General features: G+C 60.2%; 63 protein-coding genes and 1 pseudogene (2 of these 64 only partly in view). 42 read left to right on the forward strand and 22 right to left on the reverse strand.

What is annotated here, in order from left to right:
* The 3 genes from BI364_RS06955 to BI364_RS06965 all read right to left on the reverse strand — a co-directional run.
* Positions 1–852 carry the beginning of a DEAD/DEAH box helicase gene (locus BI364_RS06955; RefSeq protein WP_070078115.1) on the reverse strand. The gene continues 1098 nt to the left of window position 1, outside the view, so the window shows 852 of its 1950 coding nt (coding positions 1–852); its start codon is at positions 850–852; its stop codon lies off the left edge, out of view.
* A gap of 266 nt (positions 853–1118) precedes the next feature.
* Positions 1119–1967, reverse strand: coding sequence for a hypothetical protein (locus BI364_RS06960; protein ID WP_070078116.1), 849 nt, complete (start codon positions 1965–1967; stop codon positions 1119–1121).
* 88 nt (positions 1968–2055) lie between these two features.
* Positions 2056–2700 carry a ribonuclease III family protein gene (locus tag BI364_RS06965; protein ID WP_070078117.1) on the reverse strand — a complete coding sequence of 215 codons (645 nt, stop codon included), beginning with the start codon at positions 2698–2700 and terminating at the stop codon, positions 2056–2058.
* A gap of 131 nt (positions 2701–2831) precedes the next feature.
* Between BI364_RS06965 and BI364_RS06970 the strand changes: the two genes are divergently transcribed.
* The 6 genes from BI364_RS06970 (at position 2832) to BI364_RS06995 (ending at position 9030) form a co-directional block, all read left to right on the forward strand.
* The gene (locus tag BI364_RS06970; RefSeq protein WP_070078118.1) at positions 2832–3833 is read left to right on the forward strand and encodes a CpaF family protein; all 1002 of its coding nucleotides are present in this window, start codon (positions 2832–2834) and stop codon (positions 3831–3833) included.
* A gap of 95 nt (positions 3834–3928) precedes the next feature.
* A complete protein-coding gene (locus BI364_RS06975; RefSeq protein WP_083251219.1) occupies positions 3929–4333 on the forward strand; it encodes a TrbC/VirB2 family protein in 405 nt (134 codons plus the stop codon).
* A 3-nt stretch (positions 4334–4336) separates the two neighbouring features.
* Positions 4337–4636 (forward strand): VirB3 family type IV secretion system protein, encoded by a 300-nt coding sequence (locus BI364_RS06980; RefSeq protein WP_070078120.1) that lies wholly within the window; start codon positions 4337–4339, stop codon positions 4634–4636.
* The gene (locus tag BI364_RS06985; RefSeq protein WP_156782645.1) at positions 4633–7116 is read left to right on the forward strand and encodes a VirB4 family type IV secretion system protein; all 2484 of its coding nucleotides are present in this window, start codon (positions 4633–4635) and stop codon (positions 7114–7116) included. Before BI364_RS06980 ends, BI364_RS06985 begins: the two co-directional genes overlap by 4 nt.
* Positions 7076–7912, forward strand: a complete 837-nt coding sequence (locus BI364_RS06990; protein WP_156782646.1) for a hypothetical protein — start codon at positions 7076–7078, stop codon at positions 7910–7912. Before BI364_RS06985 ends, BI364_RS06990 begins: the two co-directional genes overlap by 41 nt.
* A 71-nt stretch (positions 7913–7983) precedes the next feature.
* Entirely contained in the window at positions 7984–9030 is a 1047-nt protein-coding gene (locus BI364_RS06995; protein ID WP_197495925.1) for a type IV secretion system protein, read from the forward strand.
* A gap of 101 nt (positions 9031–9131) precedes the next feature.
* Here the strand turns inward: BI364_RS06995 and BI364_RS07000 are convergent, their stop codons facing one another.
* The 4 genes from BI364_RS07000 to BI364_RS07015 form a co-directional block, all read right to left on the reverse strand.
* Positions 9132–9632: a GNAT family N-acetyltransferase gene (locus tag BI364_RS07000; protein ID WP_070078124.1), complete on the reverse strand. Its 501-nt coding sequence runs from the start codon at positions 9630–9632 to the stop codon at positions 9132–9134.
* Positions 9629–9847 (reverse strand): type II toxin-antitoxin system TacA family antitoxin, encoded by a 219-nt coding sequence (locus BI364_RS07005; RefSeq protein ID WP_233279593.1) that lies wholly within the window; start codon positions 9845–9847, stop codon positions 9629–9631. The genes BI364_RS07000 and BI364_RS07005 overlap by 4 nt, the downstream gene beginning before the upstream one ends.
* Positions 9848–10315: 468 nt before the next feature.
* Positions 10316–10684 carry a hypothetical protein gene (locus tag BI364_RS07010; RefSeq protein WP_070078126.1) on the reverse strand — a complete coding sequence of 123 codons (369 nt, stop codon included), beginning with the start codon at positions 10682–10684 and terminating at the stop codon, positions 10316–10318.
* Entirely contained in the window at positions 10684–10884 is a 201-nt protein-coding gene (locus BI364_RS07015) for a hypothetical protein (RefSeq protein WP_070078127.1), read from the reverse strand. Before BI364_RS07015 ends, BI364_RS07010 begins: the two co-directional genes overlap by 1 nt.
* A gap of 183 nt (positions 10885–11067) precedes the next feature.
* Between BI364_RS07015 and BI364_RS07020 the strand changes: the two genes are divergently transcribed.
* The 20 genes from BI364_RS07020 to BI364_RS07115 all read left to right on the forward strand — a co-directional run bounded on the left by BI364_RS07020 (position 11068) and on the right by BI364_RS07115 (position 31029).
* Positions 11068–11706 carry a type IV secretion system protein gene (locus BI364_RS07020; RefSeq protein ID WP_197495927.1) on the forward strand — a complete coding sequence of 213 codons (639 nt, stop codon included), beginning with the start codon at positions 11068–11070 and terminating at the stop codon, positions 11704–11706.
* On the forward strand, positions 11706–12575 hold the full coding sequence (locus BI364_RS07025) for a TrbG/VirB9 family P-type conjugative transfer protein (protein WP_070078129.1): 870 nt from the start codon (positions 11706–11708) through the stop codon (positions 12573–12575). Before BI364_RS07020 ends, BI364_RS07025 begins: the two co-directional genes overlap by 1 nt.
* Positions 12576–12578: 3 nt before the next feature.
* The gene (locus tag BI364_RS07030) at positions 12579–13832 is read left to right on the forward strand and encodes a TrbI/VirB10 family protein (RefSeq protein ID WP_070078130.1); all 1254 of its coding nucleotides are present in this window, start codon (positions 12579–12581) and stop codon (positions 13830–13832) included.
* Complete coding sequence (locus BI364_RS07035; RefSeq protein ID WP_083251220.1) at positions 13829–14920, forward strand: TcpQ domain-containing protein; 1092 nt, start codon at positions 13829–13831, stop codon at positions 14918–14920. Before BI364_RS07030 ends, BI364_RS07035 begins: the two co-directional genes overlap by 4 nt.
* A gap of 10 nt (positions 14921–14930) precedes the next feature.
* On the forward strand, positions 14931–16544 hold the full coding sequence (locus BI364_RS07040; RefSeq protein ID WP_070078132.1) for a type II secretion system protein GspD: 1614 nt from the start codon (positions 14931–14933) through the stop codon (positions 16542–16544).
* On the forward strand, positions 16544–17629 hold the full coding sequence (locus BI364_RS07045; RefSeq protein ID WP_070078133.1) for a hypothetical protein: 1086 nt from the start codon (positions 16544–16546) through the stop codon (positions 17627–17629). Before BI364_RS07040 ends, BI364_RS07045 begins: the two co-directional genes overlap by 1 nt.
* Positions 17626–18153: a hypothetical protein gene (locus BI364_RS07050; RefSeq protein WP_156782647.1), complete on the forward strand. Its 528-nt coding sequence runs from the start codon at positions 17626–17628 to the stop codon at positions 18151–18153. Before BI364_RS07045 ends, BI364_RS07050 begins: the two co-directional genes overlap by 4 nt.
* Positions 18143–19879 (forward strand): GspE/PulE family protein, encoded by a 1737-nt coding sequence (locus BI364_RS07055; protein WP_070078135.1) that lies wholly within the window; start codon positions 18143–18145, stop codon positions 19877–19879. Before BI364_RS07050 ends, BI364_RS07055 begins: the two co-directional genes overlap by 11 nt.
* On the forward strand, positions 19879–21072 hold the full coding sequence (locus tag BI364_RS07060) for a type II secretion system F family protein (RefSeq protein WP_070078136.1): 1194 nt from the start codon (positions 19879–19881) through the stop codon (positions 21070–21072). Before BI364_RS07055 ends, BI364_RS07060 begins: the two co-directional genes overlap by 1 nt.
* Before the next feature lie 32 nt (positions 21073–21104).
* Positions 21105–21701: a prepilin-type N-terminal cleavage/methylation domain-containing protein gene (locus tag BI364_RS07065; protein WP_070078137.1), complete on the forward strand. Its 597-nt coding sequence runs from the start codon at positions 21105–21107 to the stop codon at positions 21699–21701.
* A complete protein-coding gene (locus tag BI364_RS07070; protein ID WP_070078138.1) occupies positions 21701–22561 on the forward strand; it encodes a hypothetical protein in 861 nt (286 codons plus the stop codon). The genes BI364_RS07065 and BI364_RS07070 overlap by 1 nt, the downstream gene beginning before the upstream one ends.
* A gap of 31 nt (positions 22562–22592) precedes the next feature.
* On the forward strand, positions 22593–23663 hold the full coding sequence (locus tag BI364_RS07075; protein ID WP_156782648.1) for a type IV pilus twitching motility protein PilT: 1071 nt from the start codon (positions 22593–22595) through the stop codon (positions 23661–23663).
* Entirely contained in the window at positions 23650–24771 is a 1122-nt protein-coding gene (locus BI364_RS07080; protein WP_070078140.1) for a type II secretion system protein, read from the forward strand. Before BI364_RS07075 ends, BI364_RS07080 begins: the two co-directional genes overlap by 14 nt.
* Before the next feature lie 11 nt (positions 24772–24782).
* A complete protein-coding gene (locus BI364_RS07085) occupies positions 24783–25850 on the forward strand; it encodes a type IV pilus twitching motility protein PilT (RefSeq protein ID WP_070078141.1) in 1068 nt (355 codons plus the stop codon).
* Between the two features lie 9 nt (positions 25851–25859).
* A complete protein-coding gene (locus BI364_RS07090; protein ID WP_156782649.1) occupies positions 25860–26609 on the forward strand; it encodes a hypothetical protein in 750 nt (249 codons plus the stop codon).
* Positions 26610–26639: 30 nt separating this feature from the next.
* Positions 26640–26897 (forward strand): hypothetical protein, encoded by a 258-nt coding sequence (locus BI364_RS07095; RefSeq protein WP_070078143.1) that lies wholly within the window; start codon positions 26640–26642, stop codon positions 26895–26897.
* 22 nt (positions 26898–26919) lie between these two features.
* Positions 26920–27186, forward strand: coding sequence for a hypothetical protein (locus BI364_RS07100; protein WP_070078144.1), 267 nt, complete (start codon positions 26920–26922; stop codon positions 27184–27186).
* Between the two features lie 118 nt (positions 27187–27304).
* The gene (locus tag BI364_RS07105; protein ID WP_070078145.1) at positions 27305–28720 is read left to right on the forward strand and encodes a hypothetical protein; all 1416 of its coding nucleotides are present in this window, start codon (positions 27305–27307) and stop codon (positions 28718–28720) included.
* 17 nt (positions 28721–28737) lie between these two features.
* Positions 28738–29253 carry a hypothetical protein gene (locus tag BI364_RS07110; RefSeq protein ID WP_070078146.1) on the forward strand — a complete coding sequence of 172 codons (516 nt, stop codon included), beginning with the start codon at positions 28738–28740 and terminating at the stop codon, positions 29251–29253.
* Between the two features lie 72 nt (positions 29254–29325).
* Positions 29326–31029 carry a hypothetical protein gene (locus BI364_RS07115; protein WP_070078147.1) on the forward strand — a complete coding sequence of 568 codons (1704 nt, stop codon included), beginning with the start codon at positions 29326–29328 and terminating at the stop codon, positions 31027–31029.
* A 69-nt stretch (positions 31030–31098) separates the two neighbouring features.
* Here BI364_RS07115 and BI364_RS07120 read toward each other — a convergent pair whose 3' ends face one another.
* The 3 genes from BI364_RS07120 to BI364_RS07130 form a co-directional block, all read right to left on the reverse strand.
* Entirely contained in the window at positions 31099–31827 is a 729-nt protein-coding gene (locus tag BI364_RS07120) for a hypothetical protein (RefSeq protein WP_070078148.1), read from the reverse strand.
* A 203-nt stretch (positions 31828–32030) separates the two neighbouring features.
* Entirely contained in the window at positions 32031–32366 is a 336-nt protein-coding gene (locus tag BI364_RS07125) for an addiction module antidote protein (RefSeq protein ID WP_070078149.1), read from the reverse strand.
* Positions 32367–32368: 2 nt separating this feature from the next.
* Entirely contained in the window at positions 32369–32668 is a 300-nt protein-coding gene (locus BI364_RS07130; RefSeq protein ID WP_070078150.1) for a type II toxin-antitoxin system RelE/ParE family toxin, read from the reverse strand.
* Positions 32669–33192: 524 nt separating this feature from the next.
* Between BI364_RS07130 and BI364_RS07135 the strand changes: the two genes are divergently transcribed.
* Genes BI364_RS07135 through BI364_RS07145 form a run of 3 tightly spaced genes read left to right on the forward strand, consistent with a single transcriptional unit; the run spans position 33193 to position 36138 of the window.
* Positions 33193–33834: a hypothetical protein gene (locus BI364_RS07135; RefSeq protein ID WP_070078151.1), complete on the forward strand. Its 642-nt coding sequence runs from the start codon at positions 33193–33195 to the stop codon at positions 33832–33834.
* An 8-nt stretch (positions 33835–33842) separates the two neighbouring features.
* Complete coding sequence (locus BI364_RS17295) at positions 33843–34916, forward strand: helix-turn-helix domain-containing protein (protein WP_083251222.1); 1074 nt, start codon at positions 33843–33845, stop codon at positions 34914–34916.
* A 37-nt stretch (positions 34917–34953) separates the two neighbouring features.
* Positions 34954–36138: a phospholipase D family protein gene (locus BI364_RS07145; protein WP_156782650.1), complete on the forward strand. Its 1185-nt coding sequence runs from the start codon at positions 34954–34956 to the stop codon at positions 36136–36138.
* Between the two features lie 149 nt (positions 36139–36287).
* Here BI364_RS07145 and BI364_RS07150 read toward each other — a convergent pair whose 3' ends face one another.
* The 4 genes from BI364_RS07150 to BI364_RS07165 all read right to left on the reverse strand — a co-directional run bounded on the left by BI364_RS07150 (position 36288) and on the right by BI364_RS07165 (position 38091).
* Positions 36288–36731 (reverse strand): type II toxin-antitoxin system VapC family toxin, encoded by a 444-nt coding sequence (locus BI364_RS07150; RefSeq protein WP_070078154.1) that lies wholly within the window; start codon positions 36729–36731, stop codon positions 36288–36290.
* Entirely contained in the window at positions 36728–36973 is a 246-nt protein-coding gene (locus BI364_RS07155; RefSeq protein WP_070078155.1) for a type II toxin-antitoxin system Phd/YefM family antitoxin, read from the reverse strand. The genes BI364_RS07150 and BI364_RS07155 overlap by 4 nt, the downstream gene beginning before the upstream one ends.
* A gap of 16 nt (positions 36974–36989) precedes the next feature.
* Entirely contained in the window at positions 36990–37250 is a 261-nt protein-coding gene (locus BI364_RS07160) for a hypothetical protein (protein ID WP_197495928.1), read from the reverse strand.
* A gap of 130 nt (positions 37251–37380) precedes the next feature.
* A complete protein-coding gene (locus BI364_RS07165) occupies positions 37381–38091 on the reverse strand; it encodes a hypothetical protein (protein ID WP_070078157.1) in 711 nt (236 codons plus the stop codon).
* Between the two features lie 150 nt (positions 38092–38241).
* Here BI364_RS07165 and BI364_RS07170 point away from each other — a divergent pair, with 150 nt between their 5' ends.
* The 5 genes from BI364_RS07170 (at position 38242) to BI364_RS17830 (ending at position 40109) form a co-directional block, all read left to right on the forward strand.
* Entirely contained in the window at positions 38242–38481 is a 240-nt protein-coding gene (locus BI364_RS07170; protein ID WP_070078158.1) for an AbrB/MazE/SpoVT family DNA-binding domain-containing protein, read from the forward strand.
* Positions 38481–38900 (forward strand): type II toxin-antitoxin system VapC family toxin, encoded by a 420-nt coding sequence (locus BI364_RS07175; RefSeq protein ID WP_070078159.1) that lies wholly within the window; start codon positions 38481–38483, stop codon positions 38898–38900. The genes BI364_RS07170 and BI364_RS07175 overlap by 1 nt, the downstream gene beginning before the upstream one ends.
* Before the next feature lie 8 nt (positions 38901–38908).
* A complete protein-coding gene (locus BI364_RS07180; RefSeq protein WP_070078160.1) occupies positions 38909–39232 on the forward strand; it encodes a hypothetical protein in 324 nt (107 codons plus the stop codon).
* A 292-nt stretch (positions 39233–39524) separates the two neighbouring features.
* Positions 39525–39920 carry a hypothetical protein gene (locus tag BI364_RS07185; RefSeq protein WP_070078161.1) on the forward strand — a complete coding sequence of 132 codons (396 nt, stop codon included), beginning with the start codon at positions 39525–39527 and terminating at the stop codon, positions 39918–39920.
* Positions 39921–39935: 15 nt separating this feature from the next.
* Positions 39936–40109 carry a hypothetical protein gene (locus tag BI364_RS17830; protein WP_156782651.1) on the forward strand — a complete coding sequence of 58 codons (174 nt, stop codon included), beginning with the start codon at positions 39936–39938 and terminating at the stop codon, positions 40107–40109.
* Positions 40110–40459: 350 nt separating this feature from the next.
* Here the strand turns inward: BI364_RS17830 and BI364_RS07190 are convergent, their stop codons facing one another.
* Positions 40460–43099 (reverse strand): putative bifunctional diguanylate cyclase/phosphodiesterase, encoded by a 2640-nt coding sequence (locus BI364_RS07190; protein WP_156782652.1) that lies wholly within the window; start codon positions 43097–43099, stop codon positions 40460–40462.
* A gap of 113 nt (positions 43100–43212) precedes the next feature.
* Positions 43213–43404, reverse strand: a pseudogene (locus tag BI364_RS17300) (IS3 family transposase); the annotation flags it as partial.
* A 258-nt stretch (positions 43405–43662) separates the two neighbouring features.
* On the opposite strand from BI364_RS17300, the gene BI364_RS07195 reads away from it, so the two are divergent.
* The 4 genes from BI364_RS07195 (at position 43663) to BI364_RS07210 (ending at position 46285) form a co-directional block, all read left to right on the forward strand.
* Complete coding sequence (locus tag BI364_RS07195; RefSeq protein WP_070078163.1) at positions 43663–45288, forward strand: methyl-accepting chemotaxis protein; 1626 nt, start codon at positions 43663–43665, stop codon at positions 45286–45288.
* Positions 45289–45443: 155 nt separating this feature from the next.
* Positions 45444–45701 (forward strand): type II toxin-antitoxin system Phd/YefM family antitoxin, encoded by a 258-nt coding sequence (locus BI364_RS07200; RefSeq protein WP_070078164.1) that lies wholly within the window; start codon positions 45444–45446, stop codon positions 45699–45701.
* Positions 45691–45945, forward strand: coding sequence for a Txe/YoeB family addiction module toxin (locus BI364_RS07205; protein ID WP_070078165.1), 255 nt, complete (start codon positions 45691–45693; stop codon positions 45943–45945). Before BI364_RS07200 ends, BI364_RS07205 begins: the two co-directional genes overlap by 11 nt.
* A gap of 55 nt (positions 45946–46000) precedes the next feature.
* Positions 46001–46285 carry an integration host factor subunit beta gene (locus BI364_RS07210; protein WP_070078166.1) on the forward strand — a complete coding sequence of 95 codons (285 nt, stop codon included), beginning with the start codon at positions 46001–46003 and terminating at the stop codon, positions 46283–46285.
* Between the two features lie 297 nt (positions 46286–46582).
* Here BI364_RS07210 and BI364_RS19125 read toward each other — a convergent pair whose 3' ends face one another.
* From BI364_RS19125 to istA, 3 genes are all read right to left on the reverse strand, one after another.
* On the reverse strand, positions 46583–47128 hold the full coding sequence (locus tag BI364_RS19125; RefSeq protein ID WP_407639337.1) for a type II toxin-antitoxin system VapC family toxin: 546 nt from the start codon (positions 47126–47128) through the stop codon (positions 46583–46585).
* Between the two features lie 204 nt (positions 47129–47332).
* Complete coding sequence (gene istB / locus BI364_RS07220; protein ID WP_070078167.1) at positions 47333–48091, reverse strand: IS21-like element helper ATPase IstB; 759 nt, start codon at positions 48089–48091, stop codon at positions 47333–47335.
* 31 nt (positions 48092–48122) lie between these two features.
* Entirely contained in the window at positions 48123–49655 is a 1533-nt protein-coding gene (gene istA / locus BI364_RS07225) for an IS21 family transposase (RefSeq protein ID WP_083251223.1), read from the reverse strand.
* 236 nt (positions 49656–49891) lie between these two features.
* On the opposite strand from istA, the gene BI364_RS17310 reads away from it, so the two are divergent.
* Positions 49892–50080 (forward strand): hypothetical protein, encoded by a 189-nt coding sequence (locus tag BI364_RS17310; protein ID WP_197495931.1) that lies wholly within the window; start codon positions 49892–49894, stop codon positions 50078–50080.
* Positions 50081–50092: 12 nt separating this feature from the next.
* Positions 50093–51124 (forward strand): IS630 family transposase, encoded by a 1032-nt coding sequence (locus BI364_RS07235; RefSeq protein ID WP_070078169.1) that lies wholly within the window; start codon positions 50093–50095, stop codon positions 51122–51124.
* Positions 51125–51256: 132 nt separating this feature from the next.
* Here the strand turns inward: BI364_RS07235 and BI364_RS07240 are convergent, their stop codons facing one another.
* The 3 genes from BI364_RS07240 to BI364_RS18290 are packed head-to-tail and all read right to left on the reverse strand — an operon-like array spanning position 51257 to position 53031.
* A complete protein-coding gene (locus BI364_RS07240; protein WP_070078170.1) occupies positions 51257–52105 on the reverse strand; it encodes a hypothetical protein in 849 nt (282 codons plus the stop codon).
* Positions 52098–52817, reverse strand: a complete 720-nt coding sequence (locus tag BI364_RS07245) for a methyltransferase (RefSeq protein ID WP_197495933.1) — start codon at positions 52815–52817, stop codon at positions 52098–52100. Before BI364_RS07245 ends, BI364_RS07240 begins: the two co-directional genes overlap by 8 nt.
* A 22-nt stretch (positions 52818–52839) precedes the next feature.
* Positions 52840–53031, reverse strand: coding sequence for a hypothetical protein (locus tag BI364_RS18290; protein ID WP_070078172.1), 192 nt, complete (start codon positions 53029–53031; stop codon positions 52840–52842).
* 387 nt (positions 53032–53418) lie between these two features.
* On the opposite strand from BI364_RS18290, the gene BI364_RS17835 reads away from it, so the two are divergent.
* Complete coding sequence (locus BI364_RS17835; protein WP_156782653.1) at positions 53419–53652, forward strand: hypothetical protein; 234 nt, start codon at positions 53419–53421, stop codon at positions 53650–53652.
* Positions 53653–53852: 200 nt separating this feature from the next.
* A protein-coding gene (locus BI364_RS07255; protein ID WP_456049113.1) for a ribonucleoside-diphosphate reductase subunit alpha crosses the window boundary here: on the forward strand, positions 53853–55784 show its 5' portion. Its footprint extends 882 nt past the window's final position; 1932 of the gene's 2814 nt are visible here — the first part of the coding sequence; its start codon is at positions 53853–53855; the stop codon falls past the right edge of the window.

A 55784-nucleotide genomic window follows, 5' to 3' on the forward strand; every position in this document is an offset into this window, starting at 1 on the left:
CCTGGAAAGATCCTTGTGGATTTCCCCAACGGCAGTGCGCTGGTCCTTCGTGAGTGCGAAGCCGAGCGCCCTAGCTTGCGGTTCCCAGGGTGCGGGATTGTGCCACCGGGTCACGCCAAGATGTTGCGCGGCGCGAAGATCGCGCAGGGCATGCCAGGCGGCGAGTCTCTCCAGCACTTGCTGCGCAGCGCACCCCTCGGTCGGCGTTCGCGGACGATGAGCAAGCCAGAGCACCCGTTCCAGTGGAACCCGCATGGGAAGGCCTGACACCATGTGCCATTCGTTGATCTCCGACTCGCCCAGTTGAGCGCGAAGCCAGTTGGCGGCATCGGGCACCTGCGCCTTGAGTCGGTTCAGCACGTACCGGCGAACGACATCCGGCTCCAAACCCTGTTTGCCAGAGTAGATGGGACGAAGCTTGCCGACCCATTCAGGCGAAACGGGTTGAGTGCCCTTGAGGCGCAATGCGCGTCCCGCGAAGTCGAGCTTGCCGAATAGATGCACCCGGCAGCCTGACGGCAAAGTCCTACGCAGCGTATCGAGATCAGCCGCCGTACCGTAAAGAGTGAATTCAAGCGCGCGGCCGGCGTCATCCAGCATCTGACCGATCAGGCGAGGGTAGGGGCGGGTGTTGAGCACCGGCGCGCGGCTCAATACCCCATGCACGAGAACCATCTGCCCAACATCGCCGGACTTGAAATCGAATTGTGTTATGGGGTGCCGCAGGTCATCCCAACGGTGAGGCAGGAAGAGGGGTATCTGTCTTGCCTGCGTCAGCCCAAACGCGGCCAAGGGACCCACCGAACGGTTGTCCCTGGAAGCGTGACCGGGCTGAGTGGCCGCGGTGGACATGACTGGCATCCCGTGTCAAAAGTTTCTCAAACTTTATCAGACAGTTGCGTGAACGCAAGAATCATTCTCTCTTTCCCGCATACACGGGGGGAACGATGTTGAACGGTGAGCCCAGGGAATAGCTCGCCTCTCATCCCCGCATACACAGGGGGAACCCTTCTTCCAATCCATTGAAAAAAGAGCAATTTTTAGAGCCGTTTCAAAGTACCAACTTCTTGACGCCTCAAAACGGGCCAAAATAGCCCGCTTTGAGGCTGCCAGTAACATCAAAACACCCGAATACCCAGCATCAGGACATCCTGGCGCGTCGTGCTGTTCGGCTCAAGCAACGACAGGGTTCCTATCGAAGTTTGCACGGTGCTCATCGAAGAAGCGCCATAACCGAATTTCGTCTGCGAATAACTCACAAACACGTTCCAGTTGTTGCTCGGAATCCAAGACAATTTGACCCCTTCCTGAGTCCAGCTATGGCTCCCAAGATCAACCCGGGTGCCGGAGCCGATATAAATATTATCGTACGCGCCGAATGTGTTGCCCGACTGTACATTTCCCGATAGCACGAATCCGCGGCCGAGATTGTAATCGACATCCAGACCGATGCCGTCGTAACCATTGTAATAATCTTCCTGATAGCCGCCGACCCCGCCCAGCGTTCGATACCACGCATGGCGGCCCCAAAGCACATCCGGCATGACGGCAAGTCCGGGCAACGGAGAGAACCCGTAATCGAACTTGAGATCAAAGTCGATGATCTTGTTTCCTGTCTGCGACTGAACCGGAGTGATGGTGCCCGTTTGGATGTTCTGCACAGCGCCGTTGTAATGGGTGTTTCCGGAAAACAGGCTGTAATCCGTCTGAAAACCGAAATGACTCCATTGGCCGCCAACACCAATCTCATGACCGTCGATCGTGCCGGATTCAGAATCCAGCGAGGCACCGTTGTAGGTTTCCTGATAATGCTGCGAAAGCTGTCCGATGCCGATATTGATGCCGGAATGCGCATCTTGAATCGTGTTGGGCACAGCCCCAAAGAAATCCGAAAAGCCGTAAGCATAGGCGGGTCCGGCCAGGGCGACAGACAGCAAGGCGACGCCAGGAAAAATCACTTTCTTCATTATTAAATATCCTAAATTAAACAATAGGTTAGATCGATTTCCCAATCGCAAAACGATCGTAACCACAACTTCAAAACAGGCAAGCCGATCACCCGGCGAGCTTTTCCAGGCACTGCGCCGCGGCGCTGAACTCGGCTTCTTGCCGACTGCTGCCCATGCCCACGCCGCCGACACCACCGGCCGTGCAATGCACGATGAACTGGCCGCCGCGCGCCGACACCGTGCGATAGTGCGGTCCGGCCTCATGGCGCCGCGCCAAACATTCCTGCAATTTCGTTTTCGCGTCCTTGGCGTCCTCCGGGTCCTCCGGCAGGTTCTGCATGGCAACGGTAAGCAGGGCGGTGACGAAGGCTCTCGCCGCTTCCCATCCGGCATATTCGAAGACCGCGCCGATGATGGCTTCCACTGCGCCGGCCAGCACTCGGGGCGATGGCGTCTCCGGGTGCGCGTGAGTGCCGGAAAGCGCGATCCGTCCGGCGAGATCCATGTTCTGCGCGACCCGGCACAACGCATCCCGTTCCACGAGACGGGTGCGGAGCCGGCTCATGCCGCCTTCGGTCAGCTGCGAGGGTTTGCAGTACAGCCATTCGGACACGACGAGTTCCAGTACCGCATCCCCCAGAAATTCGAGTCGTTCGTTGTGAGGCTCGCCGGCGGAACGATGCGTCAACGCCGTGCGCAACAGCGGGTCGTCGGCCAGTCCGTCGGGGAGATGGGATATCCAGTTCTGCATGCAGGCAGCATGAGGGGCGCGCCAACCTGCTACGGACCCAAATAACCGCGCTCACAACCGTTATTCAGCGAAAACATGGGGTGACAACGGTGCGATGCTGGAAATCCGACGTTCAGAAATGGGTATCTCGTATGACGCACCCAAACCCCGATCAGCTTGCCGGTGGACTGGAAGACGCCTTGACGGCACAGCCGGGCGAAACCCTGGAATCGCGCGAGGCAAAACGGCTTTTGTCCGCCCTGTTGATGCCCTTGAGTCACCTGTTCGCGGGCGAAGTGACCGAAGTCATGATCAACCGGCATGACGATATCTGGGTCGAGGACAGGGCCGGCATGCGGCGCGTCGACTGCACCCTGCCCAAGGATGCCGTGGAAACGGCCATTGTCGCGCTCGGCAGGCTGGCCGGCATCGATGCCGGCGATCAGTGCCCGATTGTGGATGCCCGCGTCGGACGGCATCTGCGGGTCGGCGCGGTGCTGGAACCGGCGGCGGTCGAAGGACCGACGCTGTGTATTCGACGCCACGTACCGATGCAGGCTTCGCTGGCGATGTACGGCGAGATCGTGCGTCAGGAAACCCTGCGCCTGCTGGAAGAATCGCGCAACGTCCTCGTCGCGGGCGCGACGGGATCGGGCAAAACGACCTTCATCAATGCCTTGTTGGCGGAATTGCCGCCGACGGACCGATTGATCGTCATCGAGGACACCCCTGAACTGACGGTGCCGAATCCCAACCGGGTACGCTTCGAGTCGCGTGGCGGGGCCGACATGAGTGCGTTGTTGCGTGAGGCGCTGCGCCAACGCCCCGACCGAATCGTGCTCGGCGAAATCCGAGGACGCGAGGCCTACGATCTGCTGCAGGCGTTCAACACAGGACACGGCGGGTCCTTTTCCACCATCCACGCGGGATCGCCCGCCGGCGCGCTGCTCCGCTTGGCTTCGTTGGTGGGGCAAGCCGAAGAGGCGCGCTCATGGCCGCAGTCGGCCATCCGCTCCGCGATCGCCGCCTCCGTCGGTGGCGTGGTGTGCCTGCGCAAGAAGCAGGTTGTCGCGGTGGCCTCCGTGGAGGGGCTGGACGATACCGGATTCGTGCTGGAAAACCGCTTCGAGGCGGGCATAGCCAAAGCAAATTGAGAAAAAGGGCCTGTGACGCGGTTATTTCGTCATCTTTGCGGTGTGCCGCCGGTGGAACATCGTTCTGGCAAATGCCTATCTAAGGAGAACGAGCGATGTATCGAAAAACGGTTGACGCCTGTCAAAGGGGGATGTGGGCGCTGGCATCCCGCCCCTCCGTCGTATGGCTCACGGGCTTTACCTTGATGTCGCTGTCCGAACCATCGCAGGCCTTCAGCATGGGTTGTGGCGGATTCAGCGGAAATTTCAGCAGTTTCACCGGGCTGCTTGGCGGTATCGCGGGATTTCTGTCCGGCACCTTCGGACGCGCGGCCGTGATCATTGCGATCGCTATTTTCGGCGCGTTGCTCATGTTCGGCGAACTAAAGGGCGTGTTCGGTAGCGTCATCAAGATCCTGTTTGGAGGTTCGCTGATCCTGATGGCCACTCAGTGGGCCGGGCTATTCAACGCGGTAGGTTCGGGGTCGGCGGCCTGTAATTACATCCAGAGTGGCGGTTGATTTGTGAGCGAAGGCGAGCGCAAAACGAAGATCCGGCGCGCCCTGATCGGTGGTCGCGTCCTGTGGGGCGTGGACTACTCGCTTGCGGTCGGGAACCTCACGCTCGCCGTCATGCTGGTGATCGTCGGGCATATCTATTGGTGGATTCTGGCCGCCATCGGTATTCACGGACTGCTTGGCATGGCCCATCGCGCGGACCCCGACATGTTCAAGGTCTATCTGCGCTATGCCAAGCAGGGCCATCGCTATGAACCCTGGGCACACCCGGACAGCCGAAATCGCCGGCCGGGAGGATGGCTGTGATTGCCGCAAAGGATCGCGTCAAGACGCTCAAGGCCACCCGCGCGTTGTCGGAACTGCTGCCCTGGGTGGCGCCGCTGACGCCCGGCATCGTGTTGTGCAAGGATGGCGGCCTGCTGGCCGGATGGAGTTTCCACGGGCTCGACTCCGAAGGCCGCGGCGCGGCAGAGCAGGCCGGCGATTCCCGGCATCTGGAACGCGCGATCAACGGATTCGTCGGCAATCGCATCAAGACCTGGTGGACGGTACGCCGCGACCGGTCATCCGGATGGGCGGGTGGAGACTTTTCCGACCCGGTGACCCGCCGCGTGGATGCCTCGGCGCGCGCCGCCTGGAACAAAAAGAGCCATTATGTCGCGCACCGCGCCTTCTGGATCATGGTGTCGCCGCCAACCCCTGCGGAAACGTTGGTTGCACGCATCGCACAGGAAGGCGCCAGTGGACTGCTCTCGGGCATCGGCCCCTGGCTGCTCAATGTCCTGGCGGGTCAGGCCGCGTTCGAAAACGATGCCCGCCGCTTGATGGACCGCGTTTCGGAGGCCGAATCGCTCTTCGAGCGCGTCGGCTCGTTATTTCCCGCGGCGGGCTTCAACCGCCTGATCGAAGAACGCCTGCTTGGCTGGTTGAACGCGCTGGCCTCGCCCAGCGAACCGTACCATCCGCTACGCACCCGTTCGGCTCTGCAGGCGCTGGACGAAACCCTGGGCGAATGTACGCTCGACCAGAATGCCTCCGCGATGTACTTCGCGGGACCGACGCGCACGGTGCATGCCGCGGCGCTGACGATCAAGACGGTGCCGGACGCATGGCCGGAGTCCATCGGCCCTGGCGTGTTTGACCGGATTCTGGATATCGACTGCGAATGCGTGTTCTCGCTCGCTACGCGCTATCTCGATACCGAAGCCGCACGCGGCGCGGTCAAGGAGCGCCGGCGCCACCTGCTCAACTGGCGCAAGGGTCTGGGCGGCTACGTGAAGGAAGGCCTGATGAAGGTGGAAACCGATCAGGTGGATTCCGATAAGGATGTGCAGGCCAAGGAAGCCGATGCAGCTCTGCTCGATCTATCGAACTCGCCCTCCGCGGGACATGCATTCCCCGTGCTGGTGCTGCGAGCGGAATCCGCGGAAAAGCTCGAACGCTCGGTCTCTGATGCCTCGCGGTTGTTCCATGTCGCCGAATTCGCCGTGCTGCGCGAACGCATGCACCAGATCTCGGCCTGGGCCGGCACCTTGCCGGGACAGTGGGCCGAACCCGTGCGCTGGAGTTATCTATCGGGCGCAGCCATAGCCGACATGGCGCCCATTCGCGGTCCAGCACGGGGCAGTTCGATTGCCCGGCATCTGAGCAAGATGAGCGGCAGCCGGCAGCCGGCACTTTGCACCTTCGCCACGCGATCCATGGAACCCTACTGGCTGGAGCCGCATCTCGGCGATGTCGGCCACGGCATTATCTTGGGGCCTACCGGCATGGGCAAAAGCGTGCTCGGCGGCTGGATGTGCCTGCGCTGGACGCAGTATTCGCGCAGTCGGGTGTTCGTGTTCGACAAGGATCGGTCGCTGCGCAAAATGATCCTGCTGGCGGGCGGCCACTATCTCGGCGACAGCGGCAAGATGCGCATCAATCCCTTCGCGGGACTCGAGGGCGACGACGACTGGCGCTGGGCCACGGATTTCGTGGTGCAGCTGTTGTCTCCGGACGACGGAGAACTGGAGCCGGTCGACGTGAACGAGATTGCCACGGCCTGCCGGCGCATCCAGTCGCTCGAACCCGGCGACCGTCGTCTGCGCTCGCTCAAGGCGTTGCTCCCGGCCAGGCTCGGCGATCGCCTGGCGCAATGGATCGGCGATGGCCGTTACGCAGGCTATTTCGACCACGAGACTGACGGCATGACCCTGGGTGCCTTCGTGGGGATCGCCATGGACGAGGTCTTGCGCTTCCCGCGCGCGGCGCGTGCGTTCATGGATCTTGCCTTCCATCGTATCGGCAAACAGCTCGATGGCGCTCCGGTCTACATCCATATCGAAGAAGGCTGGTTCGCGCTCGACGATCCGGCCTTCGCACGCAAGCTCGACGACTGGCTGCGCACCCTGCGCAAGCTCAACGGCGTGCTGATTCTGTCCACGCAGTCGCTCAAGGAAATCGCAGAATCCAGGACGTTCACCGGATTTGCTTCGGCGCCCAACCGCTTCCTGCTGCCCAATCCGGATATCGCCTCGTTCGAGTCCATCTATCGCGATGGGCTGAGATTGACCCGCGAGCAGATGAAGATCATCGGCGAAGCCCGCCCCAAAGGCGAGACGGTGCTCGTGCGTGACGGACGTACGCGCGTGCTGCGTGTGGATATTCCGGCAGAAGGCATTGCGCTGCTGCGCGCCGATGCCGAGGCCGACGAAGTGTTCGAACGCTGGATGAACAGCGGACATCCGGAATGGAGGATGAGATATGTCGACGAAATGGTGGAAAGGCAGACGCGGCGCGATTGACCTGATGGTCGGACTCGCGGTTCTGGTCGGAACCCAGGGTATTGCGCATGCGGCCGCCTCCGGCAGCACGGTATTCGATCCTTGGAATTTCGCACGGAACACCGTGTCCGCGCAGAACAGTATTCGCATCATCGAAAACCAGTTGCAGAACTACGCGATGCAGAAGTACGGCATCGACATCAATCTGCAGAACCTCTCGCAGAGCGAGATCAATACGCTGATGTATCAGGTGGGCAGACAGAACTCGCCGCAGCTGAACAACGATATCGCCTATTACCGCGATCTGCAGGCGTTCAACCAGCAGCTGGGGGTCACGAATCAGAGCGTGATGTCGCAGTATCAGGCCTACAACGCATCCAAGTTGACGCCGCAACAGTACATCCAGCAGGAGCAGCAGATGGCCAATTCCAATGCCGGATACGCGGCATCAGGGTATGAGTCGGCCAAGCGCAACCTGGCACGTACGAATGCCATGGCGAACAGCGTACAGGCCGCCGGTCAGAGCATCGGTCATATCAAAGGGATGACCGGAAACATGGATTTGCTCAACACGCAGGTCAATACGCTCACCCAACAGAACGAGGCTCTGATCAAGCTCACCGCAGAAACGCAGATGCAAGCGTCCCACGCCGCCATCGAAAAAGCGAAGAAGGCCAAAGCAGCAGCGCAGGCCGCGAATAACCTGAATCAGGCTTTCAGCGGAGTCCAGAATCCGGGGCAGGCTGGACGGGGTGCGAGTGACTATTTGCACAATATGCTGAACAACATGTCGAAACCCACAGGGGGTACGCCATGAGTACGCGGCATACGCGGCATCGTAGCGGATTTGTCGGCCTGCTCTTGCTCGCCTGCCTCGCGCTGGCGCCCATGACCGCGCAGGCGAGTCTGTTTAATACCCAAACCGCCGCGCCCACGATGCAGGTGATCGTGCCGCATTACAATTGCCAGGTCGGTAGCAGCCTGGCGAACACGTATGCCGGTAACGTGTTTTTCGGCATGCAAGGTTTTTCTCAGGACATGCGGGCCGCCGGGGATGCCATGGCCGGCCACGCCATCTACTACGGAAATATCATGCTGCGCGCGTTTCTCATTATCGCCTTGATGTGGTACGGCTTCGGGATGCTGACCGACGTGGGCGGAGCTTATCTGGAACCGTCAAGCATGATACGCACCTTCATCACGCTAGGCGCGGTGATATTGATTTTTCGAAACTATTATCCGATCGCCCACGCATTGATTCACATATTCCAGGAAATCGGGGGCGGATTGGTGGGTGTATCGAATCAGGGCAACTACGGCGACCCCTCGTGCGTACTTTTTTCGACCGGCGACGGTCTGCTACATAGCATGTTCATTGCGCCCGTGACGAACGTCTCCCTCTGGCATGTTGTCATGGACGAAGGCGTTTCGACGTTGATAGAAATGTGGCTTTATCAAGTTGCCATATTTCTGGTTGCTGCTTTGATGATTGTGGCAGGTGGGTTCTATTTTTTCTGGTCCATCGTCTCGATGTTTTTGCTCGCAATCGCCATCGGTCTGGGTCCGCTCGTCATTCCCATGCTGGTGTTTGACTGGACGCAAAAGCTGGCCTTCGATTCCTGGCTGGGATTTTTGTGGGATGCGCTTATGTACCAGATCGTCGGACCCGCAGTGTTGGGCGTTGCAGGCTACGTGGTGAGTAATGCCATTGCACCCATCGCCAACACGACGCCATTGTTTTACTACAGCCAAAACCATTTTCATATCAACTGGTCACCCTTGTTCGGCATGGGGCTGGTCGCTCTTGCCGTGGTGTGGTTCTCCTGGAAGCTCCCGTCACTGGTGCGTCAGCTTTCAGCGGGCGCAGCGCATGCGGGGGACTTCGGCGCGGGCAAGGAAATGGGTGGGTTGAAAGGCATGTTGAAAACCAAATAGTTGGTTGAACGGCGAGTCGCCACCGGGACCGGCCACCGGAGCGACCGCTGCACCTGACTCAGGGTCGGCGGGTTGCAGCCCGTCCGGGGCTGTTTCATGATTCAGCGTACCCAGCGACGGGCGTCCTTCAAGAGCAGCAGCAATTGCTGCTCTCGCAACGGCGAGGCGATGAACCCGAACCGGGTGTAGAACTGTGCCGCTTCTTGATCGATGGGATGGGTCAACATGGCCCTGATGCCGGCTTGTTCGGCAATCAGCATCGTGCGACGAATCGCGTCCTGCAGCAGGCCAAAGCCTATGCCTCGCCTCTGATCCGCCACCGAAACAGCCAGCCTCGCCAGAATCACCACCGGTAACGGGTACTGCCCCATTCCCTTGCGAATGCGCTCCGGAGCTTGCAGTGTATCGACCTGTCCAACGGTTAGGCTGAAGTAGCCTGCGACGCGGTCATCATCCTCGGCAACCACAAAGGTCTTGGCCGAGCCGCTGCCCTGCGCCTGACGGGCGTGGCGCAAAAGCCAGTCATTCAGCGCGGGCTTGCCGCAATCGAAACCCTCTAGCCGATGCTGCGCGGCGAGAGGTTCCGGTGCGCGCAAGGTCACCTCGTGTCCCAGGGCGCCTTGTGGGCAAACAGGTTACGCAAACCTTCATTGGCCTGTTCGGGCTGATCCAGCAGATCCATCAGGGCTTGGTATTGGCTCCCGGAAACCATGAACAATCGCTGATCGAGCAGGGTCTGCTCGGCAGCCAGGCAAGCGCTGTCGAGAATGAAGTCGGTCAGCGACTTGTGGGCCACCTCGGCGGCACGGCGCAGCACCACCTCCTGTTCGGGGTGGCGCGCAGCCCAAGTCGGGCAGAGCGAACGGAAGTCGACGATGCCCCGGCAGTCATGACAGCACCTCTCGTGTTAGATCAATTGCCGCAATGTTGGTACAAGAAGCGTACATTGTCTAGTGGCGTGGGCGACCCTCTGCGCGGCAAGCCCCGCTGTTCAGGACGGAGGGGATGGCTCACAGAACGGCGCTGGGCGCTGGGTGCTGGTGTATGCGTTGCTGGGTGGAAACGAATTATCGGTACACGAACTGGCACGACGCGTGGGGCGTGACGTGAAACGGATGCACGGGGGCGTCTGCGTAAGACAGATAGTTGCCACAGCCGCGCTAACGAATGGACTGTTCAATGCCACCGGCGACATAGCTGCTAGACTTCTCATGGCGGCGGATACTGCATGGCCTCGGTACCTTCGCGGGGAGCGAGGTCATGCGGCCCGTCGCCGACCTGTCCATCAAACGCAGACGAACCACGCGATGAACTTGGCGCCCTCGATATCATCGCGGCGGATGCCTGGCCGGCAGTCCCTGATGACGCCGAAAAGGGCCTGGGGCTTTCCGGGCGGCGGATTTTCGAAATACAGCGTGCCTCTGGCGTCTTTGGGTATAAAAACATTCCCGGACAGTGTGAACACGCGCCAGTCGCTGGTCCAAATATCAACCCGCGACAAACGAGTACTCGGAAGATGTTCTGGATGAAACTCTCCGGCGTGATGTCTGGCCTGGTTTCGCTGGTCGATGGATAGTTCAGGAGCGGACTGCAGAATCTCGTCGATCCGGCGCTGCTGTTCGTCAGAAAGGTCGGAAGCGCGGCCTCTGGCCATCAATCAGCCTCGTCGGTCGAACGCCAGACCACGACGCCCGTCTCGACATCCACGACGCGGACTTCCTGAAAGGCCGGGTCTTGGACGCCTTCGAGCGCCACATCGATCGCTTCGGTTGCGCTCACGTACACCTGGGTGAAGGCATCCGGCGGCAGCCAGTCGCTTTCAAGCGGGAAATCGGATTCGATCCTGAATGGCATGTTGGTCCTCCGAATACGAGGGCAGACCGTCAGCCATCAATCTTTGCAAGTCCTCGACTAGGTATCAATCATCGGTCTGCGCGCGGGCATTGGCAAAGGTCAGCACGCAAAAGCGTGAAAAGCCCCCCCTAACGCAGTTATTTAGGAAAAAAACCGCGTGTTCATGGGCCGATCATGGTGCCCATGGACAACAAGCACAAGCAACAACTCGACCCATTCGGCTGGCAGGCCTTCTACGAGCGTTACGCGGCGCCGCTGCTGGCTCGCGATCGGTTTTTTCTCGGCATGTTCGTCGCTCTCGCGGTCGCCCTAGCGGAAGCTGCCGCGCTCGTGGCATTGGTGCCGCTGCACAAAATCGAGCCGTATGTGGTCCGCGTCAACGATCTCGGGCAGGTGCTTTCTTCCGGTCCGGTCGCCTCGACGGGCAAGCCGCCGAAAGCAGCGGTCGTCTACTGGCTCGGAAGATTCGTCACCGATCTCTATGAGGTCATGCCCGGCATCAGCCGGGCGAACATCGAGCAGGCCTTCTTCATGACGCACGGCGCCGCCGTGTCGCAGATAGAAGCCTTCCTGAATCAGCACAACCCGGTCAAGACGCTGGCGGAAAATCCGTCGGCGCGCGTCTCCGTATCGGTCAAGAAAGTCATCCCGCTGCCTCACGACACCGCCTACGTCTCGGCCGTGGTGACCGACGAGCTGACCGGACGTTCGCGTGGGATCTCGCTCACGCTCAGCTACACCTTCAATCCGCCCAAGACGGTGGCCGACGCGCTGCATAACCCGCTGGGCATCTTGATCACCAATTTCGCAGAGGGCAACTGATGAAACGCACCGCGCTGTTTCTGCTTCTCGGGCTTACCACCGCGTCCGGCGCGTTACCGATCGCGCAGGCGGACGGCGTGCCTTATCCGTCCGCCTTGTCCGCGCGCCTGGTTCGCTTCGTATATGACCCCAATCAGACCTACACACTCTACCTGAGACCCGGGATGGGCACCGATATCCAGCTGCCGCGGGGCGAGCATCTGGTGTCTTTGCAGTTGGGAGACACCGTGCAATGGATTACCTCCTACGTGCAGGGTACCGGGAACATTCTCATCAAACCGGTCAGGCCTGGCATCGAGACTTCCGCGACACTGATCACCTCCGCACACACCTATCAGATGATGCTGGTGTCGCGAAACAAGGGCACCTGGTATCAGGGCGTCAAATTCACGCCCGAAAATCCGTTGGTCCTGCTGAATCCGGCCAACGAACAAAGCGCGGCCCCGAACCCATCGCGGTCTGCTGACGCGCACACGGCAGATGGAACGTCCTCGCCAGCATCGCCGTCCGGCGATTCCGCCGACGCTTTGGCCGACGTGAACGTCAGCCAGATGAACTTCGCCTGGCGCGTGAAGGGACACGCCCGGTTCGCGCCGACCGAAGTGTTCTCGACGCCGGATTTCATCTGGTTGCGCCTGCCGCAGGATGCCCCGGCGCCCGTGGTGTTCGGATGGCAGGGCGGTCAGTGGGGTATCGTCAACTACAACCGACGCGGCCCCTGGATCGTCGTGCAGGGAGCGCCCGCTGCCGTCGAGCTGCGCGCGGACGGGCGGAGCGTCGTTGCCTGGCGCCAGGGCGCCAAGGCGTCTGGCGGTGGTTCGCAGACGCCGGTGACTGAAACGTCGTCCAGTTTCGTCTGGGGGCAATAAGCCATGGCCCTCTGGCGCAAGAGCGAACAGAAAGAAGCACCGCCGCCACCGCCCCGCGACACGCAGGAACCCGGGCGAGGCCTGCCGACGCGGACGCTGCCCATGCTCATGGGGGGCTTTGCCGTCGCCGCGGCGCTGTATGTGGCGTTCTTCACCAAGAACCATCCCGTACAGCCTGCAGCGCCGCAGACAGTCGCGCAGGCGCCCGGCGTCAATCCGCAGGCCAGCCCGCACAAGTCCGAGCTGAAAAGCATCCTCGACAGCCTGAATCAGATCGAGGCCGAACACGGGGACGGCAAGGCTGCCGGTTCGTCTTCGGATTCGGGCGGCAACGCCGTCACCGACGCCACGCCGACGCCAGAGCATGTGCATGATGCCGCCAAGCGGGGCAACATCGCGGCCAGTCCATTGACCGCGCTCACCGGGGATTACCAGACCGGACGACACGGCTCCGGCAATCACGATACGGGTGTCGTGCCGGAGTACAACGCGGGGGCGGGCAGCGGCGCCCCGAACGGACAGCTACAGGGGCCTGCGCAGATGCCGTCTGCCAGCGAGATAGCCGCACTGGCGGGGCATCGGCAGCATAGCGCCAACGGCAATCAGGCCTATCTCAAGCAGTCCCAGACGGAGGCCCAGGCCAACGGCGGTTACGGGGCGGTCAGCAAGGTGCTGCCCCCGCTCAAAGGCGCCGTGCTGTACCCCGGTGTGGTGCTGCCGGCCACCACGGTCACCGCCGTCAACACGCAGTTGCCGGGCACGGTCATCGCTCAGGTGACCAATCCCGTCTGGGGGCGCAACGGGCACCTCGCCGTGCCCGCCGGTTCCCGCCTCGTCGGCAGTTACGACACCTCGATCACGAATGGACAAACCCGCGTGCTGGTCGCTTTCCAGCGGGTGATTTTCCCGGATGGTCGAGAAATCGTGCTTGGCAATTCGCAGGCCGTGGGCGAACAGGGCGCATCCGGCGTCAAGGGTCATGTCGATGATCACTTCTGGACGATGCTTGGTTCGTCTCTGCTCGTGGCCATGCTCGATCAGGGTGTTGCCGCAGCAGGCCCCCAGCAATCCGTCACCTCGCCCACAGGCAGTGTGTACCAGTCGCCGACGCAGGCGGGCGCGCAGGTCTTCGCCAACAGTGCCGGCAAGGTGCTGTCGCCCTTCATGAACATGCAGTCGACCGCGGTTATTCCGCCGGGTACCGCCATCGACGTGCTCGTCAACAAGACCATCCTCATGCCTTCGGAGAATCGATGATGAAAAGAACCGCTATCGCCCAGCGCGGCATCGGCGGCCTGACCGCTGTTGGACTCGTTCCTCTGCTCGGAGCCTGCACCGCGACGCCACCCAAAATGCCGGCAGGCGCCATAGCCGGTTATGTATTCGGCTACCACGTCGTCAGCCATCATGGCCCGAAAGCGCAGATCGTTAGCGGCGAGCACGACACCTGGTTAGCACTGCCCGCCGACGCAAGACTGCTGGAAGCCAAGGGGGATGGGCAGAACGTGCCGTTTCACAAGCATGGCGCCTACTGGATCGCGGACAAGGTTGCCACCCAGTGGACCTTGTACACCTCGAAAGGCCCGGTCTTCGCGGTCGCGCCCAAGAGCGTCGGCGTTGTTCTCGCGGCGGAACATCAGGCGCGCTTCGCCAAGCCCCGGTACGCCTGGCATACGGATCAGCTGACGCTGACCTTCGACCATAGCGCTGCGCTGACGCAGGAAGACCAGCAGCGGCTGGCAGCGCTCGATGCGCGTCTTGACGCAGCGCATCAGGTCGCGTGGATTCGGGTGAGCGGGCAGACGACCGCCAGCGGCAGCGTGGCAGCCAATGCGAAGATCGGCGCGGACCGCGCGGCCGTCGTGGCCGGTTGGCTGACCGCGCACGGCGCGGCACCGGTCTCGAATCTCGGCTGGACGCCGGGCGCCAACGCCAAGGTTGCCCTGGTCGCGGCGCGTTATCAGGTTCGCGTGCCGAAGCCGGTCAAAATCGTCCATCCGCCGATCAAGGTTGCGCCGGGCCATAGCCACCCGTTGGCGCCGGCCCAGCCGCTCAAATCCACGCCGATGCCCGAGGTCAGTCTAGCGCCCAAGCCCCAGGCTTCGTTCGTGTTCAGCACTCACGCAGGCGATTTGCTGTCCGCGGATCTTGCCGCATTCCTCAAGCGGCAGGGCTGGTCGATGGTGTGGCGCGACCCGAACGACTACGCGCTGCAATATCCCGCGCGCTACACCGGCAAGACCCTCGATAACACGCTGCGGCAGATAGTGGACCGCTACCGGGTGCGCATCGTGCTGTATCGGGCCAATCACGTCGCCGTCGTCGAAGCCGGCGCCGCCGAATAAGGAGAGTCGCATGAAGACGATGTTACCCAAGGTGCTGACGCTGGCCGTAGGCGCTGCGCTACTCGGCGGTTGCGCCACCACGCCTGCGCTCAGTCGTATCAGTGCAGCCCAGGCCCGGCTCAAGCAACAGGCGGCGGCGTCGGCCAAGGCGCCGCCGGCCCTGGCCACGGAAAACGCGCCCTATGTAGCGCCGAAGCCGGTCCGTTACCTGGCGCCGGCCGATGCGGTCAGCGTGCAGGCTTCCGGCCTGCCTCTGAAACAGGCGCTGCGCAGCATCTTGCCCGCCGGCTGGTCGCTCTCTTTCGAAAGCGACACGCAACCGGGGCAGGGTGTCGACATCGATCTGGAACAGCTCGGGCGCAACAGCGCCATCCGTCAGGTCGCCATGGCCGGCGGCGATGTGGCCGTTATACGTCCGGGTCGACGGCAAGTCGTCATCGCCAAACGCGCGACTTATCTGTTCCGGGTGCCGACCGGACTGCTGTCCGCGCAGAGCGCCGATCTCGACGTGTCCTCGTCGTCTTCCATTTCCGGCTCCAGCGGCGGGTCCTCAATGGGCGGAATGGGCGGTTCATCCATCGGCGGCTCGTCCATGGGCAGCTCGTCCATGGGTGGAATGGGCAGTACCGGAGGCATGGGCACATCCGGTGGCAGTTCGGGCGGCATGAACGGCGCCTCGTTTTCGGTGACCGGCGGCTCGCAGACTTCCGGTTTTCTCAAGACCCTCCAGTCCCTCGCCGGACCCAACGGCTCGGTCAGTCTCGACGCGGCCACCGGCCTGGTATCGGTGACCTCCGGTGCCGGCGGTCTTGAGCGCGTCACGCATTACATCGACGCCTACAGCCGGGCCGCCAATACCAAGGTCGAGATCCATGCCGCGATTCTCGAGGTGCAGCTCGACCACGGCCTGACCACCGGCATCCAGTGGAACAAGGTGCTGTCGAATACGCTCGGCGCATCCTTGTCCGCCACGCAGCCGACCATAGGCCAGCTGATCTCCGGCGCTTCAACCAGCGCGTTCTCGCTGACCAAGACGGGCACGAACCTGAATGGCGTGATCAAGGCCCTCCAGCAGGTGACGACGGTCAAGGTGATTACCAAGCCCTGGCTGGTGGCCTCCAACGGTACGCCCGCAACCATCAACTCGGGTACTCAGGTGCCGTACGTGGGCGACATCCAGAGCAACGTCACGGGATTGTCCGGCACATCCACGACGGGCGCTTCGCTCAGCTATGCCAACAACGGCATTGCGCTGTCTTTCATCCCGCAGGTGCTGGGGCATGGCTGGGTACAGATGGCCGTGGTGCCCCAGCTGTCCACCATCGAGAAATTCGAGACCTTCACGGTCGACGGGCAGCAGATGAACGGCCCCGAGCTGCAGCAGCGCCAGGCCTTCGTCCGCATGCTGATGCGCAGTGGGCAGACCGTCATTCTCGGGGGCTCGATTTCGCAATCGGCCAATCAGCAGACCAGCGGCATCCCGGGCCTATCGCGCATTCCTGTACTCGGCACGCTGTTCGGCGCCTACGGCCAGGGTAACGAGCGCACCCAGCTGGTGATCCTGGTGCGCACAAAGGTGGTGCCGGCGCCGGACATCAATCCGTTGGTCGGGGAATCTCTCTGATGAAGCTGAAAATCACGCGTCCCGCCTTCAGGCGCAAACCAGAACCCACCCCGAACTGTTTGGCGGTTCAGACAGGCGATATCTGGCGCTACTGGTGCCTCGACGCATCGGGGCAGCCGGATCAAATACCGCAGCCGCCGGCGAACTGCGTGCTGTGGCGCATCTGCGAATATGACGCGCTTGCGCCGTCCGGCGGGCGCTCGGCGAAAGGCCTGGGGCGTCTGGGGCGGGAATTGCTCAAGGAACGCGTCGCGCTGTTCACCAGCGGCGAGTGGGCGGTGTTCACCCGCCAGGGCAACGAAACGACCGGCGGCCATCCGGCCCGTCCGCTTGCGCTTGCGCTGCGTGACCGCCTCAAGGAGCTGCCGGCGCCATCCGTGCTGCAGGTGGATCTGCCCGGGGGCTATACGGCGCTGGCCATCTACCGGCGCGATCAGACAGTCACCGGCTGGACGCTTGCGAGCGGTGAGGACATCGAGATCACCCGGGCGCGCCTGGTGCAACAGTCAGGCGTATCGGATGCGGGCACCGAGTCGTTCGCCGACATCAGGGCACTGCTTGAAAACGCGCCGCCGTCGCGGGACTTTCCGATCGAACCCGAGTGGCGGGGCGTACCGGTTCGCCAGTATCGCCGCGCGGCGCTGCTCGCATCCACGGCCTTGTTGGCTCTGAGCGTTGTCAATCTGGGTGTCGAAATGTCAGCGGAAGCCCTGCACGGACATCGCGCGCGCCTTGCCGCTACGCGATTGGACGCCGCCAAGGCTCGCGTCATTGCCTGGGACCGCACGCACGCCCAGGCTCTGGCCCGGCAGGGCGGTATTCGGCCCGATAGCCTGATTGCGGCGGCCAACGCGGTATATCAGCCGGGCAGCAGCGTCAGTCTGACGCAAAAAGGCCGCGAAATCGTCGTCATGCTGCCGCTACACGCGCTCTCCCCCATTGCCCCGGGCCAGTGGACACCTGCGTCCGCGATTCGAGCGGGACTCGCGAAGCGCCCGCCCCGCGGCTGGCGGCTGTACCGGCTCGCCAGGGCCGGGGAAGGGCGGTTCGCGCTGATCTACCGTCACGGGAGTCTGATGCCATGAAAAAGCCGAGTCTGGTGCGGAACCCTCAATGGGGCTGGTCGGCGTCGGCGCTGATGCTGGTGTTGGCGTTCCTGGTTTGGCATTTCGCGAGCGCGGCCGGACGCACAGCCGACCATTACGCGATGGATGCGGCGAGAGATCTGCGTTCAGTCGCCCGGCTCGTGCTGATGACCCAGCGCAAGATGCCGGCTTCGCCCGCTGTCAATGATGTTGAGACCAACGCCGCACTTGCGCTCTCCGCACTGCGCCGTGCGGCGCCAGCCGACTTTGCCATCATCAGTCAGGCGACGGTCTCGGGTTATACGAAGAACGACGGCAACGGGCTGGAAGACCTCGCTTCGGCGGCCAAGCCCGCTTCCATTCCCGGGCTCAAGCGGCTGGCCTTTCGGGTGACCGGCAACTGGACCACCTTGTTCGGGCTTCGCAGGCTGCTCGCCGTTTTCGACCGCTACCCCGCGCGCATCACGGGGCTGGATATCGCCCAGGGATACTTCGACGTAACGGTGACTATCTATGGCCGATGACGCGCTGCTGACAGACGCTTTCGAGGATGCGCCGGAAGGTTGGTGGCATCCGAAGGAGCAGCTGCCGATTCTGCAGGCGCTGCGCGCGGTTGGTATGAGCGATGCACACCTGCGCTTCGCCCGCGCCACGGCGGCCGCCGGATGCATACCCGAACCGCAGGCCGTCAGGGAAATGCGCCTGCTGCCTGCAGAGCGCATCGCGGCCGCGCTGGCGCTTTCTTCGGGGTATCCCTGGTTGCCCTGGACCCGAGTACCGGAAATCGAGATCACCGGCGATCTCAAAGACGCCGTCATCGAACGGGCGGGCCAGCATGCGGTTCCGGTGCATCGTGACATGAGCGGCGCGGTGTATTACGCGATCGCGGACCCGGCGCATGCACGCGAGGTACGCATCGCCGACAGCCGTGCGCGTTTCGTGCTGGCGACGCCCAAGACCATCTCCGGCCTGTATTACCGACATTACAGCAACCCACGGGAGGACTTCCTGGCCGCACTCGAAAAGAAGGACTGGCGCGCGGCGATGGGGCACCTGCTGACGGAGTCGGTCTACCAGGGCGCCGGCGTCGAGAATATCTACCTCGAACCCGGTCCCATGGCCGGGCAGGTGTTCATTCAGGTCGAGGGCATTCGTCGTCACCTGCATGCGCTGCCGCTTGAGCGCAGCCCGTCAGGCACGCTGGATGGCCCGTTCGGCCGCCTGATCACCCTCATCGCGGGCGATATCCGCGCAGCGGAAGGCGATCTATCGGTACCCGGTTCGTTGAGCGGATTGATTCCCGAAAACCTGGAGGGCCGGTTCGAGTTCCGGGTGGAGCTCAAGCAGACTTTTTTCGGCCGAGCAGCGGTGTTGCGCCCCTTCGATCTGCAGGCGGATGTCGCGGACATCGACCTGCTGGGATTCGATGGCGAGACGCGCAGGAAGCTGCGTCAGGCCATCGAGTCACCTTATGGCCTGCTGCTGGTTGTGGGACCGACCAGCTCCGGTAAGAACACGACGGCCATCTCGCTTTTGTATTCGACCGACCCCTTGGCCCGCTCGATTCAAACCGTCGAGCATCCGGTCGAGGTGCGCGTGGCTTCGTGGGAACAGCACGAAATCCCGGTCGCCAAGAGCAATCCGGAGGAAATCGAGGGGGCTGCCCGGAAAATCACGGATTCTTTGCTGCGCTCGGCGCCGCAGATCATCTACTGGGGAGAGATTCGCAATGCGGATGCCCTGTCCCGAGCGCTGGTCGCGGCCAATACCGGGCATATGACTCTGTCCACCTATCACGCGACGGACGCCGCATCGGCGATTTTGCGCATGCGCACGGAACGGACCCGAGCCGGCGACCGAATCGACATGACGGCCGGCGGCGACCTGATTCTCGGCATCCTGTCCCAGCGACTGCTCAGAAAGGTTTGTGCGCACTGCGCTCAGCCAGAGACCCGCGCTGAAGTGCTGCGCGTCATCGAACGCGCGGGACTGCCGAAGGCACAGGTCAAACGGGCCTCAAAAGAGGGTTGCCCGCGCTGCGGCGATACCGGATACGCCGGACGCATTCTCGCCTACGAGTTTTTCGAGCCGACGGCCGACATGGATCTTGGCGCCGCCAGTGCGGCCGAGATCCGCAAGGCGACCCGCCCCGGACTCTTTCGCAGCGGGCTCGAGCGCATGGCGCAAGGCGCCACCGATTACGCCGAGGTCATGCGCGTACTCAAACCCAAGACGGGAGCCGACGAATAATGCGTTACGTGTTTCGCGCCGATGTCGATTACGGCCGCCGCGGTATGGCGGAAGAAACCATGATCGGCGAATCCCTCGACGAACTGGCCGAGCGACTGACCGCCCGCGGGCAACGCCTGATCGATGCCCGCGTGTCGTGGTACGAGACGATCAGCCTCTGGCAGCATCGCCGGTTTCCCTCGCGGGAACTGGCTCAGATCTATCGTTCCCTGTCCCGGCGGATGTCGCAGGGCGCCAAGCCGCAGGATGCGCTGGCGCAGGCGGGTTCCTTCGTCAGCGACCCGGTGCTCAAGGTGGCGCTGTCAGCGGCCGGCGCCGCCGTGACTGCCGGCGCGCGCATGGACGAGGCCCTGCATCAGGCGGGGTTCGATGAGGAAGATATCGCGCTGGTTCGGGCCATGAGCGAGGCGGGCAATCTGCCGGAAGCCTTTCAGGGGCTGTCGGACAAGCATCAACAGCTGGCGACCCTCGGCGGCAAGATCAAAGGCATTCTGACCCAGCCGATCATTTACGGCGTTATCGGCGCACTGATGATCTGGTCGAGCTTCCTGTTTCTGATTCCGCGGTTTGCCACATTTTTCCAGAAGGCCGGCTTCAAGCCGCCGCATGGGATTTCGCAAATATACGCGCTGGACGCGGTTATTCAGCAATATCCGATCGCATTTTCGGTGTTGTACTGGACGCTGCTCGTGATTGTCGTGGTCGTGTTGTTCAGCGGACGGATGCGCGAGGTCTGGCGTCGTGCGCCGGTGCTGCGACAGTTGCTGGCACGCGCGGATGCGGCGCAGGCATTGACTTCGTTTGCGCTGCTGTACGAAGCGGCCATCCGGCGATCCGAGGCGGCGCGGCGGGTAGCCACGAGCTGTCGCGGCGAGCAGCTGCGCGAGGCGTTCAACCGTCTTGCATCCGGTCTCGAAGGCGGCGGCAATCCGTCGGATGCGGCCAGGCTCGCGGAATTTCCCGAGTTCCTGTCCGCCACGATCATCGGAGCCCTGGGCGCCAACGATCCGGATGCGACGGTGGAAGACCTCCGGGTCTACGCCCGCATCATGGCCGAGGACGTGGAGATGTTTTCGAAACGTTTCGAGACCTGGGCAAACCTGATGTTCATGTTGATGACCGCGTTGATGGTGCTCGGCATCTTCGGGGTCACGGTATTCCCCGAGCTGGCTACGCTGCTGTCGCACGCATGACAACCGTTGAAAAACCATCAAGGAGATGGATGATGAAACTGAAACAGCCAACGACTCGCCGCCGCCAGGGCGGCTTTACCCTGATTGAGATTTTGATCGCGCTGGGCGTCCTTGCGGTCATTGTCGCCGGTGTGGTCTCCTACCTCAACCTGAGCAAGTCGAAGGGGCAGGTGTTGTACAACACCATGGCGTCCATCGCGTCGGCCGCAGACCGCTTCGACCTCGACACCTCGTGCTACCCGTTCCAGACGGACCTGTTGTTCGATAAAACCGCGGTCGCCGGCAATACGGCCAATTCCTGCGGCGCCGACGTGTCGAGCACCTGGAATGGTCCCTACATGCAGACCAAGTCGGTGGATGCCAACGGTAACGTGGAATTCACCCAGATTGGCCCGCAGGTGACGATCTCGATCGTGCCGGGCTCCTTCCTGCCAAACGGCAGCAACGTGCAGTACGCGGTGCAGGCGAACAGCGTACCGCAGAAAATCGCGGCCCAGGCGTTCAAGGCCTGTTCGGGCGGGGCGGCGACCACCACCAGCGGCTCGAACACGGTGGCCGGCAACTGCTACCTCGGTACCGCTTCCGGCGGCGTGAACACCTTTGGCTACGTGTTTGCGGGTAACAGCTAATGCCGTACCGCGCCGGACCGTCCCCATCAGCGCCGCCCCGGCGTCAGGGCGGTCTGGCGCTGTTGCTGTTCGTCGTGCTGCTGGCGGGCATCGCCTCTCTCTTCATCGGCGCGTATACCGCGGAACTGGGTGGGGTCGGCGAGGCGGCTACCCAGCGGCGCGATCAAGATTATGTCAACCGCGCGGCGACGCTGCTCGCCGCGTGGTATGCCGCACATCCGCAGCTCATGGATGGCAACACCCAACCCTCGATACCGAATTGCACGCTGCCGGTCGGCGACTGTCTGATGCAGGCTGCTGGCATCCCGGAACGACATGGCGTGGTGGTCTCCATAAGCACACGCCAGACGACGCCGAACGGATACGACTATCGCTCGATCACGCTATGGATACCCAAGGCCGACGCTACGGGCTCGCAACGCAGCCAGTACGCCGCGCAGTACGCACTGGTCAGCGCCACGGTCGACGGGCGCTCCATCGAGCGCGCGCTTATGGTCGAGGCGAACCGCACACTGGCAAGATTGTCCGCGCAGCTCGTTTCGGCGTACGCCGCCTGGTTGGCGAACACCGGCGATATCGCCAACGACTGGTTCCAGCCAACAGGCTGCGGACCCTACGGGGACAATGCCAATGTCGCCTGCGCGGATACCTGGACCAATCTGGCCCAATCCGGCCTGCCCATCGCCATAGGTACGCCAGCGGTACGGCTCAATCCCTGGGGGCTGTCCTATCAGATTTGCAACGCTGCGGCCTGCGGCGCGAGCGACCAGGCGGCGCCTTATAGCCTGCTGCTGCGCACCGCAACGCCTTGGGGTGGACTGCTGTCACAGACCGCCATCGAGCCGATCGCGGCGGGTTGATGATGTTCGAGACCGACAAAGGAGCTTTTGCGTGAGTGGATTCGTCACCTGGATGGAAAACTGGCTGCAGTCGGAAGCGCCGACCTGGTCGGATCTTTATCTGCGGGTCAACAGTCGCCCCGTCGTCAAACTCTCCGGCATGGGGCTCAAGGTCATGGAGGCCTCGCCGCTCGTGCGCGAGGATGACCTCGAGTATCTGGTCGGCGGCAAGGTCGACTGGAGCGCCGATGTCGACCAGGACCATGGCGTAACAGTCTCGGGCCTGCGCTTTCGCGTCAATGTGCTCAAGTCGATGGGCGGAGGCGGGGCCGTGCTGCGTCGGCTCGAAACCGAGCCGCCGGAACTCGACGGTCTCGGCCTGCCGACGAATCTGCTCCGGCGCATCTGCCAGTTCTCCCACGGTCTTATCATCGTGGCCGGCGAGACGGGGTCCGGCAAGACGACCACGCTGTCCGCCATGATGTACGAGCGCGCACGTTTGCGTTCGACCACCACGGTGACCATCGAAGACCCGGTCGAGATCCTGTTCCCGAAGGAAATGCCCACGCGCGAAGGTGGCTTGTCTCAGTTCATCCAGCGCGAGGTGGGACACGACACCGACTCATTCACATCGGGCCTGCGCGCGGCATTGCGCGAGGCGCCGAACGTCATTGCTGTCGGCGAGGTGCGCGACGCCGAATCGGCGCGCCTAGCCCTGCAGGCGGCGGAGACCGGGCACTTGGTCTTCATGACCCTGCACACGCGCGGCGCCCAGGAAACGGTATCCCGTCTGTTGGCCTTCTTCCCCGAAGCGCAGCATACGCTGATCCGTCAGCAGCTGGCCTCCGGCCTGCGCCTTGTGCTGCGCCAGGTGCTGATGCCGCGCAAGGGCGGCGACGGGCGCGTGCTGGCCTACGAACTCATGACGCTCGACGGCGGCATCGCCAACTGCATCCGCAAGGGCACGGATCATCAAATCCTCAACGAGATCAGTGCCGGCCGGGAATACGGCATGGTCGCGCTCAATGACATGCTGGCCAAACTGGTCAGGGACGAGGTGATCGAGCGCGACGAGGCCCTGCGCCACTCCTACGACCCGGAGGCGCTCGATGCGATGCTCTGAACGTCAGCATGGCTTTACCTTGATCGAGGTCCTGATCGCGATAGGGTTGGTTGCGCTTATCACGGCCATGAGTTATCCGATCTTCGACTCCATGCTGGATTTCGGACAACAGGAAGCCACGCATACCCGGTTGCTGGAGGCGGCTAACGCCATCATAAACGCCTATCGCGAGAATGCCTTGATGGTGGACTCGTCGCTATCCGGGCAGTATTTCTGCGCGGCGGCTGGGGCTTGTATCACGCCCGCCGCCTCGAATACCGCGCCGCCGTCTGCGGTGCCAGCCAGCCAGGCCGACGGCGCGCAGACCGCGAACGAACTGCAGCTGATTGCCCAGTCGCAGGGACTGAATGTCGAGCGTCTGGAAGTGGATGGCTACAACAAGTATTTCCGCTATTTTGTCAGCAACGCGCTGAGCAAGCCCAATGGGCCTGGCGGTGCGACCGTTTACTACCATGTGATCGCGATCGTGTCGTCGGGTGGCAAGAATCAACTGTCTCCCGGCACCACCTTCGACCCGGCGACCGGGCAGCTCACGCTGGCCACCGGCGATCAGGGCGTCGTCGTCAGCGGGCTGCCCATCGAACAGGCCTATTACCGGCAGGCGATGGATCAGCTGCGCACCCTGGCGGACGATTATGGGCAGTTCTTCACTTCCCGATATCTGACATCGAACGCGCGGAATCCATCCACCGATTACTTTTCGCAGTCGGACGCACTCGATCAAACCAACGCGCAGAGTTTCGACAGCAACAGTCCCATCTGCAACAGCGGCAACGGTAACTGCGGCTGGAATTTCAGTGGCGACCCGTTCCCGGGCCAGATGGGTACGCCGGTGACCAATACCGGGGTCGTGTTTTGGGATTGCCAGCCGGCCACGGTGCTGGGCGGCTTCATGTCTTCGCTCGGGCTGTCTCAAAGCGCCGTGACCGATCCCTGGGGATATCCGGTCGGCGTCTGCAACGGCCCGAATGCCACGGGGCAGGGCGTCAACGTCCGCAATCCGTCGAACAATAACGCCGCACTGCAACCCCCGCCCTATACCGCCGCCATCGTCGCTTGGGCGCCTGGCGGCATTCCGCTGACGGCCACCGTGGTCGGACAGGATTAGAGGATCGTCTCATGCGAGACATCGGAGACCTGCTGCAACGCTACCTTGACGAGGGGTTCCATTTCACCGACGCGAATCTTTCGCCCGGCGAGCCCATCCTATATCGCGGCGCGGGCGGATTCGAAGCTTCAAAGTCGGCGCCGCTCACCCTGGATGAAATCGAGCATTTCATCGCGTCTCCGGATTTGGGTGGGGAAAACTGGCGGCAACGCATGCGGGAGAATCGAAACACGCTGGAAATGGCCTGCACATTCGGTCAGGCCCGATTGCGCTGCAGCGTTTACGAGACCGGCGGTTCAGCCCACACGCTGCGTATCGCCATCCGCAGACAGCCGCTCGATGTCCCGCCGCTCGAGACGATCGGAGCCCCGCCGAACATCACCAAGATGCTGGGGCGAGGCAAAGGCCTCGTCCTGATTACGGGACCGACCGGCGCGGGCAAAACGACGACCATGGCTGCTTTGCTCGACTGGATCAACCGGCGGATACCGCTGCATATCCAGACCATCGAGCAGCCGATCGAGTATGTTCACAAGCGGGACAAATGCGTCATCTCGCAAAGCGAGGTCCCCGAGAACTCGCCCAGTTTCGCAGCTGGCGTGGAAGCCGCGTTACGTCATCGTCCGGACATTATCGCCATCGGCGAAATACTCAACCGTGAAACCGTCAGCGCCGCATTGCATGCCGCGACTTCCGGACATCTGGTCATCGGCACCATGCACACCAATTCTTGCGAGGACACCATTGGCGCCATTCTGCAGTTTTACGATGGTGAAGAAGCCGAACAGCGTCGGGCCACACTGGCCACTGTGCTTGTCGGTATTGTCAGCCAGGTACTGATTCCGAGTTATGACAAGAAAAAGCTGCACCTGGCATCGGAAATCATGTTCTGCAACGACACCATCAGCCGGCTCATCCAGCAAAACAAGGTACGGCAAATCGCTAACGCCATGCGGGATGACCGTGAATATGGCATGTCGATACTGAACGACTCGATCAACATGTTATGGGCCAGTCAAAAAATATCGCTGCGCGCCGCTATGCGCGCTTCCTATGACCCTTCTGGCGTGGGTGTCTGAACTTCAACAATGAAGAGGTACTTGAAAGTGAACACAAAACAGGTCATGAAATCCGCCGTTCTGCCGCTTTCGCTCCTGCTTCCGGCCGTCGCCCTGGCTCAGGGTGTCGCGAGCAACCCGATTGACCCATTCACCGGGCAATCGCAGTCCTATGAAAAGATCATCGAGCGGGCCAAGGCCGCGCAGGCTGAACAGAAACTGGTTCAGGCGCAGTACGAGATCGCCCACTATCGGGAACAGATCGCCGGCGTCCACGGCATCTCAAAGCCGTCAGGCGGCAAGCTCAAGGCGCTGGAGGCGTCCGTAGCGGCGTTGCAGCAGCAGGTAACGGCCCTGCAGGCGACCCTTGGCAAGAACGGGAAATCGGTGGCTCAACCGCAAACCGCTCAGGCTCAGGCGCCGCAGGCGGCGACCGCGCCGAAGCTCGTAGGCATCACCCGGACGGCAACCGGCCGAATCGCCTGGGTCAAAACCTCGCAGGGCGTTATCCAGGTGGCGCCTGGCAGCCAGTTTGGAAGCTGGAAGGTCAAGGCCGTATCGGCCGACGGCGTGACGCTGGTGCGACAGGGGCATCAGCGGCTGTTGCCGGTATCCGCGGACTGGGCGGGGCAGTTGGGCATCAGCGGCAAGGTCAAGACCGAAAACACGTCGGGCTTTGGCAGCGTGCCGCCCGCGCCCGGCTCGACACCGGCTTCTGCCACGGCCATGACCCAGCAGGGAGCGGCAACGATTACGCAGGCGCTGCAGGGCGGAGCTTGATTCGCAAACAGCCAACGAAAAGGAACAAAAATGAGCGCACAGAAAAGCGCTATTTTGGGGACACCGCATATATATGCGGATACGTTTGCTGATTACGCTGGGCTCGAATCTCTCGTTGCCTATGCCTTTATCAGCGAACACGAAAAAGAGTTCGAAGCCTGGTTGCAAAGGCACCGGCTTGATCCCATGTTGATGGAACGCTGGATGCAGACGCAGGCGCATATGCTGGACGGCTATGCCACCTTGCGGGAGGCGGGATTGGTGTCTGCGGCGCAGTCCAACGATTAGCCATCGCCGCCAGCGCCATCCCGTGGCGCCCGTCGGCCAGCTCGGAAGCTGGAAGGTCAAGGCCGTATCGTCCGGTGGCGTAACACTGATCCGACAGGGTCATCAGCGGCTGTTGCCGGTATCTGCGGACTGGGCGGGGCAGTTGGGCATCAGCGGCAAGGTCAAGACCGAAAACACGTCGGGCTTTGGCGGCGTGCCGCCCGCGCCCGGCTCGACACCGGCCTCTGTCACGGCCAGGACGACCGCTGGGCGGCATCAAGGAGGCGACTCGACAAAGTTGATCTCGTAAGACTACCAGCTTATCATTTCCTTCACACGTGGCATCTCCGTGAGGCGAGTCGCTAACAAGCGGCAGCCGGTTCATGCAAACGCTCCCAAAGGGCGTTTACGTGAGCTAGGAGGCCACCATGAAGAAGAATACTCGGAATACGACTCTATCCGCCGGAGCCATCGCCCTGGCCGGGTGCTTTGCGCTGACGCCTGTCTATGCCGCCAGCGTCGGTTTGCTGCACCCCAAAATCGCCACGATCACCGAAGTCGCCAATCCCCAGGGCGGACAAACCACCCTGTCCGGCATCACCAGCCGTAGCGTCAATACCCATGGCGTCGACACCGCCTCCGGCGGCGGTAACGCGATTGCCAACCTCGGCGCGTTGCTCACCCCGATTCAGGCGCCTGCAAGCCCGACCTACAGCAGCCCGACCGATGCTTCCAACCAGATCGGCACGATGCTGAACTATGACATGGCGCAGTTCGCGCAACAGGTCGCCGGACTCATGCAGTCGGGGCAACCGATGGCCGACGTGAAACAGGCCGTGTTCACCTATACCGTGCCGGTCACGATCATAGGCGGCGGGCAGCCGGTCAGGGGTTTCGTCAACGATACCTGCTTCATCAACCCGGACGCCAGCTACAACTGCCTGGGCGCTGCCTATAACTCGGGCGTCACCAAGATCATCTACGCCGTCTACGAACAGGGCGCGGTCGCGCAGGGCCTGCCCGCCAACTGGACCCTGCCGAACCCCGGCGATCTGGAATGGGCTGAACTCGAGGTGCAGTCCTCCGGCGCCGGCGCCACGCAGTCGTTTCTCACTGTTCAGGGTCAGATCTGGCACACGGTCTCGTATCTGCAGAACGGCGGGCCGCTCGGCCAGTACGGTCAGTACGACATGTACCAGGTCGGCACGGTCGCCAATCAGCAGGCGCTCATCAACTGCGGCGCGACCGCCGGAGGTGCCTGCACGCAGTATCGGCCGGGCGCCTGGGTGCCGGACCCGAACAACAGCCAGAACGTCGGCTCGCTCACCTACGATCAGCAGACGCCAATTAACCTGCTGGCCAAGAACGTGATCGCGCCGCTGGAACAGCAATACGGCGCATCCAGTGCGGTCCTGCTGTATGGCAAGACGGTCGCGCCTGTCTATAACCCGGGTCCGAACAACACGTCCGTCGCGCAGACAGCGATCGATATCCAGCAGCGGGTCATCAACCCGGGCGGGATGTTCTTCTTCATCTCGCGCGGCGCCGGCGGGCAGTTTCGCGAACAGGGTGTGTACGGTTTCCTGCTCAACCAGCAGGTTGACCAGTACAACGTCGACCCTTCCGGCAACGCGACATTCGCCAATAGTTTCACGCGGCACGTCGTGTCGCCGACGCAGACGTTCAGCAAGAGCGTGGCATTGACCGGCGGTTATCAGCCTTCGGGTCCGGCCATCATCAATCCGTTCCCGGCCGGCAACCAGATTTACAGCTACCTGAACGACACGGTCAACCATCTGCCAGCGAGCGCGTACGTTCAGGTCGCGCCGATTGTGATCCAGTAATCATAGGAGATAGGGAAATGAAGCAGATTCACGTCATTCGTCAGGTTCGACGCATCGTCATGCTGATGCTCGGCGGCGCGCTGTTGGCGCCGGGCCTGGCCCTCGCCGGCATGATTTATAACGCCAATGGCTATGCCCCGAACAGCAGTAGCCCGGTCGTGGGCGGATGGGCGCAGGTCGGTCAAAACACCCCGCGAACCTGTACCCAAGGCGGAAATATACACCACCACTATACGGTCTGCTCTGGCGGCAACCAAGCGTACTACCGTCCTTTTGGCGACGTGGTGTTGCTCAGCGGACAGTGGGGGCCTGGTGGCACTTGGTACAACGGTGCGCTCGTCTGCCCGAACAATACGGCGGCCATCCCAGTGACGGCTGGCGGCACCTGGCAGGGCTATATGGCCGATAACGGCGCCTGGTACAACGCGGTGTATGCACCGAATCAGTGGGGCCAATGGGGATGGCAGCCAGCCCAGTCGGTCACCGTCTGCGCCGACACCGATACCGCAAGCGGCTGGTACGGCGGGCAATAAGCACAAGCACACGCGCCGCCGGTTATCCGTCGGCGCGGTATTGCGCATCGAAATCGAAACAGGAGACGGACATTGAACACCATCGCGAAGACCCTCTACCGCACGGCTGCCGGCACGCTGACGGGCGCGGCGCTGTTGTCCATGCTGGCGCTGCCGGTGGCCTCCTACGCGGCACCGCCGGCGTTCCACGACGGGATCGACTACTTCGGCCAGTGCCAGGTGACCAACACGCAGCAGCGCATGGACGACTCGACGCCGATCTACAACCAGTGGGGCGCGGTCGCCCACCATGTCGACAATACCCTGCAGGGCAAGCACAGCCTCAAGGCGATGGACGCCGGCATCGCCTACGTCGACAACCTGACCGGGGCGATTCTGCTCAAGGTGCCCGAGAAGGACCTCAATGGCCGCATCGACTTCGAGTCCATGGGTGCGGCGCCGGTGGTCATGGCCTTCTACGACCCGCAGACCTCCGTGGGCCGGATCTGGATCGACCGGGCCATCCGGGTCAACGGTCAGGTGCTGGTCGAACAGATGCCGTTCGCGCCGGAGGACGGCATCATCCTGTCCTACGGCTACGACAAGAACAACCCGTTCTGGCAGTTCGTGCCGGGCAATGCCGGCAACCCGACGGTGAGCGACCCCTACGCCTTCGTGAATGCCGGCGTGAACGGTTTCTACGCGGCGGTGGGCATGGTGCTGCGCAAATTCAGCGCGCAGCGCGGGCTGATCGCGACCATGGACGTGACGCCGCACGTGAGCACGCAGTCGTCGGGCAACTTGTTTGTCAAGCACACCAAGGAGACGGTGACCTACGACGCGAAGCCGATCTGGACGCTGGTGCTGCCGTCTGGCGAGGTGCCGGGCGGGTTCACCACCGGCTACAAGCTGCCGCTGTGCAATCCGGTGAGCGGTACGCCGATGACCGCCGGTTCGCTGTCGCAAGCGAAGCAGCAAGCGCAGCTGTGGTCGGACACGACGACCGAGGGCGGGGTGTCCTCGATGACCTACAAGGGCCAGGACTGGGCGGCACTGACGATCCCGGCCGGGGTCGAGTACATCCACCAGGGCGCCGACCCGATCGGGCTGGATACCAGTTCCTGGCCGGTGTACACGTACAGCCAGTCGCAGAGCGGATTCTCGCTGTTTACGATGGCCGTCTTTGCCGTCGCCCTGGGCGCAGTGACGGGAGGATTGGCGGCAGCAGCGTTGACCAATAGCGCAATTGCCGGGAGTTCTGTCGCTTACGCAACCACATCAGCCATGACCGCCGCTGGGTTGCCGATGGCATTTGGTAGTGCCGCTGGCGGCGCGCTTGCAGGGGCGGGTTTCTCGGCCGCTGCCTCGCTGCTGTACGACACCGGGTTCCTGGGGATCGCCGGTACGCCGAATGCGGGCGCGGCCTATGGCGTCAAGTCGCAAGTCGGGGCTTTGGCGGGTAACGGCAACAGCAAGACCGGAAGCGCCGCTGTGTCGCAGTACAACCTCGCGGCCTACATCGCGGCGCTAGACTCGGCCAACGTCACGGCGGGCACCTCGACCACGGCGCAGGCGAGCAACCCGAACGTCTCGGGCGGTTCGAACGGCGTCATCGGCGCGCTGACCAACGCGACCACGAGCGACCAGCTGACCGCGCCCGGATCGCTCGGCAGCCAGGCGCGCACGACGATGAAAGGCGCCGACAACGTGACGCCCGACACGCCGGACAGCATCACCCGGCAGTACACCAACGGGCAGTCGAGTTCGATCTACGGCGCGCTGCCGCCCGCGCCGTAAGGCGGATTTCTGCCACCCACAAAAAAGGGCCGGGGTTCTCCCGGCCCTTTGCGTTCCTTCCCTGAAATGTTACTTCCCGGCGATCCTCGCCTTGCAGATCGCCGCCAGCTGCGCGGCCGACTTGCCCGTGATCTGCTCGTACTCCTTGACCGTCATCGGATAGGGCAGGGTGACGATGTGGTGGGTGAAGGTGCCGGCATCTCCGAAGTATCCACCAACATTATCAGATCCGAAAAAATCCAGATTACGGTAGAAGCTCTTGCCATGCTGAACTCCCTTGATCCCCGCCGTGATAGCGGCAGCCATGGCGGGCAATATATCTTCCTGCCTCGTCCAGTACGGTCCCGTATTGTCATAGTACTTATCGTTTGCTACCCCCACCCCTCGCAAATTCATGTGGACTCTGAACCCCGCGAAGGTGAGGTATCCTCTGAGGCCTGTCGCGCCCAAACCTTCACTGAAACCATTTTCTTTGAATGTCCGAAGGGTAATCTCGAAGTTCACCGGCACGGCGGGGCCTTTGCCCTGAGTCAGCCCGGCGCGCTGGAAGGCGAGTTCGATGTTGTACTTCATCATCTTGGCGTACATCGGGTCGGGCAGGCAGTGGTAGACGGTTTCGTGTACCGGGCGGGCGTCGGGGGCGACGGTGACCTTGCCGACGGTGAAGGCGCGGCCCTTGAGGAAGGCGGTCTTGGAAGCCGGGGGCGGGTTGTTGAGGGTGACGCCGTGGTTGAATGCGCAGCCGCCGAGGGCGAGCAGGCCGAGCAGGGCGGCGGCGAGGGCGAGCGGGCGGATCATGGTGTTCTCTCCTGTGTATCGTGTTCTTGGACAGGGTTAGGATCGCACGGGAGAGGGGGAATGCAAGCTCAGGTCGTATCGCCAGAAAGCTTCGCGCTGACCCATCCCCAGAAGCAACCATGGACGGTCCGCGACCCGCCGGCGTCAGGGCGTCCGATGGGGGGTAGCAAGGCGACTCGACGGCACGTAAACAGGCGTCTTGTTCAGGCTGACTCTTGGGGCATATCGGTGTGCGCGACGTGCGTCGGCTGCACGACCAGACGGACGCCCAAGGCCGTGCAAACACGGCTAATAGTCTCGAAACGCGGCTCGCTGCCAGGTCGAAGCGCCTTATATAGCGCTTCGCGTGCAATGCCGGAATCCTTTGCAACCTGAGACATCCCACGTGCGCGAGCAATGTCGCCGAGGGCTGCAGCCAGTAGGGCTGGGTCATTCTCTTCGAGAATGGCCGTCAGGTATTCCGCCACATCCTCGTCGTTATTTAAGTACTCCGACACATCAAACTCGGGCAGTTCGGAAATCTTGATTCTTTGGGTCATGTTTAATCCTCCAGGGACTTCGCCAGCGTGGTGGCACGACGGATGTCGGCTTGCTGAGTGGACTTGTTACCGCCGGCAAGCATCACAATCACGGTCTCGCCGCGCAGGATGTAGTACATGCGCCAGCCTGGTCCGAAGTGCTCGCGCATCTCAAATACGCCTTCGCCCACCGGCGCCACATCGCTCAAGTTACCCAACTGAACTTTGCGTAGACGTTTGCTAAGTCGCAGCTTGGTTCGCCCGTCCTTCAGACTTTTGAGCCAGTCCTCGAACTCGCCGAGAAGTTTCACCGTATAGGACATGGCTCATTGTAATCGACCGATTACAGATGGGCAATAAGCAAAGCATCTTCCGATTGTGCGGCGCGCTGACCAACGCGACCACGAGCGACCAGCTGACCGCGCCCGGATCGCTCGGTTGACTACGCTTGTGATGGAGATGGCTTATTCTAGTAGCGTCCGGTATGTGGCACTTGTCTGAACTGGTGCTTTCGGCCAAGAGCAGCCGTCCATATTTTTTCTGGCCAGGTTGTTCAAAGGCAGCATTCACACGAAAACCTGCCGTTAAGCTAACTTAATGCTGGCGTTAGCGCTGTGCCTTTGTTTTTATACGTGCATAAAGAGCCAGAAGATCAGGATAATGAAGATAAATCAGGAGGTTGACACCATCTAAGGTATGTCTCCATTTAAAGGATATTCAGACCTGTCGATCTCTATAAGTCACTGTTAGCCAACAAATGCCACCCTCGGTTGGGCGTCGGGCGTTGCCATGTTGATTTTTTTCACCTACAATGTAGTCTAGATAAATCAACATCTCGGAGTTCTTCATGCCCAGCCCAGACCTCGCCATAGTTCGTGAGCCTCAAGACGTAGACGATGCCCTGAAACAGATTGGCCTCACCCGGGACATCGTTGTTGAGGTGGCTTTATCTGCGGCTGCGGCACGAGCGGACACACTACCTGTCGACCCATCCCTTGCGCCGGGAATGTTGTCATATATTTTCGGCGTCCGTGCTATCCGCATGAGCCTGCTAAAGTCGGGCTGGCGCACCAGCCGTCAAGGGAACGTCGAATCTACGGTAAATGATGACCTCGGCGTCCAGCTCTTTTTCCAAAATGTCGATTTGGCTTGCAAGGAATCTCATGATCCGCAAGCTGTTTCAGGCAAAGGTAGGGCGTCACGGCATCTGGTGGCGGCTGGGCAGGGAGAGCTTTTCGGTCATCCCGCAAGCAACACGACCATTAGTGCCCTTGGGTGTACACCTACAGTTTGGGTGATTTGTGTCTCGGTAGAAGATTTCTCTGTCCGCGCGGAGGTGTCATGCCCGAAGACGTTCCAAGGCCCTCAATTTGAAGAATTTCATCAACGCATCTTCGTTCTGGATGAAAGCTTCGAGCCAACTCCCAAGCGTCTCGGCGACAATGAGGACGGCTTGGACGATTTTGACGTTGAAATCTCGAAGAAATAGCACGAACTATGTTTAATCCTGAGCGATTGTCGATTGCTAGAAAGAGGCGTCAGCTAACGAAGAAATCCTTAGCCGAAAAGGCTGGCATTTCACAGCTGACGCTTACTCGAATTGAGACAGGTCAAACACAAGACCCGGAGGAAGAGACGGTTGCCGCGTTGGCACGGGTGCTGGCGTATCCTGCGAGCTTCTTCTACTTAGGAGATTGTGAGGAGCTTCCTCCAGAGGCGGTTAGTTTTAGAAGCCTGTCATCACTTACTGCTAAACAACGAGATTCTGCTTTGTCCGCTGGTGCGATAGCGCACTTACTGGATGACTGGGTTACTGAGCGATTCAATCTTCCTCAACCAAATCTTCTAGATCTCAGGCATGAGGATCCAGAGGCCGCCGCCATTGCTTTGCGTCGTCATTGGGGGATTGGATCAAAGCCGATTCCCCATTTGGTCAAGCTCCTTGAAGCGAAAGGCGTAAGAGTCTTTTCGTTGGCAGAAAACACTAAGAATGTTGATGCTTTTTCTTGCTGGAGAAATGGTGTCCCGTATGTTTTCTTAAACACTTTCAAATCTGCCGAGCGAAGTCGTTTTGATGCTGCACACGAAATTGGGCACTTAGTGCTGCATCTTCATGGGGGCACAAGTGGTCGAGAGGTCGAAAGGGAAGCGGATCAGTTTGCGTCTGCATTCCTGATTCCTCGCGATGACTTTGTTGCTCACGTTCCCATGGTTCGCTCGCTGGAGCAGCTTCTTACCCATAAGAGTCGGTGGGGGGTATCTGTTGCCGCCCTAGCCAGAACCGCATTCGAAGCTGGTGTGCTTTCTGATTGGCACTATCGAGAATTATGCAAGCAGATCAGTTATCGAGGTTACCGAACGCAGGAACCTTTACCAATGCAGCGAGAAGAATCTGTTTTATGGAAAAAGGTTTTTGAGGAGCTATGGAAAGATCGACTCACAAGGGACCATGTCGCTGCTCAACTCGATGTTCCAAGTGATGAAATTTCATCTCTTGTGGGAGGTTTGCTTGGGTCAGGCAGCAATCTCAGTTCCTCGCGTAAGGAACCTTTCAGATTGAGGGCTGTGTAGTGTTATCGACTTAGGTGGGCCGCAAGGAGATGAACCGTTGAAGCTGATATCAAGCAACAAGAAACTGGTTCGAACGCTATCGCGCCTGATCGGAAGTCATTCTGAGGCCACATTTGCAGTTGCATGGGCTTCTTCGGGAAACTCCGTTTTTGAACTCATTCAAGAACACTCATCGCGGATTACGCGGGCCGTCATTGGAACCCACTTTTACCAAACGCACCCTGATGTACTCGATGCATTTCAGGGAAAGGCTAACGCCCGGTTTGTGCTTCAGCCGAGTGGTGTATTTCACCCAAAGATCTACCTTTTTCGCAGTGAGGATCAATGGGAAGCGTTGATTGGAAGTGCAAATCTCACATCCGGTGCCCTTTGTATAAACTCAGAAGCCATGTTGCTGATTGGTGGCGCTGGTAACGATTCAACTTCAGTTCGAGATGAAATCGTCAGTCTCATTGCCCGCTACTGGGAAATGGCTAAGCCAATCAAAAAGAGCGAAGCCGCAGCCTACCGCGAGGTATGGAGCCGAAAACAGCCGGCACTCCGCCGTTTGGCGGGGCAGTATGGTTCGAGCAACACTGAGAAGCCGCTTACCGCTTCATCTGTGATGTCAATGGCATGGGATAGATACTTCAACGCAGTGAAGGCCGATCAGCATCATGGCTTTGAGAATCGCTGTGAACTTCTTGCCGCTGTGGCCTGTGCCTTTGCCAAGCATCGGACCTTCGCATCAATGCCTTTACCCTTGCGGAAGACGATTGCCGGATTGCCGAATGTCCATGAGAGCCGGTGGGGTTGGTTCGGAAGCATGCGGGGCGCGGGGTACTACCACCAAGCCGTAAACGAAAACAATAAGCATCTTTCTAAGGCCCTTGACGAGATACCGCTGCGCGGCACGGTCACGCGCTCGGAGTATGAAAAGTACATCGCAGAGTTCCTCAATGCCTTTCCAAATGGAAGACATGGGGTTGGTATCGCTAGTCGCCTTCTGGCATTAAAGCGACCAGATCAATTCGTTTGCCTTGACTCAAAGAACCAACGCGGCCTTTGTCGTGATTTCGGAATCGTTCAAAGTGGAATGAATTACGACAGATATTGGGGTGAAATTATTGAGCGTATTACAGATGCGCCATGGTGGAACTCAATGCGGCCAAAAAACGCCAAGGAAGCTGCCGTCTGGGACGGCCGAGCTGCAATGCTCGATGCGATCTTCTACGAAGAATGAGGCCACCGGACGGCGACTCCGCTGCCGGTCAACTTGTCGTTGAACGGCTAGTATTGAGTCTGGAGCCGACAGTGCGTCATCGATACACGACCGGCCGGAATGGGTCGTAAGTACGCACTTATCCAAATCGAAAGCAGTCGTTCGCTCTCTCAAGTACTTTGGTTGGAATTCTGAGCGCCAAAAATTGAAACGCCTGCAGCTGTGGTGGCCTTCTCCAAATCTGCATCAAGTGTTGCCAACGGCAAGCCTGTCCGTAGTGACAATTCCAGATAAGCCGCATCGTAGGACGACAATTTATAACGGCGGGCGAGATTCAATGTATCGCCCAGAGCCTGTGCGGCTGTGGCTTGGTCAACTGAGATGTTAAGGCGCTCAAGCACCGCAATGTATCGCTGCGAGTCGGCTTCGGTCACAACCGCTTTAGATTCGAGCTTGGCAACCACGTTGGAAATCTCTAGTGCAAACAAAGAGGGCACGACTGCCGGTGATTGTTTGAGGGCGCCCAGCGTAGAGGTCGCGTACTCGATTCCAGCCGGGTTGGTCTGCGGTGCCAACCATAGCAGCGCCACTGACGCATCGAGAACAAAATTCACGCACGCCCCTCGTTGATCAGTGACTTCAGATCGACACCTGGCCCCGAGTTGTGAGCCTGCATATAGGACAGCATGTCATCTACGGCCGCCACGGCATCCGAATGTTTGTTGCCTTGCGCCGGCACAAGGTCAGCCACGGCCTCACCTCGCAGGGTGATGGTGTAGCGGTTGCCAGCCCTGATACCTCGCAACAACTCCGGCAACTTTGTCTTTGCTTCGTAAGATCCAATTTCGATGTTCATGCCTTGCTCCTATCGGCTATTCAAGACCGGTATATAGACTAGTCTTATTAAATCTTCTTTGGTAGAGGCTTGATCCAGCCAACGTCACGGCGGGCACTTCGACCACGGCGCAGGCGAGCAACCCAAACGTCTCGGGCGGCTCGAACGGCGTCATTGGCGCGCTGACGAACGCGACCACGAGCGACCAGCTGACCGCGCCCGGATCGCTCGGCAGCCAGGCGCGCACGACGATGAAAGGCGCCGACAACGTGACGCCCGACACGCCCGACAGCATCACCCGGCAGTACACCAACGGGCAGGCGAGTTCGATCTACGGCGCGCTGCCACCCGCGCCGTAAGGCGGGTTGCTGCCACCCACAAAAAAGGGCCGGGGTTCTCCCGGCCCTTTGCGTTCCTTCCCTGGAAAGTTACTTCCCGGCGATCCTCGCCTTGCAGATCGCCGCCAGCTGCGCGGCCGACTTGCCCGTGATCTGCTCGTACTCCTTGACCGTCATCGGATAGGGTAAATTGAAGGCATGGGTTTTGGGATGTGACCCTGGGCCAAAATAGAAACCTACAAGAGGGCTTTGTAGTTTTGAATTAAATGTTTGTCCCTGTTGAATTGATTTAATACCGGTCGCGATGATCGCAGCCAGAGCGGGGATAATGCGTTGTTGGCGCGTCCATCTTTGGCCTTTGTTTTCCCATAAGGGGGAGCCAACTCCTTGCGCATGGGCCAAAATAGAGAAAGTGCCGAATGAAAGCATGGCTTCCATATTACTAGAATGAATTAATAAATTACTGTGAAAAACTCTTTGAGTGATGGTAATTGACACCGGAACTGCGGGGCCTTTGCCCTGAGTCAGCCCGGCGCGCTGGAAGGCGAGTTCGAGGTTGTACTTCATCATCTTGGCGTACATCGGGTCGGGCAGGCAGTGGTAGACGGTTTCGTGTACCGGGCGGGCGTCGGGGGCGACGGTGACCTTGCCGACGGTGAAGGCGCGGCCCTTGAGGAAGGCGGTCTTGGCGGCCGGGGGCGGGTTGTTGAGGGTGACGCCGTGGTTGAATGCGCAGCCGCCGAGGGCGAGCAGGGCGAGCAGGCCGAGCAGGGCGGCGGCGAGGGCGAGCGGGCGGATCATGATCGTTCTCTCCTGTGTATCGTGTTCTTGGACAGGGTTAGGATCGCACGGGAGAGGGGGAATGCAAGCGCGACCCGAAACATGATTATAAATTGCCGTTGCAGCCCGGTTGTATTACAATTTTTTCTGATGTAATACCCGGGAAGCGCCATGGCAACAACGCTCACCAGCAAGGGTCAGGTCACCATCCCGAAGCAGATCCGCGACGCGCTCAACCTAGCGCCGGGTTCGTCGGTGGAATTCGCCGTCAACAAAGAGGGTGAGGTGGTCATTCACAAGGTCGGTGGCCGCCCCAGCCGCAAGCCGGATCGTTTCGAGGCTGCACGAGGCAAGGCCGACGTAAAGTGGCGCACTGATGATTTGATGGCTCTGCTGCGCCGTGATGCGTGATGCTGCTGGTCGATACCAATGTGTTGGTCGACGTTCTGGAGGACGATCCGGAATGGGCGGACTGGTCCATCGGCCAACTCCGGGCACAGTCCAAAATTCACCGCCTTGCCATTAACGCGATCATCTATTCGGAACTGTCGCTGACCTTCTCGACGACCGAAGCCCTGGATCGTGCCGTCGATGACCTGGGCCTGGCGATGATCGAAATTCCTCGGCCCGCACTATTCCTGGCCGGCAAGGCCTTCGTGCGCTACCGCCGGCAAGGTGGCAAGAAGAACAACGTACTGGCCGACTTCTTCATTGGTGCACACGCCGCTGTGGCAGGCTACCCCGTGTTGACCCGCGACACTCAGCGATATTCCACGTATTTCACCGGAGTCACCCTGGTCAGCCCGGCATCCGGGACAGGCAAGCAGTAAGTCCAACAATGAACAGGCGTTGGCTGTACGACACCGGATTTCTGGGCCTTGCGGGCAGCGGCCCGAACCACGGCAACGTCAACGGCGTGACTTCGGCTGGTTTCAATGCCCTGGCGGGCAACGGCAACAACCTGTCCCAGGGCGCGGCAGTGTCGCAGTACAACCTCGCGGCCTACATCGCGGCACTGGATTCGACCAACGTCACGGCGGGCACCTCGACCACGACGCAGGCGAGCAACCCAAACGTCTCGGGCGGCTCGAACGGCGTCATTGGCGCGCTGACGAACGCGACCACAAGCGACCAGCTGACCGCGCCCGGATCGCTTGGTTGACTACGCCTGTGATGGAGATGGCTTATCCTGGTAGTGTCCGGTATGTGGCACTTGTCTGAACTGGTGCTTTCGGCCAGAACCAACCAGTCAGGTGTAGTTCAGAACAGGCATTCAAAGGGCCGCTTTGTCCTCGTAAACCAGTCGAACGCAGTCTGAGAGCAGACTCCAATATCGGTGACCCGGGGAAGCAGTTTAGATCACCCAGCTACCGGGCTGGTTAGCCGTCTAGGCTATCCAATGGCTGATGACCTGACGTGCCACCTCTAACATGCAAGGAATGAGATAACAGGTCATGAGTTCCGATGACGACAAGAGAGGACGACACACCATTTCCCTCACGGAAGAACAGCAGCGCAAGATCGATGAAATCCTGCAGGGAAAGGATAGCCTTTCGATTGACCACCGAGGCGAATTTATTTGGTATTGGGGTGAGTTTCAACCTGAGCGACTCGGTGGTGGATCTGCAATACGTGTGCAGGTAGGTACCTCGGACGATCGCATCTTCACGCTGATCAGCCCCAAAATGTTGCCTGTCGGTATTCTTGGCACAGTGCGCTACAGGGATGAAACGAGCGGTGAAAAAAGGACTATTTTGGGAACAATCCGTCACTGTCGAACCGGGCAGCGTCAAGAGGATGCTTCAAGGGCCCGCCACCTCTGTCAATTCATTCCCACTATCGGCGACTGAGGGTTCTACTAACGAATGAATTCTAAAATACCTCTCGTACTTGACGACAGTTGTGGCGATAACTCATTCAATCACCAGCGGTTTGCCAGACTGGAAACCTTCCGCCAGCGTGATCTGGTCGCTGTGGATGGGCGCGCGGTTCAGCTACTACGACTGGATCGATTACGTGCGCTGTCGAATGGCGGCTGAACGTGACAGCTAACCGAGGGATAGGTGGTTGAATCGCGCGAAATACACGAACTGGCCGCGCCTAAAAAAAAGCCCACCATCAGGTGGGCTAATCAGTAATACAGTGACGGGGTAAGGAAGGGAGGTCACTGCCCCGCAATTTTCCCATGGATAGACAGCGGCGGGCAACCCGCATAAATCGCGTATCAAGAAGGCCTCGACGAATGGGGCCAAAACGAGAGATGCCATGGCTTGTCGGCACACCAGCGCGCCAGGGACATAAGCCTACGTTTTCGCCTCCTGACCGAAAGAACACACCTGAACTGCATCGCAGAACATGACTTGGCATCAAAAAACGTACATGCTGAATACTATGCCTGACAGGCCAAAGCATTTTTTCGGATTACATCTTCGAGCAGCGCATCTAGGGTTGCGGATGCACGTTCAAACTCGAGTATCTTTTCCGCACTGACGCCCTCTTTGGCGAGGATGGTCAAAAGTACGTCGTGGTAACGATGATGCGCCACATCCAGCTCGGATCCCGCATGTCCCAAACGTTCTAGCAGGCCCGGTACAATAACCTGGCCCAAAAGTGATTCCTCTGACGAACTCTGCAGAAAGCCTGGATTTTGGGTGAGCAAGTGGTGAAAGAAATAATCCCGCTGACGATGCGCCGCATACAGACCCAATAAGGTATTCGGACCCTCTATGGGCGGTTGATAATGGTGGTACCACTCAAGAAACTGATTGCCGGGCATGGGGCGTGCAATCGCATAACCCTGCGCCTTGGGGACATGTAATCCCTGCAACGCATCCAGAATCGACAGGGTCTCAACGCCTTCTGCGATGAAGTCGATCTCGAGCACCTCGGCAATGCCCATCAACGCCTCGATAAAGATCAGGTCCTCTGGATGGCTGCAAAGCTCGCGCACAAAGCCCTGATCAAGCTTCACGCTGTCCACGGGCAGGTCCTTAAGGCGGAGCAAGGTGGAATAGGCGCTGCCGATGTCATCCAAGGCAAATCTGATACCACGAGATTTGAGTGCCAGCATGCTATCGATTGTATTTTCCAGAGGGATATCCCCCTCGGTTTCAAGCACCTCCAGAATCAATCGATGAGGTGGTAACCGCATCTCGCCGATTGTGCTCAGCAGGCGATCAAGCCATGGCCCTCTCATGAGCAATGAGGGTGGCAGGTTGACCGAAACACTCAATTCGCTGAGCCCAGCCCGATCCCAGACCTGCACATCGGTATCCACCTGTCTCAAGACCTGTCGGACCAAATGATATTGGTCTTCGGATGTATCGAGGTCGGGCAAGAATTGTGCGGGCTCGCTGATCACGCCGGTTTGGCGGTCGATCAGTCGCGCCAGGGCTTCGACGCCGACAATTTGTCGCGTTTGCAGGTCCAGGATCGGTTGATAGTAGACGTGTAACTCACCCGCCTCGAGTCGCCTGCGGGTATGCAGATGTCGCTTGCTTTGCTCCCCATCGTGCTCGTACAAGGCCCAGAAATGTTGCCGGGTATTTTTATGCTTTTTACTGTGGTAGAGCGCTTGATCCGCGTGGCGCAATAGGGTATCGGCCTCCGCATCATCGAAGGGATAGATGCTCAGGCCCAGGCTGGCTGCTACAACAATGCGCTCACCCGCCTCGATCAGGATCGGCTCTGCCAGCTCCTGCTGCAGGCGTTCCAATGCGGTCATGAGGTCGTCGATATCTTCAAGGTCCTCGAACAGCAGTACAAATTCATCGCCACCGAGCCGGACGATATAGTCGGTTTCCCGCATGCTTTGCCGTAAGACATCTCCGAGTGCCCGTAAAAGTCGGTCGCCACCGGCATGACCATAGCGATCGTTCACGTCCTTGAAGTCGTCCAGATCAAAAAGCCCCACGGCCAATAGGCGCTCCCGGCGTCGAGCTCTGGCCAAGGCTAGTGTCAGATGTTCTGCCAAGGCGACACGATTGGGTAGCTGTGTGAGGGGATCATGCCGCGCGATCCAGACATGCCGATCTCGTTCTGCGGCCAACGACAAGGCATGCTGCCGTTCGCGTGAGAACAATCGGGCGATCAGCGCCATGAAACCGATCAGGCTTACAAGCCCCACGCCTAGAATGGGGAGCAGGTGATGCCACCATAGAGACCAGACGCGGGATAGTGGCAGGCTGACGAAGGCGACGGCCGGAATCTGGGCCAGCCGTGCATAGGCGCCGATGCGATCACGGCCATCAACCTCGACGCGGCCACTGTACGGACCTTCCAATCGCTCAGGATGACGCATCACCGCCTCGACCAGGCTACCCCGGTACCGTCTGCCATAGAGCGTGGTCATCGAGCCGGGCTCTGGCAAGCGTGCCAGTACGTAGCCATCCGTGCGCAACAGACCTAATCCTGTCTCGGGGAGCAGCGACATGCTGGCCCATTGCCCGGTGAGCAAATCGACTGGCAGGTTGGCTTGCAAAAGGGCGATTGGCTGACCCGTAGATGAATGCAGTGCATAAAGGACCGTGAGGTGCCAGCCGTGATAGATCAAGCCACGTTGTGTGCGGCCCAATTGCAAACCGTTACCCCGCAGGGCTTGCCTCACTTCTTCCCGAGTGCGAGGGGAGATGTTTGGTAAGGGTGTGCCGAAAGGCGCTGCAGTATTGAGCAGCATCCGCCCGGTGGGACCATACAAGATCAAGTTGGCGATATAGGGGTGGGATCTTAAATATCCGGCCAACGCGATATAGTCAGCGCTGGTAGGTTGAGATGTCGCGACATTCAACTGTTCGGCAAGGTTGGGCAGGCCGACCCTTAGGGATGTCAACAGGGTATTGGCGCTATTGGCGACGAATTCGGCCTGGATGCGCAATTGTGAAGCGATATCCTCTCGTGTCCGTTGCCATGACTCTATCCCAAATAGGGATGTACCCAGCACAGCGGCAAGTACGGTTAACCCACCGACGAGCCAAGCCAATTTGAGGCGAGGCGATTCGTGAGATGTTGGCAAGGGGCGATAAGGCTGCAATATCAAGTCCTAATGACGAACCGCCCCAGGTTCTGTGGAGGTTATGAGGCTTAAGTCATGCTGCGATGGTGTCTTGAATCGCCCCGGGTATCGCGGAGGCTGTTTGGTTTAAGTTAAGCAGCTACCGCTGTTTGACGGTTGAGTTGCTCGTAATAGTTTGCCTCAGCTTCTGCGGGAGGTATATGACCCAGTGGTCCCATCAATCTTTGATGGTTAAACCACGAGACCCATTCCAAGGTCGCCAGTTCCACAGATTCCCGCGTCTTCCAAGGCCCTCGACGATGGATAAGTTCGGCCTTATACAGCTTCTGCCGATTTCTAGGGCTAAGCCCGGATGGCCGGGTAAGGTCAACCCGATTCGTGACTCTTTGTTGTCTGCGTCCTTGACGGGCACGCCGCGCAAACCGCGGCAACCCGCTGGCCGAAGGCGAGGCGCGTTTGAATCTGTCTGGGATTGGTAAGCATTCGACAAACTTCGTCTCAACATCCTAAACATTTACAGAGCATGTCCGATAAGATTACTCAATGCATGGTATTTTCACCGCGACCTCGAGAGCATATAAGTGAAAAAAAACTTCCCAATCAACCGCACCGAGCACACCTTTAGACCGGATGAACTACTGATTTCATCTACCGATCTCGCTGGTGTTATTCGCTACAGCAACGAAGCATTCGCCAAAGTTGCTGGCTTTCCGGTCAATGAATTGATAGGTAAAAGTCATAACGTCGTCCGCCATCCGAGCATGCCGCAGGCGGCCTTTTCTGATCTGTGGGCATCCATCAAGGCCGGGCGCCCATGGATGGGGTTGGTACAGAATCGCAGCAAGGACGGAGGCTTTTACTGGGTCGATGCATACATCACACCGGTTTACGAAAAGGGCTCTTGCATTGGCTACGAGTCGGTCCGTGTACGACCCCAATCGGAAGATCGGGCGCGGGCTGAAAATCTGTATAAGCGTCTAGGTCCTGCGGCTACCCGAGACGGCACCGGGGTTTCATCTGAGCAGGCCGGCAAGGTTGCTGCAAAGCTGGGTCAGGTGCGTTGGCTGGACAGTGTGCTGAATCGCATGCAGCTCACGGGAGCCTTGGCATCACTGCTGATCGTGGCACTGACGTTGCTGCCATTCTCGCGCACCATGCTGACGATCGGTGATGTGCTGGTCGGCATCCTCAGCGTTTTTTTTGCCTGGTTTTTTTCCCGGCCCTTGAGAAAAGTGGATCACTGGATTCGGCAAGAGGTGGTCGACAACCCGATTATGCAGGCGGTCTACAGCGGACAGAAAGGAGAACCTGGGCGGATCGAACTTGCGATTCGCCTTCTGCAGGCCGGTCAACACACAATCCTCGGTCGATTGGGCGAAGAAGCCGAGAAGTTACGCGAGGCTGCAGAGGCCTCCGCCCTGGAGTTGGGGCGCGTAGTTGAACAGGTCAATCTTCAGCACAACCAAACCGACCAGCTGGCGACTGCCATGAACGAAATGGCAGCCACTTTCCTTGAGGTCGCGCGTAATACGACTGCAGCGGCTGATGCGGCTCAAAAGTCCAGGAGAGAGACAGAAAATGGCACGCGTGTGGCCAACGACTTTTCAGCCGTGATCGGACAGATTGCAGAACAGATTACCTTTGCGGCGGGCGCAATGGAACAACTTCTGGCCAATAGCGAAAGCATCTACAAAGTAACGGATCTCATTACCAAGATATCCGAGCAAACTAATCTGCTAGCACTCAATGCCTCGATCGAGGCGGCGCGGGCCGGTGAACATGGGCGTGGGTTTGCAGTCGTGGCTAGTGAAGTGAGCGATCTCGCCAAGAAAACGAATCAAGCAACCAAAGACATACGCGCGCAGCTGGGAGAGTTCAAGAAAACACTCAGTAACAGTGCAGAGAACATGCGCACCAGCCGTGCAATGTCGGATGAAGGTGTCCAGCGGGTCGGGGATGTGACCGCGGCCTTATCGGCCATTTCAGAGGCAGTCGAGACAATCAGTAGCATGAGCACACAAATCGCCACGGCCACAGAAGAGCAGAGTGCGGTTGCGGAAGAGATTAATCAGAATGTGGTTCATATTCGCGATGGGGCGGTACGCATAAACGATTCGGCCATAAAATCTCGCGATCTGTCTGACGACTTGATTACCCTCTCCGGCGATTTGGACTCGCTGGTCTCTCGCTTCAAAAGAGTTCGCTAGAACAGCTTGCTCTCGAACTGAACTTCAGCGGGATATTTGTTGGATGGCTGCATGGCTCGTGCTCTCAAGTGTTGAAGCCCCGGGTGGGTGTCGATTGTATGTTGCTTTGCATTGTACTATATTGAGTACAATGCTCAGAGACACTGAGGACCGCCATGGACGCTATCACCTACAGCTATACCCGCCAGCATTTGGCGAAGGTCATGAATCAAGTTGACGATGATCGCACGCCTGTACTGATTACACGCCAGAACGGAAAGCCCGTGGTGATGATGTCACTGCAGGACTTTAACGCGCTGGAAGAAACCGCCTATCTGATGCGTAGCCCAAGAAACGCCAAACGTTTGTTAGCCTCCATAGAACAACTGGCCACCAATGGAGGGAAGGCAAGAAGCCTCGTCGATGCCGATTAAATTCTCCGATGAGGCTTGGGAGGACTACCTGTTCTGGCAGGCAAACGACAAAGCCGTTCTTAAGCGCATTAACCGATTGATTCAGGCGATTCAGCGTTCGCCTTTCGAGGGGATTGGGAAACCCGAGGCGCTAAGGCATAATCTCTCTGGGTTCTGGTCACGTCGGATCAACGATGAGCATCGTCTTGTCTATGCCATCCAGGGAAATTCGATATTGATCGCCCAGTGTCGCTATCATTACTAAATTCATCCAAGAAAGTCAGTGAATTCATTAAAACAAGAACGCGACGGGTTATTTCATGACAAGAGCCGAACTGATCAGTGTCATCGCCAAAAAACATGAGTATTTGAAGAATACAAACGATGTCGACCTTGCGGTAAAGTGCCTGTTGGAGCAAATGAGTGCAGCGCTCGAATCGGGCGATCGAATAGAGATTCGTGGATTCGGTAGCTTTTCCGTGCGTTATAACCTGCCTCGTATCGGTCGAAATCCAAGGGACGGCTCTGAGGTCTCGGTGCCCGGTAAACACGCGCCACACTTCAAACCCGGGAAGGAATTGCGAGACCGTGTCAATTACATGTAACTACTCACTCATGCCCAAAAAACATGAATAACAGGGCAGTCTTTATTTGGCCAATATCTCCCATCCTTTCCCTGTGGATAATAATGTCCGTGAGTAGCGTTATTCGGCTTGTGTGGGCGCCGAGGTAGCCGCAGCGGACGGGTCGCTCTGCGGCAGCGCCCCACAAGTCGGCGCCTGCGATTAATGAATTACATTCACAGCGTTACACAACGTGTTGGGTGGAGTTACGTTAAATTACCTGACTGTCGCTGATCGTAAGCACGCACTTATCCAAATCGAAAGCAGTCGTTCGCTCTCTCAAGTACTTTGGTTGGAATTCTGAGCGCCAAAAATTGAAACGCCTGCGGCTGTGGCGGCCTTCTCCAAGCCTGCATCAAGTGTTGCCAACGGCAAGCCTGTCCGTAGTGACAACTCCAGATAAGCCGCATCGTAGGACGAGAATTTATAACGGCGAGCGAGATTCAATGTATCGCCCAGGGCCTGTGCTGCTGTGGCTTGGTCAACTGAGATGTTAAGGCGCTCAAGCACCGCAATGTACCGCTGCGAGTCGGTTTCGGTCACAACCGCTTTAGATTCAAGCTTGGCAACCACGTTGGAAACCTCTAGTGCAAACAGAGAGGGCACGACTGCCGGTGATTGTTTGAGGGCACCCAGCGTAGAGAGAGCACATCCATCCGCTTGAGAAGGCGCACGACCGCAAGTCCTTCGATTGCGGTAACGAAGACCTGAATCGCTATCTGTGCAAGCAGGCGAGGCAAGACGCTGAAAAGCGCGTCGCCGCGCCTTTCGTGCTGACGCAGCCGGGTAGCCCGAAAGTGCTCGGTTTCTACACGCTGTCCTCATCCATCATCCCGGTTGGCGAGCTACCGGAGGAACTGATGAAGCGGCTTCCGCGTTACGGGCAACTGCCGGTCACGTTGCTCGGCAGGCTGGCTGTGGACTGCGTATTTCGCGTGATTCGGCCACCTGTTTCGCATTTATTCGGCCACCTGTTTCACGGTGATTCGGCCGGGGCAGTCGGAGCGAAGCGACGCAGGGTTTGCATTGTTACTCGGAGTCGGTGGAGACGGTCAAGTTCCTGGCTCGCCGTTTGCGCATTGATTCGCCCTTGAGGGTGATTCGATAGCCGTTGTGCACGAGGCGGTCGAGGATGGCATCGGCTAGGGTGGGATCGCCGATGATCTCGTGCCAGTGCTCGACCGGTAACTGGCTGGTCACGAGCGTGGCGCGCTGGCCGTGGCGGTCGTCGAGCAGTTCCAGCAGATCACGCCGTGCGGTGGCGTCCAGCGGGCCGAGGCCCCAGTCGTCGAGCACGATCAAGTCGGTTTTGGCGAGGCTGGCCATGAGCTTGGGGAAGCGCCCATCGGCGTGGGCGAGTTGCAGATCCTCGAACAGCCTGGGGGCCCGCAGGTAGCGAGTGGTAAAACCCTGCCGACAGGCCTGCTGGGCGAGTGCACAGGCGATCCAGGTCTTGCCCACGCCGGTGGGACCCAGGAGCAGCAGATTGAGACCCTCACGGATCCATTGGCCGGTGGCCAGTTGGGTGATCAGGCCTTTGTCGAGGCCACGCCGGGTGCGGTAGTCGATGTCCTCCAGGCAGGCGTTTTGTTTGAGCTTGGCCTGGCGCAACCGCGTCTGTAGACGGCGATCCTCACGCTCGGTCAGTTCGCGGTCGGCGAGTAGGCCGAGGCGTTCCTCGAAGCTCAGGTCTTCGATCTCGGGCAAGGCGAGTTGGTCACGCAGCGCCTTGTGCATGCCGGTCAGGCGCAGTTGCTGGAGCTTGTCCAGGGTGGGATGGTGCAACATGGTGTGTGTCCCTTGTTGGATGGGTGAAGGATCAGTGGTAGTAGCCGGGGCCACGCAGATGGTCGTGCGCCTCGGGTAAGGACAGTGCCTGTTGTTCGGGCAGAGGCTGGCGATCGAGACCGCGCTTGAGGATCGATTCGAGGCTCTTGTAGCGACAGGCGCCGAGCAGCAGGGCGCGTTGGCAGGCGGCTTCGAGGCGATCCTGACCGAAGCGTTCACCCAGGCGCATGATCCCTAAGCAAGAGCGGAAGCCTTGCTGGGGATGCGGCCGGGACAGGACCTGGCTGATCACCCCGGCGGTGGCCGGACCGCTTTTCTCGGCCCAGCGCACCAGTCGCTGCGGCGTCCATTCGGCATACTCACGGTGGGCCTTGGGCATGTGCGCGGTGATCGTGGTGTGACGGCCCTTGGCCGGGGAGCGTACATGGCTGGCGACGCGCTGGCCCTTGTGGAAGCACTCCAGGGTATGGGCGGTCAGCCGGGCATCGAGCTGTTGCCTGACCAGGGCGTACGGCACTGAGTAGTAATGGCCGTCGACCTCGACGTGGTAGTCGATGTGTACCCGGACCTTTTTCCAGGTGGCGAACACATAGGGCGTGGCGGGCAACACCCGCAGGGCGGGCTGATCGATCTGTTCGAAGGCCTCACGGCGTGTGCCGGGCAGCTTCTTGAACGGGCGGTTGTTGAGCCGCTCCAGCAGGGTCGCGATCGCGGCATTGAGTTCCTTCAACGTGAAGAAGGTGCGATGACGCAAGGCGGCGAGGATCCAGCGCTCGACCACCAGCACGGCGTTCTCGACCTTGGCCTTGTCGCGCGGCTTGCGCACGCGTGCGGGGACGACCGCCACGCCATAGTGCTCGGCCAGTTCCGCATAGCTGGGGTTGAGGTCCGGCTCATAACGGCACGCCTTGCTGACGCCGCTACGCAGGTTATCCGGGACGACGACCTCGCTCACCCCGCCGAGGAACTCAAAGGCCCGCACATGCGCACCGATCCAGTCGGGTAGCGTCTGTGTCCAGGTCGCCTCGGCGTAGGTGTAGTTGGAGGCCCCGAGCACCGCGATGAAGACCTGCGCGGTACGCACCTCACCGGTGTGTTGGTCGATGATCTCGACCGTCTGGCCGGCATAGTCGACGAACAGCTTCTCGCCGGCACGATGGGTCTGGCGCATCACCCGATCGAGCTTGCCGGCCCAACGGCGGTAGTGGGTACAGAACCACGTATAGGCGAAGCCGTCGCGGTAAGCCGCCCGGTACTCTTCCCACAGCAGCATCAGAGTGACGCCGGGACGGCGCAGTTCCTGATGCACCACCGGCCAGTCCGGTAGTGGGCGCGTAGCGGCCGGTACCGCCGACGCGGGCGGGAACAGACGACGCTCGATCTCGGTATCGCTCAAGCCCGCCGGCAGCGGCCAGTTCAAACCCGAGACAGCAAAGCGTCGCTCGTACTCGGCCACGCTGCTGCGGGCGATGCGCACGCTCTCGGCGACCTGGCGGGCGGGCAACTGCGCTTCGAACCGCAGTCGTAAAACTTCTCGAATCTTGCGCATGGACAATCGCTCCATCTCGACCCCTTCGCTCCGTTAAAAGGGTCGATCCTAGTGGATGATGTCCTGCGTCACCCCCTGCCCACGGGGTGGCCGAATGGCCGTGAAACGGGTGGCCGAATGGCCGTGAAACGGGTGGCCGAATGCGCGTGAAATGGGTGGCCGAATCAGCGTGAAATCAGTGGCCGAATGACCGCGAAATACGCACTGTGGACCGCTCGGTCGGCGGCCAGGGTGTTGGGGAGTTCCTTCTCGTGGACGCCCTGCGCCTCAGTTTGGAAGTAGCGCAGCAGATTGCGGCCATTGCGGTAATCGTGGATGCGAAGGATGAGCGAGCCGAAAGTTTCTATTGGTATTTTGACTTCCAACCGTTCCAGCAAACCCCGCTGCGGCTGTTCCTGCCCATGGGACATACTAAGCAGTACATTGATAACCCGACATGATATGATTTAGGGATGGAGAAATTAGACGGACGCAAGCTTGATCGCAGCACGCTGGAAGCCATTCGCATTCGAGCCGTGATGAGGGTCGAGGCCGGCGAAAGCCCCGAAGTCGTGATCCAGGCCTTGGGCTTTCATCGTAGCCAGATTTACGCCTGGTTGGCGGCGTACCGCGAGGGCGGCCTTGAGGCGCTTCGCCAGCGCAAGGCCAAGGGTCGAGAGCCGAAGCTCAGGGGCGGGCAGCTGGATCGGCTCTACCGGCTCATCACCGAGCACAACCCCACGCAATTGAAGTTCGAGTTCGCTCTGTGGACGCGTGCGATGGTCCGCGAACTCATCCGCCGCGAGTTTAAGGTACGCCTCAGCGAGGTGTCGGTGGGCCGTCTGCTGCGTACGCTGGGGCTGTCGCCACAGCGTCCTTTGCACCGGGCCTATCAACGTGACGAGGCAGCGGTCGAGCATTGGCAGGCCGTGGCCTACCCCGAGATACGCCGGCTGGCCAAGCGCGAGAAGGCCACGATCTACTTCGGTGATGAGGCCAGCGTGCGTTCGGATCACCACAGCGGCACCTCCTGGGCACCGATCGGTCAGACGCCGGTCATTGAGACCACCGGCGCTCGATTTGGCGTGAACATGATCTCGGCCGTCAGCCCCCGAGGCGGGCTACGCTTTATGACCTTCACCGGCACCCTGACGGCGCCTATGTTCATCGACTTTCTGGGACGGCTGATCGAGGGGGCTACCACCCCGGTCTTTCTGATCGTCGACGGACACCCGGTGCACCGCTCACGCAAAGTCAGGGACTTCGTTGACGGCACCGCGGGTCGGCTCCGACTCTTTATCCTGCCGGCGTACTCACCTCATCTGAACCCGGACGAATGGGTATGGAACTGGCTCAAGCGGCACCACCTGGGCAAGGTCCGCCACAGTGGCCCGGATCAGCTTCGCCAAACGGTCACGCGATTTCTGCGCAGGCTGCAGCGGCTCACTCACATCGTCAAAGGCTTTTTCCAGGATAAAAACCTCGCCTACATCCACAATCAATAATGTCGGGTAATTAACGTACTGCTTAGTATCGCGGCGCTGTTTGCCTAGCTTGCTTGATCCGGTGCGTGCCAAACATCGACGTTCAAACGATGTGCCTGATGAAAATTTTTCGTGGGGTGGCATTGTGCCGATTCAGGCATCAATCTCGATCTTCTCAGTCTCCGGGGCGGACTGCGAATCCACCGCATATCCCTTGCCAAGACGATGAGCGATCGATTCTGGATCGGCATGCGAAGTCACGACATAGGTCCAGACATCCTTCATGCGTGGCGTCGCGTATTCGGCAACCGCCCCGATTTCCTGGAGATGTTTGCGCACGACTTGCGGTTGTCCGGGACCGTGCACAGTCAGGAACCATTCATCGGCGTCGGGCGCGCCGACCACCTCGTTGTCGAAACCACCCCGGACGAGCATGCCGGCGACAGAAAACCAGACGTGCCTGACGCGGGACTCGACGGCATCGATGAACACGCCAGCGCCCGCGTCAGTCTGTAGCGCCGCGACCCAGGCCTCGGGATCGGTGAAGGCGCCGGTAAAGCGCCAGTCGTACATGACGCCGCGTCCACCGGAATAGGACCGTCGCTGTACCGAGAACACCGGGTCACCTTCGACATGATGTTCGTTACCCGACCAGGCGGTTGAGGTGGCCTGCGTGAAGGTTTCCTCGCGCGATTTGGACGACCAGAGCTTTTCAAGTTCTTCATGCAGGAGCAGGCCGCAACGAAGTTCTCCGGGGAACACCCAAATGGAAAGCAGCCCCTCGGGCATGGCCTTGGCGCCAAAGCGGATAGGAAACGGAATGGACAGCATGCCGGTATCCGCCTGTGTTGCCGCGCTGGCGACATTGAGGGACAGCTTGCCGGCTTCCGGGGAAAATTTGCCCAGTAGACGCCCAAGCAACACCGCGTGCCGATCGAATCCTCTGAGCAGTTTGTCGAAAAGGTCGACGCGAAGTCCGGATAGCTCCTGATAGTCAGGCATGTTTCACCTCCAGGATATTGACGACGATGCCGCTCCCGCGCCGGTCGGTTGCCCGCACCTGCGTGGTTAAATTCTGTTTCTCCGCCAGCACGGGCAGGTCAAGCCCCTGGCCTTCCGCCCACGCAACATAGGCGCTACCGGCCGGCTTCAAGCGCGCGGGCAACTCATGCATGAACCGCTTGATGAGCTTGCCGTCCGTGTCGATCGCCATCGCGTGGCAAAGACCACCCGGCGCGGCAAAGAGCAGGGGCGCATTGAACACGATTAGGTCCCATTGCCGGCCGGTCTCGAAGGCGGAGAAAAGATCCGATTTCACCACGCGGGCAAACCGTTCGTTCGCCATCGCGTTGATTTCAGCAGCAGCCAGCGCCGCCGGATCGTTGTCCGAGAGCGTGAGTTCGTTGCCGGCGTCTGGCGGCGCCAGGGACAACCCGACGGCCCCGGTACCGCAGCCGATTTCCAGAATGGCCGCTTGACACGGCGACGCGCCGATGGCTTGGCGCATCAGATGTGTGCTCGATTGAGGCCAGGGGTGATACACATGCGAGGGCGCATAGATGGTCAGATCAGCGAAGGGGATGATCGCCGGATGCGACTGTTGCGCGATAAAATCCGCGTGTCCGGTATCGAGGGCGGATGATTCATGGGTGACGCCGAGCAGTTCCAAAGCGGCGTGGCTGGATATCCGGTGCTCTTCGACCTCGCGCAGCACGGCAGGAATGGCTCGAATGATGTCAGCGCTCAAGAAGCACCTCCCTGCGTTGCTGCGCCGCGATCTCAGCTTCATAGGCTTCACGCTCGCGCTTACGCGCTTCGTCATCGAGCCGCGAGGCTCGGCGAACATACAAGAATGCGGCCAACAGCATGGCAGCGGCCGTGAAGCACCAAAGGCCAAGCACGAAAGGGAGTTCGAGAAATAGCGACATGCGACGAGTCCGGAATGGGCTTGCCGACATTGTGTTTCCCGTGGAACCGCGCCAGATGTCTAAATAACCTCAAATCAGACGCTTATTCGTGTTTCTTAGGTATCCATGCGTGGAACCCGTCCCCGGATCGCCATGCATCGGGTTGCGCCAATGTGGCCGGGAATCGACCGACTTGACGTGACGACGAGTAAGCGGTATGTATAATAGCTAGTGAACAACGGCATCCACGGGCCGCTACCGTGGACATTGAGTAGATTGGTTTCTCCCGCATTCGATAGCGGGACGTTCGAGCAGCCTCCGCGCTGGGTGACATGCGCCGGTCAGAAGAAGACACCGGCACACGCCACTCAGCGCACCCGTCGGCCTACGACGGGACAAGGAGGCATCATGCTTTCGTTATATCTCACGCCGGCTACGCGGGCATGGCTTAGCCAGCTTGCGCGTTCCCGCGACATCGTGTCATCCGTGGATCTTGTAGAAGAACTCGAGTATACCGGCCCCAACCAGGTCGACGCCGTTGCCGGACGCCTCCGGCAACGAGGCATTCAGCACGGGTTGCATCGCTTCTGTCCCCGCGGGCAGATAGCCACGCGCGATCTTGCCGTCGCTCTGCAAGACTGAGCAGCTCGCAGCCGATGGCGACCCGTCAAATACCGACAATCACGGCAGAATCAATCTGTCGTGATTTTTGTGGCTTTTGAGATATAGATTCGCCAGTTTGGAAAGTTTGATCCATGCGAGACGCCTATCGGCGTCTCGTGCTTTTAAGACCTCGTTTTCTCCGTTTCCGGCTCCCGCCGGCTGTAACCCCGTCGCGCATCGTGCGCGGACCGGCTTACAGGGCCAACGCCCCGCCCGACGGCGCGCTGCCGTCACATCAAAGCCAACGGAGCTTACCTATGATGAACGTCATCAAACGCGAAGGCACAATCGTGCCCTTCGACAGAACCCGCATCGAGGTTGCCGTCACCAAGGCCTTTCTCGATGTCGAAAACCGCAAGGGTGAGGAACCTGGCCGGCGCATCAAGGAGATCGCTTCTGCGATCACCGACGACGTGATGGCCGCACTGGATCGTCACCCCGACCGCACACCTCATATCGAGGATATCCAGGACCAGGTGGAACTGGCGCTGATGCGCGCCGGAGAACACAAGGTCGCGCGCGCTTACGTGCTTTATCGCGAACGCCGCGCAGCCGAACGTCCGAAACCGCAGGACCTGCTCGATCCCGGTCTTGCCATCCATATCAAGGACGCGAACGGCAAGGTCATGCCACTCGATGGCGAGATGCTGATTCGTCGAATCAATCTCGCCTGCGAAAATCTCGCGGGCGTCGAACCTTCCCGCGTGAGGGAATTGACAGTTAAAGGCTGCTACGAAGGCATGTCGATTTCGGACTTGGACCAGACGCTCGTCATGAGCGCCAGATCCCTGATCGAACGCGACCCGAATTACGCCTTTGTCGCTGGCCGATTGCTGCTCGACAACCTCTACACCGAAACAACCAGCCGGCTCATCGAGCCCGGCAAACGTCCGTCGCGCCTGGAAATGGCTTCGCTTTACCGGATCGGTTTCATGCAATACATCCGTGAAGGCGTACGTCTGGAACTGATCGACCCTGTGCTGGCTGATTACAATGTGTCAGCGCTGGCCGATGCCATCCAGCCGGAGCGCGATCTCAAGCTTGATTATCTGGGCCTGCAAACGCTGGCGGACAGGTATCTGATTCATCATGACGGGGTGCGTATCGAACTGCCGCAAATGCTGTTCATGCGCGTCGCCATGGGTCTTGCCATCAACGAGGTGGACCGCGAGACCAAGGCCGTCGAGTTCTACGAGCTGCTCTCCTCGCTCGACTTCATGAGTTCGACCCCGACCCTGTTCAACGCCGGCACCCTGCGCCCGCAGCTTTCGAGCTGCTACCTGACCACCGTGCCCGACGACCTCGACGGCATCTTCGCCGCGGTCAAGGACAACGCCCTGCTGTCCAAGTTCGCCGGCGGCCTCGGCAACGACTGGACCCGCGTGCGCGGCCTCGGCGCCCACATCAAGGGCACCAACGGCAAGAGCCAGGGCGTCGTGCCCTTCCTCAAGGTCGCCAACGATACCGCCGTGGCGGTCAACCAGGGCGGCAAGCGCAAGGGCGCGGTGTGCGCCTACCTCGAAACCTGGCACGTCGACGTCGAGGAATTCCTCGAACTGCGCAAGAACACCGGCGACGAGCGCCGCCGCACGCACGACATGAACACCGCCAACTGGATTCCCGACCTGTTCATGAAGCGCGTCGCCGAGGAAGGCGAGTGGACGCTGTTCTCGCCCAACGAGACGCCCGACCTGCACGACCTCGTCGGCACCGCCTTCGAGGCCCGCTACGCCGAGTACGAGGCCAAGGCCGCGCGCGGCGAGCTCAAGGTCTTCCGCAAGCTCAAGGCGGTCGACCTGTGGCGCAAGATGCTGTCCATGCTGTTCGAGACCGGGCACCCCTGGGTCGCCTTCAAGGACCCCTGCAATCTGCGTTCGCCGCAGCAGCACGTCGGCGTCGTGCACAGCTCGAATTTGTGTACCGAGATCACCCTCAACACCTCCGACGACGAGATCGCCGTGTGCAACCTCGGCAGCGTCAACCTCGCCCAGCACGTCACCGAGCAGGGACTGGACACCGCCAAGCTCGCGCGCACCATCAAGACCGCGATGCGCATGCTCGACAACGTCATCGACTACAACTACTACAGCGTGCCCCAGGCGCACCGCGCC

This window comes from Acidihalobacter yilgarnensis (assembly GCF_001753245.1).
Taxonomy (GTDB): domain Bacteria; phylum Pseudomonadota; class Gammaproteobacteria; order DSM-5130; family Acidihalobacteraceae; genus Acidihalobacter; species Acidihalobacter yilgarnensis.

Coding starts and splice junctions, on each gene's coding strand:
- BI364_RS06960 (WP_070078116.1), bottom strand. CDS start 1,967: ATGAAGAAAGTGATTTTTCCTGGCGTCGCCTTGCTGTCTGTCGCCCTG.
- BI364_RS06965 (WP_070078117.1), bottom strand. CDS start 2,700: ATGCAGAACTGGATATCCCATCTCCCCGACGGACTGGCCGACGACCCG.
- BI364_RS06970 (WP_070078118.1), top strand. CDS start 2,832: ATGACGCACCCAAACCCCGATCAGCTTGCCGGTGGACTGGAAGACGCC.
- BI364_RS06975 (WP_083251219.1), top strand. CDS start 3,929: ATGTATCGAAAAACGGTTGACGCCTGTCAAAGGGGGATGTGGGCGCTG.
- BI364_RS06990 (WP_156782646.1), top strand. CDS start 7,076: ATGTCGACGAAATGGTGGAAAGGCAGACGCGGCGCGATTGACCTGATG.
- BI364_RS06995 (WP_197495925.1), top strand. CDS start 7,984: ATGACCGCGCAGGCGAGTCTGTTTAATACCCAAACCGCCGCGCCCACG.
- BI364_RS07010 (WP_070078126.1), bottom strand. CDS start 10,684: ATGGCCAGAGGCCGCGCTTCCGACCTTTCTGACGAACAGCAGCGCCGG.
- BI364_RS07015 (WP_070078127.1), bottom strand. CDS start 10,884: ATGCCATTCAGGATCGAATCCGATTTCCCGCTTGAAAGCGACTGGCTG.
- BI364_RS07020 (WP_197495927.1), top strand. CDS start 11,068: ATGGACAACAAGCACAAGCAACAACTCGACCCATTCGGCTGGCAGGCC.
- BI364_RS07025 (WP_070078129.1), top strand. CDS start 11,706: ATGAAACGCACCGCGCTGTTTCTGCTTCTCGGGCTTACCACCGCGTCC.
- BI364_RS07030 (WP_070078130.1), top strand. CDS start 12,579: ATGGCCCTCTGGCGCAAGAGCGAACAGAAAGAAGCACCGCCGCCACCG.
- BI364_RS07035 (WP_083251220.1), top strand. CDS start 13,829: ATGATGAAAAGAACCGCTATCGCCCAGCGCGGCATCGGCGGCCTGACC.
- BI364_RS07040 (WP_070078132.1), top strand. CDS start 14,931: ATGAAGACGATGTTACCCAAGGTGCTGACGCTGGCCGTAGGCGCTGCG.
- BI364_RS07045 (WP_070078133.1), top strand. CDS start 16,544: ATGAAGCTGAAAATCACGCGTCCCGCCTTCAGGCGCAAACCAGAACCC.
- BI364_RS07050 (WP_156782647.1), top strand. CDS start 17,626: ATGAAAAAGCCGAGTCTGGTGCGGAACCCTCAATGGGGCTGGTCGGCG.
- BI364_RS07055 (WP_070078135.1), top strand. CDS start 18,143: ATGGCCGATGACGCGCTGCTGACAGACGCTTTCGAGGATGCGCCGGAA.
- BI364_RS07060 (WP_070078136.1), top strand. CDS start 19,879: ATGCGTTACGTGTTTCGCGCCGATGTCGATTACGGCCGCCGCGGTATG.
- BI364_RS07065 (WP_070078137.1), top strand. CDS start 21,105: ATGAAACTGAAACAGCCAACGACTCGCCGCCGCCAGGGCGGCTTTACC.
- BI364_RS07070 (WP_070078138.1), top strand. CDS start 21,701: ATGCCGTACCGCGCCGGACCGTCCCCATCAGCGCCGCCCCGGCGTCAG.
- BI364_RS07080 (WP_070078140.1), top strand. CDS start 23,650: ATGCGATGCTCTGAACGTCAGCATGGCTTTACCTTGATCGAGGTCCTG.
- BI364_RS07085 (WP_070078141.1), top strand. CDS start 24,783: ATGCGAGACATCGGAGACCTGCTGCAACGCTACCTTGACGAGGGGTTC.
- BI364_RS07090 (WP_156782649.1), top strand. CDS start 25,860: ATGAAGAGGTACTTGAAAGTGAACACAAAACAGGTCATGAAATCCGCC.
- BI364_RS07095 (WP_070078143.1), top strand. CDS start 26,640: ATGAGCGCACAGAAAAGCGCTATTTTGGGGACACCGCATATATATGCG.
- BI364_RS07105 (WP_070078145.1), top strand. CDS start 27,305: ATGAAGAAGAATACTCGGAATACGACTCTATCCGCCGGAGCCATCGCC.
- BI364_RS07110 (WP_070078146.1), top strand. CDS start 28,738: ATGAAGCAGATTCACGTCATTCGTCAGGTTCGACGCATCGTCATGCTG.
- BI364_RS07120 (WP_070078148.1), bottom strand. CDS start 31,827: ATGATCCGCCCGCTCGCCCTCGCCGCCGCCCTGCTCGGCCTGCTCGCC.
- BI364_RS07125 (WP_070078149.1), bottom strand. CDS start 32,366: ATGACCCAAAGAATCAAGATTTCCGAACTGCCCGAGTTTGATGTGTCG.
- BI364_RS07130 (WP_070078150.1), bottom strand. CDS start 32,668: ATGTCCTATACGGTGAAACTTCTCGGCGAGTTCGAGGACTGGCTCAAA.
- BI364_RS07135 (WP_070078151.1), top strand. CDS start 33,193: ATGCCCAGCCCAGACCTCGCCATAGTTCGTGAGCCTCAAGACGTAGAC.
- BI364_RS17295 (WP_083251222.1), top strand. CDS start 33,843: ATGTTTAATCCTGAGCGATTGTCGATTGCTAGAAAGAGGCGTCAGCTA.
- BI364_RS07155 (WP_070078155.1), bottom strand. CDS start 36,973: ATGAACATCGAAATTGGATCTTACGAAGCAAAGACAAAGTTGCCGGAG.
- BI364_RS07165 (WP_070078157.1), bottom strand. CDS start 38,091: ATGATCCGCCCGCTCGCCCTCGCCGCCGCCCTGCTCGGCCTGCTCGCC.
- BI364_RS07170 (WP_070078158.1), top strand. CDS start 38,242: ATGGCAACAACGCTCACCAGCAAGGGTCAGGTCACCATCCCGAAGCAG.
- BI364_RS07175 (WP_070078159.1), top strand. CDS start 38,481: ATGCTGCTGGTCGATACCAATGTGTTGGTCGACGTTCTGGAGGACGAT.
- BI364_RS07180 (WP_070078160.1), top strand. CDS start 38,909: ATGAACAGGCGTTGGCTGTACGACACCGGATTTCTGGGCCTTGCGGGC.
- BI364_RS07185 (WP_070078161.1), top strand. CDS start 39,525: ATGAGTTCCGATGACGACAAGAGAGGACGACACACCATTTCCCTCACG.
- BI364_RS17830 (WP_156782651.1), top strand. CDS start 39,936: ATGAATTCTAAAATACCTCTCGTACTTGACGACAGTTGTGGCGATAAC.
- BI364_RS07200 (WP_070078164.1), top strand. CDS start 45,444: ATGGACGCTATCACCTACAGCTATACCCGCCAGCATTTGGCGAAGGTC.
- BI364_RS07205 (WP_070078165.1), top strand. CDS start 45,691: ATGCCGATTAAATTCTCCGATGAGGCTTGGGAGGACTACCTGTTCTGG.
- BI364_RS07210 (WP_070078166.1), top strand. CDS start 46,001: ATGACAAGAGCCGAACTGATCAGTGTCATCGCCAAAAAACATGAGTAT.
- BI364_RS19125 (WP_407639337.1), bottom strand. CDS start 47,128: ATGAGGACAGCGTGTAGAAACCGAGCACTTTCGGGCTACCCGGCTGCG.
- istB (WP_070078167.1), bottom strand. CDS start 48,091: ATGTTGCACCATCCCACCCTGGACAAGCTCCAGCAACTGCGCCTGACC.
- istA (WP_083251223.1), bottom strand. CDS start 49,655: ATGGAGCGATTGTCCATGCGCAAGATTCGAGAAGTTTTACGACTGCGG.
- BI364_RS07235 (WP_070078169.1), top strand. CDS start 50,093: ATGGAGAAATTAGACGGACGCAAGCTTGATCGCAGCACGCTGGAAGCC.
- BI364_RS07240 (WP_070078170.1), bottom strand. CDS start 52,105: ATGCCTGACTATCAGGAGCTATCCGGACTTCGCGTCGACCTTTTCGAC.
- BI364_RS18290 (WP_070078172.1), bottom strand. CDS start 53,031: ATGTCGCTATTTCTCGAACTCCCTTTCGTGCTTGGCCTTTGGTGCTTC.
- BI364_RS17835 (WP_156782653.1), top strand. CDS start 53,419: ATGCTTTCGTTATATCTCACGCCGGCTACGCGGGCATGGCTTAGCCAG.